Here is a 42,217-nt window from a genome sequence, read left to right on the forward strand (position 1 = left end):
GGTTTACATCAGAGAGGAAGAGGTTACATGACAGTCACAGTCACGAATGGATTATTAAAGGCCCGCGGTGCTTGGGCAGAAACGGCACCCACAACTGAAGCGCAGCGGTTATTGATTTTGAATTTGATGCCGACGAAGTTATCGACTGAGCGGCAGTTCTTGCAACGACTCGCAGCGGGCGATACCGATGTTGAAGTGACGTTCATGTATCCCGCCAGTCACCGTTTCAAGAGTTTGCCACGGCAGGTTGTTGCCCAAAATTATGTCACTTTGGCGGATGTCGCTGATCAGTATTTTGACGGCTTGATTATTACGGGCGCGCCAGTCGAAACGATTGACTTTGAAGCGGTCGATTACTGGCAGGAATTTCTGACGATTACTGACTGGGCGCAAACTCACGTTGGTCAGACCTTGTATGAATGCTGGGCCGCACAAGCCGGGCTCTACGCACAGTTTGGTATCCAGAAACAACGGGTGGGTCACAAGGTGTTCGGAATTTATGCCGCCACCGCGACGGATGTGCAGTCGCCATTGATCAGCGGCTTGAGTGCGGGAGGCTTACTGAAAATGCCACAATCCCGCCACACTGAATTGGTGTTGCCCGCCAGTTCTCCAGCTGGACTACAAGTGGTCGCTGAGAATAACGAGGTGGGGCCACTGATCTTGACGGCGCCAGAACAACACGCGGTCTACGTTACCGGCCATCCGGAATACGAACAACAGACGTTAGCTGACGAATATTTCCGCGACCAGCGCAAACACTTACCAATTCAGTTACCTGAACATTATTTTGCCGATTCACAGCTGACCACGGTCGATTACAGTTGGCGAACTGCCAGCAATCGCTTTTATCAAAATTGGTTGGCAACTCTGAGTTTAACGAAAGTAGGTTATTAATTATGACAAACACGAATCCTGAAAATTATCACTTTGAAACGTTACAAGTCCATGCCGGTCAAACGGTTGACGAGACTGGTGCACGCGCCGTTCCGATTTATCAAACGACCTCATACGTCTTTAAGGACGCAAAGCAGGCGGCCGGACGGTTTGCCTTGACCGATGCCGGTAATATTTATACCCGGTTGACCAATCCAACGACGGACGTGGTCGACAAACGGGTCGCGGCACTGGAACACGGGACGGCCGGGGTAACGCTTGCGACCGGCTCAGCTGCAATCACCGCCGCTATTTTAAACATTGCACAACAGGGCGATGAAATCGTGGCCGCCAACACCTTGTACGGTGGGACTTATGACTTGTTCAGCGTGACTTTGAAAAAATTAGGGATTACGACCCATTTCGTTGACCCCGATGAACCCGCTAATTTTGAAGCGGCCATCAATGAACATACCAAAGCATTGTACGTTGAAAGCATTGGCAATCCGGGCATTAACTTAGTCGACTTTGAAGCGATTGGTAAAATCGCGCACGACCACGGTATTATTTTCATCGTTGATAATACCTTTGGCACACCCTATCTTGTGCGGCCGCTCGAACACGGCGCGGACGTGGTCGTCCATTCAGCAACCAAGTTTATTGGTGGTCACGGGACGACAATGGGTGGCGTCATCGTTGAAGGCGGTCAGTTCGACTGGCGTGCTAGTGGCAAGTATCCGGACTTCACGACGCCGGACCCTCAATATAACGGCTTAGTCTTCGCTGACTTGGGTGGAGGTGCCTTTACCACCAAGGTTCGCGCCGAAACTTTACGTGATACTGGGGCGACAATTAGTCCATTCAATTCATTCTTATTATTACAAGGCTTGGAATCACTCTCACTGCGGGTTGAACGTCACGTGGAAAATATCCGCAAAATCGTGGCCTTTTTGAAAGACCATCCCAAGGTCGCTTGGATCAACTATCCGGAACTTGAAGATAGTCCGTACCATGACCTAGCAACGAAGTATTTCCCACACGGGGTCGGTTCCATCTTCACGTTAGGCCTGACAGGTGGCGAAGCAGCGGGCAAGGCACTGATTGAACACTTACAATTGTTCTCACTACTGGCCAACGTTGCGGATGCCAAGTCTCTGATTATTCACCCAGCTTCGACGACTCACGCGCAATTAAATGAGCAAGAGTTACTGGCAGCGGGTGTGACTCCAGATTTGATTCGGATCTCAGTGGGCGTGGAAAATGCGGATGATTTGATCGCTGATTTAAAGCAGGCGTTGGCACAAGTTTAAGATGATCGCACGGTAGAAATGGAGGGCGTGTACAATGACAACAACAATTGAAGTGGGCATGTTAGGTTTAGGCACTGTGGGTAGCGGTGTCGTCGAACGATTGACCCAAGCAGCACGAAAAATCGAGCAGACGCAGGGGATTCGATTACACCTGGCAGCAGTTGCTGTGAATCATTTGAACGCGCCCCGTGCCGTTAAACTACCGATTGGGACGCGTTTGACGAATTCACTGACAAATGTGGTCTGTGACCAACGAATCCAACTGATCATCGAAGTCATGGGGACGGTCGCAACGGCCAAGTCCGCCATCAAAGCGGCGCTAAACCAGGGCAAGTCAGTCGTCACGGCTAACAAAGATTTGATTGCGACTGCTGGGGCAGAATTGACAGCCTTAGCGCGGCGCCAACATTGTGATTTATTTTATGAAGCGAGTGTCGCTGGTGGCATTCCAATTTTGCGGACTTTAACGGATAGTTACGCAACCGATAACATTCAGTCGGTTGACGGTATTATCAACGGAACGGCCAACTATATCTTAAGTGCGATGACGGCTGGTCAGACTTACGAGGACGCGTTAGCCGCCGCACAAGCAGCTGGTTATGCGGAAGCCGACCCAACTAATGATGTTGGTGGCATTGACGCGGCCTATAAATTGATGATTCTGAGCCGGTTTGCCTTTGGACAAGGACTGACCTTTCAACAAGTCGCACCAGTTGGCATTACGGGATTATCCGCCACGATTTGCCAAACGGTCGCACAGCACGGGTGGCAGATTAAGCTTCTGGCGCAGGCCTACCAGCATAATCAACAGCTGTATTGCCGGGTCGCTCCAGTGGCCGTCGCACAAACGCAACCGCTAAGTGAAATTGCGGGTGTTCAAAACGCCATCGCTGTTCAAAGTGATGCCATCGGCGCGAGTCTCTACACTGGGCCGGGCGCTGGCAGTACCGCCACGGCCAATAGTGTCTTGAACGACGTGATTGTGGCTGCCCAGCATCTCGTGAATGGACAGTCAGCGGTCAACACCGCGCTGCCAGTTAATCAGGGCGCTGTCACCAATTTGGCAGATTTGCCACAAGATTACTTAGTCGTCGGAGCTAAAGCAGTGAGTGCGGTACAAGTTTACGCTAATGAAGTCGATTTCTCGCTTCAAACACTTGCGCCAGATTGTCTCCGACTTAACGCATTGACCGCACGCCAACGGCAACAAATCGCGTGTCAAGTGCAAGTGACGCTCGTGCCGATTGCTGGAACGGTTCGGTGGCCAGCAACAACGAAGAATGCGATTACAACCCCTGTTCATGTTGCGATTTGAAAAAAGACGTTCAGGTACAGTATACTGTATCTGAGCGTCTTTTTTCTGGCGCTAATTTGCTATGGCTCGACCATAGAAGATGGACACGCTGAGCACAATGTCAGCGGGACGTGTTGAGTGCTGACTCGGCACGATGAGGAGTGAAATTATGAAAATTGCGGTGGTGACAGAAAGTTCTGCTGACCTAAGCGCACAGGCCATCAAAGACTACCAGATCACGGTGGTCAACGACCCAATTATGTTTGGCAATCATGTTTATCATGAGAATGTTGATATTACGACGGACCAATTTTATCGATTACTAAAAGTTGAAAAGGAAATTCCGACGATTTCACAGATTTCGATGCCGGAAATGCAGCTGGTGTTCGATCAGTTGAAAGCGGCTGGTTATGACCAGATTTTAGTCATTGGCCTCAGCAGTGGGATCAGTGGCTGGATCAATAATCTAAAAACGTATGCGCCTTCCGTTGATGGTGTTGAGGTCCAGGTCTTTGATTCACGGACCGCCTGTGCTGGAACGGCCAATATGGTCAAACTAGCGGCGGCGATGGCCTTGGCTAACTATTCCATGGCTGATATTTTAACGCAATTAACACGGTTACGCGCCGCCACGACAACGGTCTTGATCGTTAATTCAATGCGGCACCTCGTCAAAAATGGGCGAATCTACAACAATAGTAGTTTGGCCGGGACGATGGTGTTACGCAACAAGCCGATTATCACGTTGAATGAACATGGCAAGATTCAGTTGATGGGTAAGGAACGAACGTTGAAAAACGCCCAACAAGCCGTCCAAGATGAGTTTGAACAGTTCGTCGTAACCAGCCAATTGCCGGTGCGTCTGGATGTGATCAGCGCTAACGACGAGCAAATCGCTGAAGACTGGGCGAGTGAATTACGTTACCAATTCCCAGCTGTGCGGGTCAAAACGGGAACGATTGGTCCAGTCCTCGGCGTCTTAACCGGCGACCACGCTCTGGGTATGATCTGGTCACTGGATTGGAAACCATTATTAACTGCACTGAATCAGGAGAACCAAGGGGATTAGGGTCAGAATCGGATACTTGTGCGTCAGCTGATAGTCGTCATAAGTCCACCAGCCCCGATCGTCGGTAAACTGCCAGATTGACAGACGAACGGACGCTAATACGCTGTTGCCCATTGAATATCAGCTGGCCTTAAACTACACCCCTAAAATCAAACGAGCAGACTGTCACGAAACAGTCTGCTTTTTCGACGATTTTCAAAGTTTACAGAAAAAAGTTTTCAAATAAGGTTGACATTTAGCTGGAATGGCATTATGGTTATAACATTAAAACTTGATGAAAAGCCAAAACGTTTTAAGGAGTAAGCACGTTGTGATGCGCAGAAAGCACCGGGAGCTGTGAAGGTGTGATGACAACGAGTGGAAAGCTAAAAGGTTGGCGTGAACTTTACGAGGTTCGCTGGGAGCACCCATTATCGTGCACGCGTTTAGTTGTTGTGAACGCGCTGAGTAATCGAATGTGAATTCGGTTAAATAATGAGGTGGTACCGCGTGGAAGCGTCCTCTGGATAATCTAAGTGATGATTATTCAGAGGGCGCTTTTTTCATCAAGTTAACACATAGTTTTAATTTTTATCAACGGGCACACAACTAGGTGCCAGGTTGAGACACATAGCAATTTCACATAGTTCACAAGCATTGTCCTAAAATTGGGACACATAGGTCGTCACACATATTCATTTGATGAGGCTTTAAGTAGGCTCGTCATTAATCTTACAGGTGGATTTGAACCTGAACACATAACGTTCGTGATTGGAAGTATTCAGCTCACGAACAGCTGGCAGTAAACACATAGTGGCAACACGAAAGGATGGTTTTACTTATGAAATATGGCATTATTGGCGCAGGTGCAATGGGTTATCGGTATGGCGTGATGTTACAAGAAAACGCCGGTGTTGACGTTGATTTTATCGATACGTGGGAACCAAACGTTGAAAAGGGTGCGTGAACAGGGTGGTGTCACGGTCGCACGTGACCATCAAAATCGCCACGTGGTTCCAATCAACATCTACTATCCAGAAGAATACCAAGGCCATCCAGATGTTTGGATCATTTTCAAAAAGCAAATGCAGCTAGCCGATGAATTAAAACGAGATGCACCGATTTTCCATGATGACCAGTACGTCTTTGCGGCCATGAATGGGATGGGACATTTCGAAAAAATTGCCCAATATTTCCCTGAAGACCATATCATCGGTGGGACTGCCATGATTGCGACCGTTTTAAATGGACCCGCTGACGTTGACTTCATGGGCCCTGAAGGCAGTGAAGCGATGCATATGAGTAAGTATGCAGGCGAAATCGACGAAACGACCCGTCAAGCGATGGCGGATTTCAAAGCAGCCAACTTAAATCCAATTTGGTCTGATAATTTTATGGGCATGTGTATGTCGAAGGTCGTTTTCAACGCGGTCACCAACAGCTTATGTACGATGTTTGAAATCCAAATGGGCCAGTTCATTGAATATCCAGGCGTTAAGGATATGGCCACTCAGATGTTCAATGAAGCCTACGATGCCTGTGAACGCGCGGGCATCAAGTTAATTGAAACGCGTCAAGAAGAAATCGATTCCGTGGAAACGGTCAGTCGGGCTTATAAGTACCATTACCCGTCAATGTATCAAGATTTCTCAAAGGGACGGCCAACCGAAGTTGATTACATCAACGGCTATATTGCAAAAATCGGTCGGGAACATGACTATGTCTGCCGGGTTCACGAATTTGTGACCCATGAAGTTCACTTAGCAGAAATGATGCGTCAATACCGGCATCCAGAAGTACCGGTTGCTGAAAAATAAGAATATTAATGAAAAAGTTCTGATAACTTTCAGAACTTTTTTTGTGCGCCGACAAACTTAATTTCATCACGTTGAAAACGGTTATTTTCATATTGGTCTATACACTAATTGCTTCGAGAAAACTTGCAATGAAAACATGTTGTGATAGGATTTATAGCGTGCATAAAAAGAGATTGAGGAGAAATTGGTATGAAGACATATTTTCAGAAAATCGGTCAGTCGTTAATGCTGCCGATTGCAACGTTGCCCGCAGCAGCGATTCTAGTCGGGATTGGGAATTATCTCCCGAAGCAGTGGCTGTTTGCGAACTACTTAATTCAGGGTGGCGACGTTGTCCTGAACAACTTAGCCTTGCTGTTTGCAGTCGGGCTGGCGATTGGGATGTCAGTTAATAAGGACGGGGCAGCCGCGATTGCTGGGTTGATCGCATTTGAAGTGCCGGTGACGGTGTTAAAACCAGCGACACTAGCAACGATGTTGAACGTGAAGGCGAGCCAGATCAATCCGGCGTTTTCCGCGCTAGATAACAACGTCTTGATTGGAATCAGTGCCGGTTTGATTGCGGCCGCACTGTACAATCGTTTCCACGAGGTCAAGCTTCCGATGGCTTTGTCGTTCTTTAGTGGCAAACGATTGGTGCCAATTATGGCAGCCTTCGTGATGTTGATTGTCACGGCGGCCTTATACTTTGTCTGGCCGTTCGTCTATGATGCCATCGTGTTGTTTGCAACGGGGATTTCCAAACTGGGCTTTGTGGGGGCCGGTCTGTACGGCTTCTTCAACCGGTTGTTGATTCCGACCGGCCTACACCACGCACTGAATTCAGTGTTCTGGTATAACGTAGCGGGGATCAATGATATTGGTAATTTCTGGGCCAGCCATGGTGTCAAGGGGATCACTGGTATGTATGAAGCGGGCTTCTTCCCAATCATGATGTTCGGCTTACCAGCTGGTGCCTACGCGATTTATCGCAATGCGCGGCCAGAACGCAAGAAGGAAGTCGGTTCACTGATGCTGGCAGGGGCCTTCGCCTCATTCTTTACTGGGGTTACGGAACCACTTGAATTTTCGTTCATGTTCGTTGCTTGGCCACTGTACCTGTTGCATGCCGTCTTCATGGGCTTGTCGCTCGGGTTTGCGGCGTTGATGCATTGGACGGCTAGCTTTTCCTTTAGTGGTGGCTTGGTCGACTACTTGCTGAGTTTTCGGATGCCATTAGCAAACCAACCTTATATGTTGTTAGTTCAAGGGGTCGTTATGGCAGTCATCTACTACTTTGGCTTTGATTTTGCCATTAAACGGTTCAACTTGCGGACGCCTGGTCGTGAAGCAGTGACTGCTGGCGCTGATGCAACGGCGGCTGGAACCACCGCAGATCACGCGACTACGCCGTCCGTCGCAGTGGCTGCAACGGACGATAAGTACATGCGTCAGGCCAAACAAATTTATGCGGCGATTGGTGGGCATGATAATATTAGTGTCATTAATAATTGTACGACCCGTTTACGTTTACAATTAAAAGATACTGCCCAAGTTGACCAACCCGCTGTGATGGCAGCTGGGGTTCCCGGACTGAACGTGTTAGATGTGCACAACATCCATATCGTCATCGGGACCGAAGTGCAGTTCGTTGCCGAAGCATTACAGCAATTATTTAGCGGTCAGGTGGCTGTTCAATCGGCCACAGCGACTACAGAACATGAAAAAGTGGCAACGAACCAGTCGGTATCTGACGATTCAGCCGCAACTGATAACGAGGCGGTGCCAGTAACCACGGTACTCCATGCGCCAGCGACTGGCCAATTGATGCCCATCAGTGATGTTGCGGACGAAACTTTTGCGGGTAAGTTGCTCGGTGATGGCTACGCTGTCGAACCAGAAGATGGCGAGATCGTGGCGCCCGTTAGCGGGACAGTCACCAGTGTCTTCCCGACGAAACATGCGATTGGGTTAAAGACCGCTAGTGGCCTAGAAATCCTATTGCATATGGGAATCAACACGGTCGAAATGAATGGGACACCATTTACGTTACACGTTGTTGCTGGTGATGAACTGGTAGCTGGACGCGCCGTGGCGACGGTCGATTTGGCCGCCATCAAAGCTGCGGGCAAGGCCACGACGATGATGGTCGTTATTACGAACATGGATCATGTCACGAACCTGACGCTCAATCCAAAGGGCCACGTCACTAGTGGCGACTTGATTGGCGCTGCTGAATAAAATAAATGAAATGATAAAATGCCGACTAAATCGTGTTTGATTTGGCCGGCATTTTTAGGGGCAATTAGACCGGCGTGACTAGCACGGGTGAAGACGGGTCCGTGAGTTAGTTTCGTACGTTGATTGGAAGTAATTGAGATTAGACGGCATATTAATCCGAATGACGAGGATTGCGTCCAAAATTGATCCTGCTAAAAACGCCAAGCGACACTGGTTACAATAAACCGGTGTCACTTGGCGTTAGTTTTAGCCTTAAATTCTAAACCACCGAACTTAGCGGTAGTTGCTGATTTCAATCAGATTATTATCGGGGTCGCGGACGTACAGTGAAGTGAGTTGACCGTGGGCACCAGTGCGTTCAACGGGGCCTTCGACGATATCCACGAAATAGCTCTTGAGGTGGTGTTGAATATCGTCTAAGTTATCTTTGGCAATCAAGCAAAGGTCAGCGCTTCCGGGTGTGGGCGTTGCCGCTGCCGGTTGGTGGGGTGCGGCAACCGTTTCAAAATTAATCTTTTGTTTGCCAACGAGGACCGCTTGCCGGTCATCTTCAAAGGTCACGATCGGCAGGTCGAACACTTCATGATAAAACCGCAATGACCGGGCGATATCGGTGACGGTTAGGGTGATATGATCAATGTCGCGAATATTCACAAACTCAAATCCCTTCAAAATAAATTCGTTTTCCAGTATACCACGATTGTGCGCCCATGCGCATTGCGGGTGGCTATTGACCCAAACGGGTGGGATGCGGCAATAGCCAAATTAAACGCATTGGGCTAGTTAAGTTGTCATGAATCATGTTATTTTCTAAGGTCAAGTGCTGCCAGCTGAGACCCGATGGAAACAGTGCGAATTACTGTAAACTTGCTGTGGTGGATGCTTCCTAGTCCGGCTTTCAGGCATTTTTGACAACGCTGGAACGCGATGGACACAGATTTAAGCCGAAAGCCCACGTCTTAAATACTGGTCTTCCACGTCTTTTGCAATATAGACGAAACGTGTTCGGGTCAGACTGGGACTTCCGGTTAGCTACGCCAGAACGTCAAGCGGAAATTCACCGCTTAACGCGCTAGCTAGGCTAATCCTCAGTCCCAACCCGTCTGAACCTCACACTGTGAAAAACGCTGAGCATTGTCAGAAACACCTTCCAGCCGGGATGGTATTCGAAAGGCAGACATGTGCGTCCTCAACCTTTTATTGGATTAGTCGTTGGTTCCATAAGTACACGGGAATTTTGATATTGAACTGTCAGACTTATTTCTAACAATTGCTAAATGCTCTACTCATGATCAAATGCTTCGGACACGCAGCTTCACCCAACTGTCAGAACTTTCTCCAGTCGCCAGAGATAACAATCTTGAATTCTGAGTGCGGGCTATTGGATTGGCTAAATTCACGACTAGTCACCATTGAAATTAGTGGTATTAAGATGTACGAATAATATTCAGGTAATCTTCTCAGTAACCAAGTACCATAATTCAGCATCAATACCGATTGAAAGCTTGCCTGAAGGTCCAGTCACTAAATATTCAGCGGTCAATTACACCCAGTTAGGTGGCCGTTTATCCGCCATTCGAGCGGGTTCCCGACTGGAGGGGCTGGCTGACAATGCTCAAGGGCGAAGTTCTTCTTGTCCGGGTGGGTTTCCCGGGCTAGAAGAAGACTCGTATTTGAAATTGCGCAGTGGGTTTCTGCGTGAGTTCAAATCGATGTCCGCCCTGTTCCAGCGTTGTCAGCCAGCCCCGGAAGCCGGAATAGGAGATCACCGGCTGACGAACAGTAATCCAAACCGGCATGATTTAATCATGATTCATGATAAATTAACCAGCACAACGCATAAGCAAAATACCCCCTTCACAGAAAGTGACATCTGTAACCGTTCCCAGCGGACTCGACTTTTGACAACCTTGACGTTTCATAGTAATGTAGAGATTACAATAAGAAGGAGGGCTATTCGTGATAACAATTCGACCAGCCGATCAAGACGACGCGGGCCAGATAGCACCGCTAATTAATATGATTTTTGATGAAATGCAACTTGAGGAACTAGACGACATTCCTGAACCTGACTTAGAGCAGGCCATTACTGCCGCGTACAGGACACCAGATTATTTGTCCGGAAAAGCGACGACGGTGGTGGCCGAGGCCGATGGTCAAGTGGTTGGGGTAGCGTTTGGTTATCCTGACAAAAATGAGGACGCGGTTGATGACGTGTTAGCACGGGTCACCGCGGATAATGATGCGTTTGGTTCAGCATTTGAAGCTGAAGCTGAAAGTTATGAGCACGAATGGTACCTGGATTCGATTGCGGTCGACCCGAATTATCAGGGTCATGGGATTGGTGGCAAGTTACTGGCCGCCTTACCACAATATGCTCGTCAAGCCGGACAACAACGAATCGGTTTGAACGTGGATATGGCAAACTTAGGAGCGAAGAAGCTCTATGACCGCTACCATTATGAGACGGTAGGGATTAAGCCTATCGGTGATCGGATGTACTTCCATATGCAATATGAACTAGATAAGGAATTGGTCTTCGCCTAATCGGTAGAAGCCACTTATCGCAACGGGCCTCGTGACGTAACGGGGCCTGTTTTAGTACGGGACAAAATGAAAGTGTAGGTTGAAACTAACATGGCTTTACTAGAAGTAACGGATTTATCGCAAAGCTTTGCGGACCGGAAGTTATATGAAGATGCCAATTTTACGTTAGAACGCGCGGACCACATGGGAATCGTGGGCCAAAACGGGGCGGGGAAGAGTACCCTGATCAAGATTCTAACGGGTCAAATCTTGCCATTATCCGGGCAAATCAAATGGCAACGCAACGTGCGCACGGGGTATTTGGACCAATATGCCGATATTCCTGCGGGGATGACGCTGTATGCGTTTCTGAAAACGGCTTTCCAGCGACTATACGACTTGGATGCGCAGATGCAACAGTTGTACGCGGACTATGCGGAGAAGATGGACGACCAACTCTTGGAAAAGGCCGGCCGGATTCAAGAAACGTTGGAAGCCAATAATTTTTATGATATTGAAACTGAAATGGAACGGGTCATTACCGGGCTTGGCTTGGACGAAATCGGCCGCGACCACGTCATCAGTGAGATGTCTGGTGGACAACGGTCGAAGATTATCTTGGCCAAGCTGCTGCTCGAGAATCCGGATGTGATTATTTTGGACGAACCGACCAACTATCTAGATACCGCTCATATCAGTTGGTTGGAAGACTATCTGAATGGCTTTGATGGGGCCGTCATGGTTATTTCCCATGATTATGATTTCTTGCAACAAGTCACGAATTGCATTTGCGACGTGGCGTTTGGGAAGATCATCAAGTATCGCGGCGACTTTAAATCTGCGATGCGGCAAAAAGAAGCACGCAAGGAAGCGCAATTGAAGGCCTTTGAAAAGCAACAAGTTGTGATTGAAAAGGCAGAGAAGTTTATTCGTAAGAACAAAGCCGGCTCGAAGTCGACGATGGCCAAGTCGCGGGAGAAGATGCTGTCGCATATGGAACGGGTCGATCCGCCGAGTGAAAACGTCCACGCGAAGTTCTCATTCCCTTATTTGGATACTGGGTCGCAAAACGCGTTGAGTGTGACGAAACTCTCCGTTGGTTACGGTAAACCATTGCTGGAACCAGTGACCTTTACGATGACCAACGGCGAAAAGCTGGCGTTTAAAGGCTTCAACGGGGTCGGTAAATCGACGCTGATCAAGTCGATTTTAGGCGTGATTCCAGCTTTAAGTGGGAAGTCCAACTTCTCACCATCGGCTAAAATCAACTATTTCAACCAAGACTTGGAATGGGATAACCCGCAGTTGACGCCGTTACAAACGATTCAAAACGAATATCCGACGATGTTGCCGAAAACGATTCGGACAAAGCTTGCCAAATGTGGAATCAACGCCGCCAACGCCATGAAACCCATGCACCTTTTAAGCGGGGGCGAACAGACCAAAGTTAAGTTGGCGTTGCTCGAGCTAGTTCCTAGCAACTTCTTGATTATGGACGAACCGACCAACCACTTGGATGATGAGACCAAGGAAGGGCTGAAGCGGGCATTGCAAGCCTTCCCTGGTAACCTGATTTTGGTTAGCCACGAAAGCAGCTTCGTCAATGGCTGGGTCGATAAGGAATTAAACGTCGAAAAACTGAGCTTGAAGGAACGGCAGGGCTAAGACTAGTGCTGTGTAGGATTTACGAGCTTGGCCAGGAATTTGTGCGGTCGTTTAATAAGCACGTCTGCGTGTTTGTTCACTGGCGATTAAAGACAAACCGCGCCAATGTGTCAGCATCGATTGGCGGTTGCGGCTAAATGAAAATAGGTTCTTCAAGAATTGATCAGCCAATTCTTGAAGAACCTATTTTTTTGTTTGCAAATCCCATTCATCACTTAACTATCCGTCAGCAACCGATTCTCCACCGTTGTGCGGTCGCGGCCCGCTTGTTTGGATTGATAGAGGTAGTCATCGACGCGGACAAACCAATCGGTGAAGCTGTGGTCAGTTGTTTGTAATTCGGAGATGCCGATTGAGACGGTGACGGCCAGGGTGCTGCCTTCAAATTCCAGTGGTTCGGCAGCAAGTTCCCGCTGAATCGTTCGCATGACTTGACCGACTTCAAGCGCAGGCATGCCGCGAAAGATAATGATAAACTCTTCGCCGCCGTAACGGAATAATTGCCCGTGCGTACTTCGTTGCTTCAATTGTAGATCAACAAATTTCGCGACGTGCCGCAGCACGGCGTCGCCTGCCAAGTGGCCGTGTTCATCATTGAAATTTTTGAAATGGTCGATGTCAAACATCGCCATGGTGACCGGCCCCATGTTGCGACGCTGGTACACTCGAAAGACTTCTTGAGCGCTGGTATCGAAGCTGGCGCGGTTGCGGATGCCCGTCAGCTCATCATAATTGACTTGGTGATCGAAGGTGAGGACCTCGTCGAAAAATTTCTGAGTCCAACGCACTGCAAGTCGGATGAGCCACATATAGACGATGAAACCTAAAATAATGAACAATGTGTGGGTCAGTTTGAACGGATGAAACGACCAGATCACGCCCCACCACGTGCCACTATACAGCACTTGAAAGCCCAGGTATTTCCACTGATTGGCAATCAAAGCCTGGTAATTGTGAGCGATATAAATGACGGTGCCGATCAAAATCACCGTCATGACCATGAAGACTGGTAGGTATTGGGTGGTATGTCCGAGCCATATGGCCTGTCCGTAGATGAAAAGTGGCATCAAAATGTTGATGACTTCCACGGCCAGGTTGCGCATCGTGTTCAAACTAAACAAGAGTACTGTCAGCTGAACGGTCGCATAAGTCCAGCTAATCACACTGCCGGAATTTAAGGTAATAAAAATTTGGCGTAACAAAATCATACTGACGAGAACGCTGACTGCTTCGGTGCCGTGAGCCAGATAACGCCAGGTTGGTGCTTGGTGCTGGTTAACTTGGTGTTCGAGCGCGTAGGTCAGAATGGTCATTAAAGTGATGAGACCAATCGTAATGAGCACAATAATCAACATTTTGATATTGAAAAAATCTCGTCCTAGGCTGGATAGTGTGAATAGTTGTAACACAGTGTGCCCCCATAATCATTGCGTTTAATTGCTTTGTCCTTTAATCATAACATGTAACCCAGGTAACTGTTAACCACTGATTGTCAGGTTTGAAGCTTATTTGGACATCTTTACAAAAATATAACATGCTCTTTACATTAATATGGTGATAATTTCTACCGATATTCGGCATACTGAACTTGTAAGTTTGGTCAATTAACAGTGCTTGAGGGGGGACTGCATCATGGTGCATGGCATGTTTTATAGCGTGCTGGGAATCGGCTTTTTAGTCAGTATTGGCATCAAGTGGCTTTTCCGAAGTTATTTTCAATTGTTGATTTTGGTTCATAGTATCGAAATTCTATTCATGACAGTCGTCTGTTGGTATCAATTTGGATTATTGACCTTAATGCCATTGACCGCGTTATGGGTCATTGGTATGGGCGTTATTTATATGATGAATCGATTTGCCTAATGGAGGTGCGCAATGCGACGGTGGTTTGTGAGTTTAACGCTTGGCATGTTAGTGGGCGCAATTTCGACGCTCATTTGTCTCATCATGGCTCATTGGCTAGGGACGTGGTTGTGGGTCGGAGTCGTCGGTGGACTGGGATTACTAGTCAGTTGTGATGTTGGCTTGGAGCACTTGAAGCAACGTTATCAGGTGACGAGTGCCCACGCTATTTTTCGATTGTTGAATTGGGCTTAACATTGAGTGCTTTTTGCGGTCAATGCTGATGACATGAAATTAGACTGAATCCACACCAGACTGGTTTGGATAGCTACCGCGCTGATAAAGCAGTAGTTGGGGGCCGACCAGTCGCTTGATGGTCAGTATAAATAAGAGAGCCGTCGCTTCTTTTCTAATCGAAGCGACGGCTCTTGCTTTAATCAAGTTCAATTGACACAGTCAGTACTTATTGTTCGTCGCTATCCACATCTTGGTCTTCAGGCAAACGGAGCCCGCGGTTGGCAACACTAGTGGAGAAGACGATCTGGGTGCTCGTCTTACCAAAGGTCTGTAACTGGTTGACGAATTCGTCGAGCGCCTGCGTGGATTCGAAGATGACTTTCAAAATTTGCGAATATTCACCAGTCACACAGTCACATTCGAGAATGTTGGGAATTCCAGCGACAAATGGGTAGAACCGCTCTTTTTGGGTCGGTTCAAGTTGGAGTTGAATATAAGCTTTAATATGATAGTTTAATTTTTCATAGTTCAGATTGGCCTGATAGTCACGAATGATGCCGCTCTTTTTCAGGCGGGTGATGCGCGCGGAGATTGCGGGTGAGGAGATGAAACACTGGTCCGCAAGTGCTTTTAACGAGATGCGTGCATCGGCCTGTAAGGCGTTCAAAATCTTCAAATCGGTCTTATCCATCGTCAAAACGCCTCCTAAAGTAATTATTAGTATCATAGCATACTTTCACAGTTGTTTTTAATATTTACGGTGAACTTTTTACAGAAAGGATAGCTTCTTAACGTGGTTTACCCGTAATAATTGCCAGTAAAGTTAACCATTGATAATGGGTGCTGCTGTTAGCGATAAAAATCTTTATAAGGTTAAGTAATCGCTCAAGACGCTGGTAGTCGGATGTGGTACACTGAGAAAAAATAGGATAATGAAACATAGAATGATCAAAAATGGGGTGACAAAAGATGAAGCTGCAAACAACGCGAATTATGGCGGCGGTTGCCAATGTGTGGCGCCAACCGCGGACGTTACCAATCGATACGTCGGCGATTGCTAACGCGGGCCTGCAAGCCTGGTTGGCACAGCTTAGTGACGCGGAGACGGTGAAGTTAGAACGTGAGAACCGGATTGTCACACAGGCACTCTTTAATGATGTCTTCTTAGTTGAACGCTTTGTCGATGGCTGGGCGTATGGCTACGTTGCGAGTCAGCGTGATGACCATCATTTACAGGGTTATCCGGGCTGGATTTGGGCCGCACAATTATCGACGGTCCCGTTGCCGATTCAGACTGGGCCAACAGTAACGATTCGTCGTGGATTTACACCGCTACTGAAAGCGGATGGTCGGACGTTACTACGGTTGAGTTTGGGGACAGAATTACCAGTGATTGGTAGTAAGGACCACCGTTATTATACGGTTCAGACGCCACTTGGAGTTGCTAAAGTTGCCAAACGAGCGACTCAGTTTGGTTTCAAAACCGCGAATTTGACCCGTGGTGCGACCCTAGTTCGATTAGGCGAAACTTTCCTAGATTTACGCTATTTGTGGGGCGGTATCAGCGCGTATGGTTTTGACTGTTCAGGCTTCGTGTACAGTCTGCATCGCTGTGTGGGCATTCAATTACCGCGGGATGCACAGGATCAGATTGATAAGGGCGTCGCCGTTGAACGGGAAGCCGCGCAGCCAGGTGATCTGTGTTTCTTTGCCCATGATCACGGTCAGGGTGCGGTCCACCACGTCGCACTGTATGCGGGTGACGGCTGGATCTTGCACGCGCCAACACCTGGAAAGCACGTCACTTACTTGCAACTGGCAACGACGTACCTCCAAGATGAATTAGTGGCAATTAAGCGGAACTGGTAGTTGGTTCTGGCGTAAATTTGGTTAAATAAACAATTGATGAGGCGAACAAAGTGAAACAAATGAAGTGGTGGCTACTGACGCTGTTGTTAGTCTTTGGCCTGGCGGGCTGCACTAGTCAAGCGAAACAAACGAACACTAAGTCGCGTCAGTCCACAAGTCAAAAACGGGTGTCAGCCTACATTGATAGTACGACCCCGACGTTTTATGTCCATGGGTTTCAAGGGAGTGCGAAATCGACCAATACGTTGATCAAGCATGCTGAAAAGACGGCTCATGCGCATAAAGTCCTCGTCGCGACCGTCAGTACTAGTGGCACCGTCACGCTGACGGGTAAGTGGCAGGGACATGTTCGCAATCCCATTATTCAGGTCGTGTTTAAGAATAATCTGGCGCAGTACAATCAGCAGAGTGCCTGGTTAGCCAAGGTCATCACGACGGTTCAGCAACAGCATGCCTTTAAGCAATATAATATCGTGGCCCATTCGGCGGGGTGTGTCGCTAGCGTCAATATGCTCATGACTAAGCAAACGGCAGATTTTCCCAGCATCAACAAATTAGTCACGATTGCTGGGCCGTTTGATGGCGTGGTCGGCGAAGATGATGTCGCCAATCAGAACTCATTCCTAGCTTCTGGACAACCGAAATACTTGCACGCGGCGTATGAGTTGCTGGCGGCCAAACGGACCAACTTCCCAACCCACGTGCACTTACTCAATATTGTCGGCACGCTGAATGACGGCAGCCACTCGGATAGCTTGGTCACCAACGTATCGGCCCGCTCAATCAAGTATTTACTACGGGGCCGAAGTGTTGACTATACTGAAAAAGACTTTTATGGTAAACACGCCCAACACAGTCAGCTTCACGAAAACGCACACGTTGCCTTAGCCGTTGACCGTTACTTGTGGCATCGGTGATGGTGGCAGTTGTCTGAGTAAGTCTTGATTGGGGCTCACATCGTTGGGACTTACAGCTCATACTTAGGCAGGTCACTTAACGCGCCGTGGATAAAGATACTGAACAAAGTGATTCATGCGATCACCTAAAAAACTGACGGTCATTCTGACATTACGGAATGGTCGTCAGTTTTAGATTAGGCTGTCTAAATAGCGCGTCTCGTCACAAAACGACCGCTTCAAGAACGGGTTGTCCATTCTTGAAACGGTCATTTTTTTGATGAAATCTGGATGAAGCGTAACTGGCGTCAGTCCAGATTTATAGCCAAGCGACTAGCAACGATTGACTATGACTGGATCAGGGTCACAACAAGAAGAGAATATAAGCCAGTCGAATAAGGTGATACAATGCATATAAAGCAATTAAATAAACGATAGTGATGCCGCCGTATACTGCATATTTATAATTGCGCATGTAAAAACCTCCCGTTATCAAGTTACCTTCAGTGTAAGGCCATTGTGAATTCAAGGCAATGTAAACGCCCTCATTTGCTAAAGAAGTTTAAAATAATTCAAAACGCGGTCGTTCTGTTAGCGATTCACGACGGGGTATGTTAAAGTTAATTACTGGTTCGGGGGATTTCACGACGTCGAACTAAATTATCTCAGACTTTGAATAAATTAATTTTTAGTATCACGTACTTGCCCCAGTATTTAGTATTAGAATTATTTACAAATTTCCTGAGCATTAGGAAAGGATGTAATTTAATGCGAGTTACCATTAATCGCGGTCAAGAGGTTTACACTGATATACCACTGATGACCGCCCGACACCGTTATATCAAGGCGGATGTCTGGGAAATTAAAAAGGCAATTATTGAAAAGTCCGCCATCAATGGCTGGACCGTTCAAGCGTTGCAAGCCATTAACTAAAATAATGAACGTTACGGCCACGGCACTTGCCAGTGGCCGTTTTTGTAGGAGGAAGTCGACCATGCCGCAGCCAGTTAGTAATCGACCGCTAATCAGTATTACAAATATTATTTGGAGTTTTGATCCCGTGACCAAGCAGTTGCTGATTTTACTGCTGCAGCGTAATCACGCACCCTTTAAGGAAACTTGGGGCTTGCCGACGACTTACTTGCGTGCTGATGAGAGTGCGGATGCCGCGGCATTGCGCTTGGTTCGTGAGAAGTTGGGTGTCCAATTAGCCCAATTCCATACCGAACAATTGGGCACGTTTACCGCGGTGGCGCGGGTACCAGATGAGCGGTCCTTGGCATTGACTTACATGGTCTATTTGCCTGTCAAACCGCAGCTCGTTCCCGGCTATGGCGCACGGGATGTCCGGTGGTTTGCGGTGACACCGCGCCAGGATCGTGATGATTTGGTGGCCGGTGAGTTGACGTTTAAAGGTGTGGCGGATGCTGTGAGTGCCGCGGAATTTTATCAACAAACCCCGCCAGTGCCGTCGTTGACTGCTGACCATGCGTTGATCATTAAGACGGCGCTACAACGGGTGCGCAATCGCCTGGATTATGCGCCGACCATCTTACTGGTGCTCGGTTCGCACTTTACACTCAAGCAAGCGCGAGAGGTCTACGCGATTTTGTGGCGCCGTCCTGTGACGACGATCGACAATTCCAATTTTCGTAAGACCCATGCGCATCTCTTCGTGGAGGCGGGAACGGCCCAGTCCCATTCATCTGGACGGCCTGCCAAAGTGTATCGCCTCAAATCAGCCGGTTGACACCGTTTGATTGGTGTGATACCTTTATACCACCTTTAAAGGTAAAAAATACCTAAAACCGATAACGGGTTAGGTCTATGGGGGAGAAGTCTAATGAATACAGTAAGTGTCAAGCAACTGGCGAGTCATAAGTTGCTATGGGTGATTGGAACGGCGTGGCTGTTCGATGCACTCGACGTTGCATTACTATCATTTATCATGCCGGTCATCAAACAAAGCTGGCATTTAACAGCGGGTCAACTGGGGGCCGTCAGCGCCGTGACATCATTGGGGATGATGATTGGGGCCTTGGGGTGTGGCTATTTAGCCGACAAATTCGGTCGTAAGCCCGTCTTGATTGGAACCTTGCTATTATTTTCAATCGGTAATTTATTATTGACGGTGACGCCCAACGTGGGGTGGTTTATCGCGGTGCGCTTAATCACTGGTATCGGGCTGGGCGGCGAGCTGCCAGTTGCCGCCACGACGATTGCGGACCATTATCGTGGTACCCAACGGTCGCGGATGTTAGTGCTAGTGGATAGCTTCTGGGCGATCGGTTGGATTGCGGCGTCACTGCTATCCTTCCTAGTGATGCCGATGATTGGCTGGCGCTTGACTGTTCTGATCACGGCCCTAATGGGATTATACGCGTTAGGATTGCGGCGACATTTACCAGCGGAAACGACCGAAGCAGGGGCGCCCTCGGCTGAGCGAGTCGCTTTCAGGGAAGCCCTGCGGCGAGTTTGGTCACCAACACATCGGCGGGCGACCATCTGCCTCAGCGTACTATGGTTCGTCATTATGTTCACCTATTACGGCATGTTTTTATGGCTGCCAAGTGTGCTTGTATTACGCGGGTTTTCATTGGTACACGGCTTTGGTTATACGCTACTAATGAGTTTGGCCCAATTACCGGGCTACTACCTAGCCGCATGGTTGATTGGTGTTGTATCTCGTAAAGCCGTTTTAACGACCTATTTGATTGGCACGATGGTCAGCGCCGCCGCTTTCGGATTAGCCAATAATCCAACGATGATCATTATTAGCGGCGCCTGGCTCTCATTTTTCACCCTTGGTGCGTGGGGCATCATGATTGCCTTTACGCCTGGGCAGTTTCCAGCCGATATTCGTGGGATGGGAATGGGAAGTGCGCAGTCGATCGGCCGAATTGGCGCAACGATTGGCCCATTCCTGATTGGTGCCTTGATGACGATTGGTTTCACGATTCCAGCCATTTTCATGGTTTTTGTCGGTGTCTTGATCGTTGGCATCGTCGTGTTGATTTGGGGACTTACCGACCAGGATGCCTAGTGTTCGACGCGTCGGTGTGAACATAAATTAATTCGTAAACTAAACTGACGTATTGATTCAAGTTGAATCAGCACCGCGAATTACTTGGATTAGGAATGAAATTTGAACATAAATCATTTTGTGAAATGTAACTGAGGGTTGTCATGACGCGGTTTTGAGGGTGTCATTCGTTGCCAAGCCGAAGCGAAACTCCTATGATAACAATGAGGAGTTGAGGAAGATGGCGAAGGCAAAAGCACGCGCAAGCCAACCCAGGGAGCGGTTGGCAGCGCAATTAGCACTTGCAAGTATGACAATTGACGTTCGCAGTAATGTGGTCTTGGCCCGGTTAGTAGCCCGGGCGCAGCAACGTCTTAATCAGAGCGGTGATCCTGTGGCGGTCGCACATCAGATTGGCGTCGACTTGGGCTACTATTTGCTGTGCCATGACTATGATATGCCACGGGCAGCGTATGATTTATTAGCAGCGGCCTATCAAATCAGCGCAACTAAGACGAGCAAGGCCACGATTATTGCGATGCCCAGACGCCTTCAATAAATTAGGACTATCATTCAGTCCGATTTTGTATTAAAATTAGATGATAAAATAATGTGTAAGAATGGAGGGTCAATGAATGGGTCGGTCTGAACACTTAAAGAAGTTAGTCTTTACCGGACTTTTTGCCGCAATTATTTTCATTGGAATTAGTGTCTTAAGAATTCCGTTACCGGCAATCGTCGGGCGGCCATTTATTCACTTTGGCAATATTTTAACGGTTCTGGCCGTGATGCTACTAGGTTTCGGCTACGGGGCCGCAGCTGGGGCCATTGGACTGGGCTTATTCGATATTTTGAACGGTTATGCGGCGACAGCCTGGTTAACTGTGATTGAAGCGATTATCCTGGCCGCAATGGTCAACTTAAGCTTCAAGTCAATTGGCTACACGGAACACAGCTTGGCCAAGCTCTACTGGGTTTCGTTTGTGGCGGGATTGACTAAGATCATCACGTCTTGGTGTACCGGTGTTATCGAGGCGCTAATGGTCGGAACCACACTAAAAGTTGCGATGATTGGGTCGTTTACGAGCTTACTAGCGGCGACAATCAATGCGGTGGCGTGTGTGGTTCTTGTCCCATTACTGTATCGGATCCTTACTCAGGTGGGCTTCAATCGCCGCCGATTGGGAAGTTTATAATTCAGAATTTGGAAATCGTCGTAATGGCAGTTGCTGTTATGGCGATTTTTTGTGCTCGGCACTTCTTATGGGCAATAATAGTTAGACGGGATTTTCGAGTTGTGAGTGGGTAAAGTGTCAGGTCAGATTGTGGATAACGGGTAAATATTCATATAAAAGGCAAAAAAAGGTCCAACTTTGCTTCATAAATAGGACCATAATTGTAAATTGAGATACTGGCGTTCAAGCAGTGTTGTAGTAACCAGATTGACACTAATCTTTGATTTTAGGAGGAGCGTAGCGAATGTACATTCAAGCTATTATAGATTTGTTGTCTATGGTCACTTCAATCTATACCGTAGTTGGTGCCATATTGTTTAAGCTATTTCATAGGGAGATACGTATTGATGCACCAATTTTTGATGTTTATTCACGATTAGTTGCTAGAAGCGTGTATTTGCACTTACAAAGTCGACGTGAAATGGACAGGTACTTGTGGTATATAGTCTTAAGAACAGCTATGCAAATGATGTTCTTGTTACAAATAATAATTGCTACTGCAGGCTATCCGTGGGTGGGAGCGATACTTTTCTGTGCCTTATGTCTCCCTGTATGGCGGCAGTATAATTTGACGATAATTCCGATACGGCGGTATTGGGAAAAAAGACCGGCCGAGAATTTTACCATCGTCTCTGCGAAGCGATTTGCTTGGGGTGTGGTGATATATAGGAGTCTCCTGATAGCTGCTATGATAGCGTCACTGAGTTTAGCGCTGATACTATCGACCGGCAATGATTGGACAACCCTAGTAGATTGATTTAGTGATGATCATTGCTAGGAGTTAATTCAACTGTTTTATTGGGCAAATTTGTCAGCTGCCCATATGGATACTTTACACATTGGCGATTCAATCCTTGTATTTGGGATTGAATCGCCAATGTCTTTTAGAATGAGTAATCGTTCAATGTTGTCACGAGTTGGATACATGCGATATAGTGGGGTGATGGCGAGTCAGCTTTTTCATGATCAAAGGAGTTTACCCATTTGATTTGATTTATTGTGCAAATTTTGCACTCCTTGTTCGGACTATATGGTTTATAAACCATATAGTCCGAGCAGTGTGTGCAGTTTTTGCACAGTCGTGTTTTAGAATGAGTCTTTTATACAAATTAGCAATCACATGTGAAGTAGTTTTATTATTTTAGAAAATTAAAACATTAATTGACCAGCGTTTGTCACAATTTAAACCATATCATATGGCCATCATGGTCAGGTTGCGTTGCTGAAAACTGGACAATGGAATGTCGTAGTTGTCCATCGATATGAGACAAGGAACGGGAGGCGTATTAAAGGGCGCACAAACATAGTCGCAACGCTTGTTGTTGCGGTACTAATCGTGCTGGTGACAAAACGGCTAGATTATCAAGACAATGTCGACCGGTTAGGACATGCACGTAAAAAAACATCTCCAACCATGGTTGTCATAGTGGAGCAATCAAAGCAAAATAAAAAAGCTATCCGTTTAAGATAGCTTTGATGAATACCGACATAACAAGTGTTCTGGAGCTTGTCACACCGTCCTGAAACTCATTAATGGAGATGGCGAGAGTCGAACTCGCGTCCAAGCATATTGCCCCTCGGATATCTACGCTCATAGTCATACTATTTGAATTTCATCATTACAAACGCCGTGTGACAGGGCACCCAGCAATGACTAACCTGATTAGTCTCTTCTCGCAACTCCAGGTGGAAGCTTTGAGCGTAAGTCCACTAAATTTAGGACCCAGATCTAGAACATGGACGATTCTAGGAGGATCTACGTTAAGCGCTTATTAGGCAGCTAAAGCGTAAGAATTGTTATTATTTTTTGCAGTTATAATTTAAACTGAGCGTTTTTACGTAGACGCAACCTACGAAGCGCAATCCGAACTCAAACTATACCTGTCGAATCCAGAACATCCCCAAATTCAACAATCTTAGTTTAGCATAGCCTGTTGATTCTGCCAACTAATCTGTCTAAGATTGCCGGTTAATGTTAAAACGGTGATTTTGAGCGGCCTTAGCGCGATTTCAAAAATTTAAGAACTCGTATGTGTCCGTCGGCGGTGCAAATATCTGAACATCCGGTGTGGATTGATGGAGAGTGCCATGACTGCCAAGATGACGAGTAGGCCCCCGATAAAATCGAAGCGAGTCAGTTGGACGTTCAGAAACGCGATCGAGAAGACCGTCGCGGCTAATGGTTCAAACGCATCCATTAGACTAGCGGTCGTCGGTAAAATGTCGCTGAGACTACGAGCAAACATTAAGAATGGGGCGACCGTTCCTAACAGGATGATGACTAGTAGCAAGCCGAATTGGAACCACGTCAGCGTCAGGTGGACGCGCCACATCGGTTGTAGTGCAGTTAGAAAAATACCGGCAATCAGCAGTCCCCAGCCCGTGACCGTCAATGCCCCGTATTTCGGAAGCAGTGTCTGTGGGATCAAGGTGTTAGTGGCGACCCCGATTGCGGAGAGGCCGCCCCAAAAGAGCACCACTGGCGAGATGGCCAGGCTATTCAAGTGGCCGTGCGTCACAATCAGCACGGTGCCGATAAAGGCCATCAACATCCCAAGTCCTTCCACGCGACTGGGAAGGACGTGTTTAAATAAGAAGTAATAAATGCTAATGATAAATGGTCCCAGGAATTGAATAATGGTCGCAACGGGTGCGTTTCCGGCCCGCACCGCTTCAAAATAGCAGAGTTGGACTGGAATGAGACCTAGAAGGCCATAGCTGACCACCGTCCAAGCATCATGACGCGCACGCCAGATTTTAAACGGCTGTTTACCCGCGATTAATCCCCAGATAATCAGGATCAGGCCCGCACTAATCATACGCACCTGAGTCAGCCACATGGCAGTTAGATGCGGATTGGCAATGAAGAGGGTACTCGCCGCAACGCCAGAGATGCCCCAGAGAATACAGGCACTGCTCGCCAGCAGCACGCCCCGTAAGTGATGTTGTTGTGTCAAAATAAGACTCCTTTCTGAAAATAATCAGCATTTTTCATTATAGCAAAACCCCGCTGCAACGCCTATCTTAATGAGGAATCTCTTATTATTCTCATGAGTTACTTCATTAACTCGTAGCCGCTGCCTCGTAAAAATCGGCCGCAAAGCAGTGCGTTTCCGCAATAGTCATGCTATGATATGAACAATTAAACGCAAGCAATCATGCGTCAAGTGGAGGGTCATATACAATGAAAGCAATTATTACTGTCGTTGGTCAGGATCAAGTTGGGATCGTTGCCAAGGTCGCAAACGAATTAGCCCGGTTGAACATTAACATTGTCGATATTTCGCAAACGTTGATGGATCATAACTTTACCATGATGTTGTCAGCCGAATGGGATGATGACCAGTTGAGTTTTGCCTCGGCCAAAGCCAAGCTTGAAGCGCTGGGAGAAGCGTCACAACTCACGATTCGGATTCAGCGCCAAGCTGTCTTCGATGCCATTCAGAAATTATAGGAGGTCATCATGGAAAGTCGGTCAATATTAGAAACAATCCAGATGGTCGCCGAAGAGAATTTGGACATTCGGACCATTACGATGGGCATCTCGCTTTTCGACTGTATCGATAGCGATGGTGAACGGTCGCGGCAAAAAATCTATGACAAAATTACGACGAGTGCCAAAGACTTAGTCAAAGTTGCTGATCAGATCCAAGAAGAATACGGGATTCCAATCATTAACAAACGCATTGCGGTGACACCCATCGCCTTGATTGCCGCTGCGAGTGCCGACCACGATTACGTGGCCTACGCGGTAACGATGGAACGGGCAGCGCAGGCACTGGGCGTTGATTTGATTGGTGGCTTTTCAGCACTCGTGCAAAAGGGTTATCAAAGTGGCGACCGTAAGCTGATTGCCTCGATTCCTGAAGCACTGGCGGCGACCACGCGCGTTTGCAGTTCGGTCAACGTCGGTTCGACCCGTGCCGGCATTAACCTGGATGCCGTCGGTGAGATGGGTCACATCATCAAGCAGATTGCGGCGGATGATCCGGTGAACTGTATGAGTTTGGTGGTCTTCGCGAATGCCGTTGATGATAATCCGTTCATGGCTGGCGCGTTTCACGGTGTTGGTGAAGCCGACCGGGTCATTAATGTGGGAATCAGCGGCCCGGGCGTTGTCAAACGGGCGTTAGAAGAAGTCCGCGGTCAATCGATCGACATGGTCTCTGAACAAATTAAGAAGACGGCCTTTAAAGTGACGCGGATGGGGCAGTTCGTCGGTACCATCGCGGCGGAACGGTTGCACGTACCATTTGGAATTGTTGACTTGTCACTGGCACCAACGCCTAATGAAGGTGATTCAGTCGCTGAAATCTTGGAAGAAATTGGCTTAGAAAGTGTCGGGGCACCGGGGACGACTGCGGCACTGGCACTGTTAAATGATGCGGTCAAAAAAGGTGGCGTCATGGCTTGTGAACACGTCGGTGGCTTGTCTGGCGCATTTATTCCAGTTTCGGAAGATGCTGAGATGATTCGAGCGGTCAGCGCGGGACGTTTGAACATTGAAAAGCTAGAAGCGATGACGGCGGTTTGTTCCGTTGGACTCGACATGATTGCGGTTCCTGGTGATACCAGTGCGGCAACCATCAGCGGGATGATTGCGGATGAAGCCGCAATCGGTATGATCAACAATAAGACGACTGCGGTTCGGGTCATTCCAGCAACTGGCAAGGACGTTGGCGAAGCAGTCGAATTCGGGGGCTTGTTTGAGAGTGCACCGGTGATGCCGGTCAACCAGAACCAGCCGACGACGTTTATCAATCGTGGCGGTCATATTCCGGCCCCAATTCATTCATTTAAAAATTAAGTGGCAGCGGTCTTGGTGGCAAGCTAATCGTCAGACCGTAACACGATTACGATGAAAAACAATTTTCAAAGCAGGGGAACCGGCTGAGAGAATTGTTTTTTGCGCCCTAAGACCAGTATTCTCGTGGCCTGAGCATTCCTGCCACCATGGCCTGATGAGACCCACGAATTGCAGTTTGACACAAATCTTTCACAAATCAGCCAAGGTTTGTTATAAATTTGTTGTTATACTAATCCTGAATCCTAGCGCGAAGTAGGGTATGATAATAAGTAGGTTAATACATGATGATTAATCAATATAGTTAGCAATTGTAATTAACTTGGAGGACGTTGGACTATGAAACTATTAATGATTGAAGATAATAAATCCGTCTCTGAAATGATGGCGATGTTTTTTAAGAAGGAACAGTGGGACGCCCACTTTGCTTATGATGGTAATGAAGCCGTTGAGATGTTCAACGAAGATCCCAACGGTTGGGATATGGTGACACTTGATTTAAACTTACCCGGTAAAGATGGGATGCAAGTTAGTGCGGATATTCGCAAGGCTTCTCCAACTGTACCAATTATTATGTTGACGGCTCGTGACTCAGAAAGTGACCAAGTACTGGGCCTCGAAATGGGTGCTGACGACTATGTCACCAAGCCATTTTCACCAATTACGCTGATTGCTCGGATCAAAGCATTACACCGGCGGGCAGACTTGGCCAAGACGGCGCCTGCTGAGCAATCGGCCAATGCAGTCAGTTCATTTGATGTACAGACGGACCACTTTAAGCTCAATACGAAGACGCGTGAAGCTTACTTAGCCGGTGTCCAGATTCAAGATTTGACACCAAAAGAATTTGACTTATTGAAGACGCTGGCCCAAAAGCCACGGCAAGTCTTCTCGCGGGAACAGCTGTTACAACTCGTTTGGGACTATGAATACTACGGTGATGAGCGGACGGTTGACGCCCACATCAAGAAGTTACGGCAGAAGATTGAAAAGGCTGGTCCACAAATCATCCAGACGGTTTGGGGGGTCGGCTACAAGTTTGATGATAGTGGAGTTGACGCTCAATGAAACTGATTTATCAACAAATGCTGGCATTCTTTGCCGTGATTATCACGGTGATCGTGGTCCTGGGGTTTTCGTTTATTCGAACCACCAGAACGATGCTCTATAACAATTCGTGGCAACAGCTACAACAGTACGCCGCGAGTATTGAAAAAGAAGCGATTCGCTACAATACAAAAACCAACAAAGTCGTGGGGTTCAATCAGCAGTTCTTAAGCGATGGTACGGTAATTTTACGGGATCAACATATCCATTTTTCGGTCTATGACGCGAATAAGAAGCTGGTTTATCCGACTGGCATTGGCGCGTCGATGGATAGTGCTCCGGGTGGGTCGATCTATGATCCAAAGATTTCAGCCAAGGATTGGAAAAAGCTGAAGCAAAATAAGATCATTACCCAGTCGCCACACGTCACTTTCCGGACGCGTAACCGCGACCAACCCGTGAATACGCCGTCGCTGCGAACGATTGATGTGCTCGTGCCGTTGTTCTATAAGAATGGCAGTACTAAGAAGTTCGTCGGTGCGATTTCAATCGGGTCCTTCGAACAGACTTTACAGGCGAGTGAGCAACAGATTGAAAAGAACCTGTTCATCGCGTTGCTGGTCTCTGGGATTGCGGCTCTACTGTTGAGCTACGTGCTAGCACGGTATTCCGTCCGGCGCATCAACCGGTTGCGGTATGCAACGCACCCCGTTGCCAATGGCGATTTTGATATTCAAGTGGACAGTAATCACAAGGACGAAATCGATGATTTGGCCGATGATTTCAACGGCATGGTCAGTTCCTTGCGTGAGTCTAATGAAGAAATCAAACGCCAAGAAAAACGGCGACGTGAATTTATGGCGGATGCTGCTCATGAAATGCGGACACCGTTGACGACCATCAACGGAATTCTGGAAGGACTCGCTTATGATGCGATTCCGGAAGAGGATAAGGCCCATTCAATTGAACTGATGCAAAACGAAACGAAACGTTTGATCCGGTTAGTCAATGAGAACCTGGATTATGAAAAGATTCGGACCGGTCAGATTGCTTTGAACAAGACCAATTTTGACGGCGCTGAAGTTTTGCATAACTTAGTTGAACAACTCACAAAGAAGGCTGATGCTGCGGATGACCATTTTGTATTGACTGCGCCTGATAAACTGCCGGTCTGGGCTGACTATGACCGTTTTGTTCAAGTGTTGTTTAATATCATGCAGAACGCCATCCAATTCTCACAAGGTAGTGCCATCGAAGTGACTGGTCAACGAACTGAGCACGCGACGGTCATCTCCATTCAAGACCACGGTATCGGCATGACACCGGATCAGGTCAAGAATATCTGGGAGCGTTACTATAAGGCTGATCCATCGCGGAAGAGTACCAAGTATGGTGAATCTGGCCTCGGGCTCGCGATTTCGCACCAACTCGTGCAACAACATGGCGGGTCGATTGAAGTCGATAGTGCTGAGAATGAAGGGACGCGTTTCACGGTGACCTTCCCAGATGACGGGTATGACAAACCAATCATGGATGATTAGTGTTTGTTAATGACGACTGAATGGCCTATTAATGAAGCAAGCTTTTAAACGAACCGGGTGTGGCGTTACGTGCCAGCCCGGTTTTTGTTGCCATGAACCCTGACTGAGGCGTAAGTGGCGCGGGTCAGGGGAAGCTGTGACTGGCAACACAACTGTCGACGAGCCCAGCTAATCATGTTTGAATCGCGGTCCACTGACGTCACACGTTTGGGACTTAATGCGTCATTAGGCCGTTGCACCTCGCGCTTCCGGTCTAAATATGTTACCCTTAACAAGGCACAACAGCGCGTCATGACTAGTGTAGATAAGTTTTAGAATGAATAGGAGAAACAATTAATATGCAAAGAGTACAAATTACGGGTAATTCCCAGCGTAAGGTCAAGGACGGCTATCCACTGCTCGTCCAAGATGACTTAAAAGATCCTTCAATGAAGTTAACGGACGGTTCTTTTATCGCGTTAATGGCCAGCTCACAATTTATGGGTTACGCCTTAGTCGCCAAGCATCGCCGGCAATTAGGGTGGGTGCTGAGCTTAGATGAAAGCGAGACGCCAACGACTGACTACTTCCGCAAGCTGTTCAAACAAGCCTTGGTCCGGCGGGCAACTAGCTTGGACCCACAGCTACCACAACGGGTGTTCAATGCCGATGGTGACGGTCTGGGTGGCCTAGCCATTGACCGGTATCAAGATTATTATGTCTTTACCTGGTATGCGCAAGGCGTCTATCAACAACGTGAAATGATCTACGCCGCCTTTGAAGCAGCGACTGACCATCAGTTCAAGGGGATCTATGCCAAGTTGCGTTTCAACGTGGAAGAAGCTAACCTGAAGAGCCAGTTAGTGACTGGTGAAGCGGCGCCCGAACCATTGCTGGTAACGGAAGGCGACGTGACTTATCCGGTACATCTCGCAGATGATTTGACCACGGGCTTGTTACTTGACATGCGACCAATTCGCGACTGGTTAGCCGGGGCAGAATTGCCAGGTAAGACCGTCTTGAACTTGTTTAGTCAAGAGAACGGGGTGACGGCTGCTGCCGCAGTTGCCGGCGCCGCTAAAACGATCTCGATTGAAACGAGCAAGAAGGGCGCTAAGGAAACTGCAGACCAATTAGCAGTCAACAATATCGACCCAGACAAGCAAGAAATTCGGGCAATTGAAGTCAATCGCTACCTGGACTATGCGCAAAAGCATCATTTAAGTTACGATGTGGTCGTTGTGACGGCACCGACCTTTGCACGGGTCAAGAAGCAGAAGTTCCAAGTTGCCACTGACTTGACGGATTTATTGACCGCTACGTTGCCAGTTGTTCGGCGTGATGGCCAACTGGTGATTGCGACGACCGCCAACAACTTCTCAATGAAGAAGTTTAAAGCTGCGGTCACGGCAGCCTTTGTTGGCAGCGACCGGCACTTTACGCTGAGTGAGACGTTCCGTTTACCAGCAGACTTTGTGACGCGCAAGGCGTACTTGGCAAGTAACTACTTAAAAGTACTCGTTTTGACGCTCGATAAGTAAGTTTTTCGGCATCATTTTGCCTGCAAATAAAAAAATTTTAAACGTAATTTCGGGGACCGTTTTCATTAATTGAAAACGGTCTCTATCGATAAAGAAAACGAATTCATGAAAATATAAATATAATTATATTTAGTGCTGAATCCCTGATTTTGACTGGTAAAACGGTTACTTAACTGGTAAAATATTTCTTTGTCGTATGGCAAGAGAGAAAACATAGAAATGAGGATTATTAGTAATGGGAATTCTAATTGCACTGATCCCCGCGATCGCGTGGGGCAGTATCGGCTTAATTAGTGGTCGAATGGGCGGAACCGCCCGGCAACAGACCCTTGGGATGACCATGGGGGCCTTAGTATTCGGCTTAGCACTCTGGGCAGTTGAACAACCATCTTTAACAAGCAAAATTTGGTTGATTGGGATCGTTTCAGGGTTATTCTGGAGTATTGGTCAAGGGCAACAATTTACGTCAATGAAAGCCGTCGGGATCTCACGGACGACCCCAATTTCAACCGGGATGCAACTGGTTGCCAATGCGTTGGCTGGGGTGCTGTTATTTAACGAATGGCATGGTAATATGTACTGGATCGGCTCGATCTCCGTTATCGTGTTGATTGCTGGGGCCGTACTGACTTCCTTAACTGATAAGACTGACCCGAACCGTAGTGCTTCCGAAAACTGGGGCGTTGGGATTCGTGCCTTGATTTTATCTACTATTGGTTACGCTGGTTATACCATCGTTGTCCATTATGGTAATGTCAATGCGCAAGCAGTCGTGATGCCACAAGCTGTCGGGATGTTGCTCGGGGCCTTGATTTGGTCCTTCAAAGACAAGCCGTGGGTCGTTAAGGCAACGTATCGTAACATCGTGACGGGCCTTGTCTGGGGCGTGGGGAATCTCTTCATGTTCATGGCAATGGCACAGATTGGCCAAGCGGTGGCTTACTCACTGTCACAAATGGGAATCGTTATTTCCACGTTCGGGAGTATCTACCTCTTAGGTGAACATAAAACCAAGCGTGAAATGGTCTACGTGGTCATCGGTTCGATTTTAGTCATCGTGGGTGGCGTGGCCCTCTCGTTGATGAAGGCTTAGTAAAACTTTACTAAAACATTAATATTGTAATTTATGATTTAAGAAGATTCGTCAAAGGTGCGGTAACGTCTAGTTATCAGCACCTTTTTTGTTGATAAGGATATTTATTTTTTACATAAATTGCGAAAATTTACGAAAAAAGGGGGGAAGCGCTTTTCATTATGTGATGAGCTATTGTATAATATGACATGTAAATACGTAAAGAAAGAGGTAATAGTAAATGGCACACATTTCATTTGACAGCTCTAATTTAACTAAGTTCGTCCATGACAACGAACTTGGCGAAATGCAAGCTATGGTCACAGCTGCTGATAAGGAGCTGCGTGAAGGAACCGGCGCCGGTAATGATTTCCGCGGCTGGTTAAATTTACCAACAGATTACGATAAGGAAGAATTTGCACGGATCAAAACCGCTGCAAAGAAGATTCAAGACGACTCTGACGTCCTCGTTGTAATCGGGATTGGTGGTTCATACCTCGGTGCACGGGCAGCCATTGAATTCTTACACGAAACTTTCTGGTCATCACTTTCACGTGAAGACCGTAAATTCCCACAAGTTGTCTTTGCTGGGAACTCAATCTCATCTTCATACGTCAACGATTTGATTCACTTGATCGGCGACCGCGACTTCTCTGTTAACATCATTTCGAAGTCTGGTACGACGACTGAACCTTCGATCGCATTCCGTGTCTTCAAGGAACGTTTGATCGCGAAGTATGGTGAAGAAGGCGCTAAGAGCCGGATCTATGCCACTACTGACCGCAAACGTGGTGCTTTGAAGCAAGAAGCTGACGCTGAAGGCTACGAAACCTTTGTTATTCCTGATGATGTTGGTGGCCGCTTCACTGTCTTAACCCCAGTTGGTTTATTACCAATTGCCGTTTCAGGTGGCGACATCGATTCATTAATGAAGGGTGCTGCTGACGCTTCAAACGAATACAAAGATGCTGACTTAACTAAAAACGAAGCTTACCAATATGCTGCTTACCGGAACATTTTGTACCGGAAGGGCTATACCACTGAAATTCTTGAAAACTACGAACCAAACATGGCGATGTTCTCAGAATGGTGGAAGCAATTAATGGGTGAATCCGAAGGGAAAGACCAAAAGGGGATTTACCCATCATCAGCTAACTTTACGACCGACTTACACTCCTTGGGTCAATATATCCAAGAAGGTCGTCGTAACTTGATGGAAACGGTCGTTAAAGTTGACAACGCCACTAGCGACGTTGACATTCCTAAGGAAGCCGAAAACCTTGATGGTTTGAAGTATCTTGAAGGTAAGACGATGGCTCAAGTTAACACTAAAGCCTTCGAAGGGGTTATCATGGCCCACGTTGATGGCGGTGTTCCTAACATGGTTGTTAACATTCCTTCACAAGATGCCTACACCTTAGGTTACACGATGTACTTCTTTGAAGCTGCTGTTGCCATCTCTGGTTACTTGAATGGTATCAACCCATTCAACCAACCAGGTGTTGAAGCTTACAAGAACAACATGTTTGCTTTACTTGGCAAGCCTGGCTATGAAGAATTAACGAAGAAGTTAACTGCGCGTCTTAGTGACTAGGACGTTGTCGGCTAATAACTGATTAAATATAATGAAGCTCTGAAACGCGGTTGGACGTGTAATGGTTCCCATGGTGGTTCCTAAACGTCCGATGCGTTTCGGAGCTTTTTTGGTATTTATCAAAATACAATTGATAATCAAAAGCACCCGAATGCTGATTGAGTCTTGTTGGCATAAACAAGACTCAATCAGTGTTCGGGCGCTTTTAATAAGTTTGTGTTTTAACGTAATGGTCGTCGTTAATTTGGTTAAATGTGCGATTAGCAAATGAAAGGCAGTTCTGATGGCATAGACATCTGCAAATACTGTTGTGAAAGCAACTGATTAATTGCTTCACGCGTTAATAGTAGTAATAACTTCTGCGTTGTTTGTGCTTGATTGTCTGTCCAACATACAGTTCGGTTCCATCGTCACCGAGACCGCCTTTATAAACGTGTGTCAGACCAGTCTCACTATTATCCAGACGATACAACATGCCATAATTGGTTTTCCAGCCATAAGCCATGCCTTGAGGCGTTTCAGTCGATGAGTACGCAATGCCTACATTTCTTTGTAAGGTTTCGACATCCTTTTGACCAAAGGCTTTTGCAAATGATTTGAGTTGACTTGCATTTACTTTTTTACGACTAGCTTTTTTAGCCTCAGCCTTTGCTTTTTTGTTGGCAGCTTTGTGGATTTTACGAGGAGGGCCATCAAATAATTTATCATGATCAAAATCCAAGTCAGCTGATCCGTAAATAAGTGTGCTTGAGTTTTGGTCTGTGGGTTTTCCTAGAATGGCAATCACTTGTGATTTAGTCATACCAAGCTTAATTTTACTGAAATTATAGTGCCTTTTAGTAGCCTTTTTGCTTTTAGACTCATGCTTGCTTGAAGATTTTTGGGCCATTGTCTTTTTAGTGGCCTGGCTGCTCTTTGAAGGCTGCTTTTTGGTGCTAGATTTATGAGAAGCGGACTTCTTAGAACTCGATTTTTTGCTGTTGGATTTGTGAGAAACAGACTTCTTGGAGCTCGTTTTTTTGGTGCTAGATTTGTGAGAAACAGACTTTTTGAAACCTGCTTTTTTGGTGCTAGATTTGTGAGAAGCGGACTTCTTGGAATTAGCTTTTTTACTGTTGGATTTGCTAGACTGTTTCTTGCTAGCACTTTTATCAGCACTTTTAGTTTGAGTGTGTTTCTTTGATGTCCGACTCGTTTGGGCCTTTGCAATCCTGTCTTGGTAGCTTGTGGTCGTCTTGACTGGATTGGCGATTATGCCGACGATTACAAACAGCAAAGAAGCAGCCAGCGCGATTAATCCGTACTTAAATGATTGTTTGGCGCCACCACCCTTAACGAGTTTGAAAATTCCCCGGCAGATAAAGTAGATGGCTATCAATAATGAGATGAAAAACATAATCTCGGCAAAAGTGTCCATAATTCCTCCAAATATGAATTGTTCATTTAACAGTTACGACGATACAAACTAGCACGTTATTTTCCCCGATACGTGCTAGTTTGGAATAGGTGCTTGAGAGCAGGCTTGGCATCTTTTTGGCATCTATTTCTAGTGATATGTAAATAAAAACGCAACACAAAATCAATCATATCATATATTTAATGAAAATAAATAAGCCACACCAATTTGTCCCCCGGTCAGTATGTCACGTGCCACCCATGCAAATTTCGGCAGAATAACCCCGAAAAGCACCTGCGCATTCCAGCCCGGCAGGTTATAATAGTCCTATATCAAAGTTAAGCCCGCTACCGGCCAGAAACTGAATGGTGGGGCGGCATAAGAGGAGTTCAGAATGCGAAAATTAAACATTATCGAAAGTATTATTATTGTCGTCGGGTTGATCGTCTTCTGGCTCGGCAGTGAAGTTCAAGCCATCGAACAACAGGTGCCGTGGCTGCAGTTCGCTGGCCTAATCGTGGTCTTTGTGACTGGGCTGGCGGATGCGATTTATCGCGTCGTGACGAAGCGGTCGTTTTTTAAATGAAATCGAGACCTTCAATCGTGCGTGCCGGGTGAGTATCAAAGACGGTCTATACGAGTCATCAAATTAGTCATAAACGGGTAACCATCAATCACAGTGGTTACCTGTTTTTGTGTACATCTTGAAACTGTGGGGTTCGACACCAAGCTCATGCTAATTTAGACGCAGCTGGGGTGCCAACTGTCCCGACAGAATATGAAAATTTTTGATTTAAATACGACCGCTAAACCGCAATATTTTACAAATTGTAACTAACAAACAGGCGCGGCTATCGGGTTTAGAGCAATTATAATTTTGATAATAAACGTTGAACCCTGGTATTCAATAACACTTTACATCATTCACCAAAAATCGCAATGTTAATACTGAGGAAAAGCATCGTGGGGAATGTCCGATAAAAAATAGTGGAGGTACATATATGAGCTTTTTAGAATTACATGATATTCGTAAGGCCTATACCTTAAATCACCAAGAAAATGTCATCTTGAAAGGCATTAATTTAAACTTTGATCGTGGGGAGTTTATTTCAATTCTTGGGGAGTCCGGCGGTGGGAAATCAACGCTGATGAACATCATTGGGGGACTAGATCATCATTACGACGGGGATGTGTTACTTGATGGTCAGTCTTTGCGTTCGATGAATGTCCGCCAAATGGACCGGTATCGCCGTGAAACGATTGGATTTATCTTTCAAAACTTCAACTTGGTAAGTTACTTAACTGTCCTTGATAACGTCATGTTATCGCTCAAGATGACCAAGGAACCGCATGCGCAACAGGTGCAGCGGACCAAGGATCTGTTAAAACGGGTCGGGCTGGAACAACAGACGCATCAATATCCCAATGAATTGTCCGGTGGGCAAAAGCAACGGGTCGCAATCGCGCGGGCACTGGCGAGTGATCCGGACATTATTATTGCGGATGAACCAACTGGGGCCCTGGATAGTGAAAACACCCAGGAAGTCATGGACATCCTCTATTCGATTGCGGCGGAAGGTAAGTTGGTCATCACAGTGACCCACTCGCAAGAAGTTGCCGACTATGGGACGCGCATCGTGCATTTGGATGATGGCCAAATTCACGATGAATTAGTCATCGGGGCACCGTTTGATGAAGTCGAAAAGCAACCGATGCAGTATCGGACGCTGGGCTTTCGGCAGATGTTCCACATGTCGATGCAGCATATGCGCCGGATGTGGCTGCGTTACTTACTGATTATCTTTGGCTCATCGATTGGGATCAGTAGTATCGTCGTCATGCTGGGGCTCGGTTCGGGGATTCAAAATTACATGAATCATCAGATTACGTCGCAAGTCAATCCGACAGCGGTGCAGGTCTCGAAAAAGACGAGTAAAGTCAGCACGGCCGCACGGAAAAAAGCGACTACAGCCGCTGAATATAAGGACGCTGTCAATCAAGAACAAGTGACCGCGGCCAAAAATGCGGAAGTGACTGCTGCTAATGCCAAGCAATTGGCGGGAATCAAGCACGTCCAGTCTGCGGAATTGGGCTATTACACCAGTGCGCAGGCCAGCTATAAGAAGACCACGGTCACAGCGAGTCTTCAGACGGATAATCCGACGATCTTGAACAAGACGATCAAGAACGGGACGCGTCCTGGCAACAACGAAGTCTTGATTGGTCGGAAGTTAGCCAAGAAGATGGTCGGTAAAAAGGACTATCAAAAAGCGTTGAACAAGAAACTGACGCTTAAAATGGCAACGGTTAATCGCAAGAATCAAGCCGTCACAGTCAAGAAGACGGTCACGGTCAGTGGGATTACGGGCAGTGATGACACCAGTGTTGTCGTTCTACCGAAGACGGTCAAACGGATGTTGAGCGATAAAAACGTCCAATACCGGCCAAATTTTGCCATCGTCCAAATCGATAAATTGTCGCATGTTAAGCAAGTTGAACACAAGATCAAGGCAATCAAGGGTAACAATAAGAAGCAACAGTATAACTATACGGGAATCGGTGATTTAATTGATTCATTGAATACGTATATTCGTTTAGCCACTAACGTATTAACTGGGGTGGCCGGCATTGCCTTATTAGTTTCAGCCATCATGATTATTGTCGTACTGTATGTCAGTGTGTCAGAACGGACGCGTGAAATCGGGGTCTTACGTGCGCTGGGTGCCCGCAAGCGCGATATCAGCCACCTGTTCTTCGCAGAAGCCTTGACGATTGGTGTCTTAGCCGCCGTGATGGGCTTGCTATTCGCAGAAGGTTGGCAATTACTTGGAAACATGGCAATTTACAGTCTGATTAAGTATCCAATCGTTCGAATCTCCGGTGCAGCCATGCTCGGTGGGGTGACTGTCAGCGTCGTAATTAGTCTGCTGGCTGCCTTAGCACCAGCCCACATGGTCGCCCGGTTAGATCCGGTCGAAAGTTTATCACATGAATAAAAGCGGGGGCGGAGTGAATGTATTTCTTTATTACGAGTAAAATTGATTCGCTGCCATCGGCCATTGAATTGGCGATGATTCAGCGGCAAAAGTTGTTTACGAAGCATCGGGTCCCGGCACTGATCGTCACCCGGAACTTTGTACGCGACTTGCATCAGAATATGAAAAAAATTGGTTATGATGATGAGTTTCAAGTGAACATGTACGATTATTTCCAAGGCACCACTGATTATGAAGGGGAACCGTTAACGGCGGCCAACTATCCGCGCGTCACTGGGGAGACCTTGGAACGCGTCAGCCCCAATGAAATTGACGTGATTCAGCGCGAACAACGGCAAAAAGCATTGATGCTCAACAATGACGGCTATCTAGATTACGTTGACATTTTTAATCCGCAAGGGGCGGTCAGCCGGCGCGATTACTATGATACGCGGGGCTTCTTGACGGTGGCCCAGTATTTTGATGAACACCAGAACATCGTCTTGGAACAACACTGTAATTTGCAGCAGCGGCCCGTGTTAGAGACGTTCTTCCGGCCAAATGCCAAGCAACAACCCGTCGCGACGCACCAACGCCTGTTGAATTATCACGGCCAAAATTACGAATTTGAAGACTGGGATCAACTGACTGCATTTTTCCTCGACGCGTTGAATACGGAATACGGCGGCCACGGCACCATGATCGTCGACCGCAGTGATGCCGGGATGAATCCAATCGTTAAAATGACGACGGCAGCGCGCAAGTATGAATTTTTGCACAGTAACTTCACGTTGGATCCTTTGGACGTCGTCAATTCACCAATCGTGCCGTATACCCAGATTGGCTTAGATCATGCGAGCCAGATGTCCGGGCTGATCATGTCGACGCAGGATGAATGCGATGATATGACCAATCATATCCACAACGTCATTCCGACGATTGCGATTCCGGTCGGTAGCGTTAGCGATGAACAATTAGCATCCAAACCCGTCGACTTTAAGACGCGAATTGATGGTAAAGTCATTGCGGTGGCCCGACTCTCAGCTGAAAAGAACCTGGAACAGTTGATCAAGGCGGTCGCTTACGTTCATGAGAAGCAGCCGAACGTGACGTTAGACATATACGGCTACGGTGATTCATGGACCGGGTTTAAAGAAGAAAATCGCTTGCGGGCGCTAGTCAGTTCACAACAGTGGCAGTCATTTATCACGTTTAAGGGCTTTGAAGCCGACCTGGAGCCAATCTATAATACGGCTCAATTGATGGTGCTCACGAGCCAATATGAAGGGTTTAACCTCGGTATCTTAGAGGGCCTGAGCCACGGGGTGCCCGTGGTGTCATATGACATCAAGTATGGGCCATCGACCATGATTCAAGATGGTGTCAATGGCCGACTGATTACACCAAACAATTTGGTCGAGTTAGGCAAGGTCATCCTGGAGCTCTTGCAGCATCCAGCCAAGCTCGCACAAATGAGTGAACACGCTTATGGCAACAGTAGTCGCTTCTCGGAGGCGATGATTTGGCAACGGTGGAATGACCATGTGATTCAGCCGGATATTCAAGCAATGAGGGGAGTTACAACTAATGGAAACGCCTATCACGTCATCGGCTAAGCAAAAGCCGGCCAAGTATGGCACGCGCGACCTACTGCGGCTGATCATGACGCACGCGCACCCGAAGAAAGGCCTATTTATCGTCGGTATCCTGCTGTCGTTTGTGGCGACGATTTGTAGCCTGGGCATCACGTTGATGTTGAAGGAATTTATTGATGCCTTCAATCACGGGACCTCGGGACGATTACTGAGCAAACTGGCGGTCGTTATCGTGGTCCAACTATTCGCCAGTGTCGCTTCGAGCTTTTTGCTCAGTTATACGGGGGTCGACGCCGTCTCAACGTTGCGGAGTGCGCTCTGGCAACACATCGTTGATTTACCGATTCCGTACTTTGACCGCAACCGAACGGGGGAGCTCTCAAGTCGGGTCGTCAATGATACGTCCACGATTTTTGAATTGATTTCCAGCCAGTTCTCGAACGCCATCAACGGGATCATCTCGATTGTTGGCTCGTTAACGTTGATGTTACTATTGAATTTCCGTTTAACGATCATTATTTTAATTGTGGTCCCACTAATGGCCGTGATCATCGTGCCGATGGGCCAAGTCTTAGCACGAATTTCAAAGGCGATTCAAAAGGAAACAGCCAACTTGAACAGCGCGGCAGTACAGATGATTGGTCAAAACCGGTTGGTCAAGGCGATGGTCGCTGAAAAAGCCCTCAAACAACAGGGGAAAGACCAAGTTGACCGTATCAAGGGCTTTAGTGTTCGCCAAATCAAATTGATTTCGGTGCTCAACCCCGTTTTGAACATCATGTTATTGGCTGCCATCTTCATCATCATTGTGTACGGTGGGATTTTAGTCCAAACCAACGCATTGACGATTGGGAGTTTAGTCGCGTTCTTAATGTACGCCGTGCAGATGATCTCGCCGCTCAGCAGTGTCACTGGCCTTGTGACGGCCTTACAACAGACTGTCGGGGCCACGGAACGGATCGACAACATTTTGGATAGTCCGGTCGAAGATAAGCGGCTCAGCGGTGAAACGCTGACGTCGATCAACACGATTGATTTTGATCACGTTGACTTTGGCTATGAACCGGATAAACCAGTCCTCAAGGATATTGACATGCAGATTCAACGTGGGGAACGAATCGCGTTGATTGGCGAAAGTGGGAGCGGGAAGACGACCCTGGTCTCACTGCTCGAATCCTACTACACCCCAACACGCGGCGAGCTAAACGTTAATGGTAAGGCAATGACGAGCTATACGGTGCCGTCGATTCGGGACCGAATCGGCTATGTCAGTCAAGAAGTTGACTTGATGCCGGGGACGATTCGGGATAATTTATTGCTCGGTTCGACTCAAGCCGTCTCAGATGAACGTCTCAGTGACTTGTTGGCGCAGGTCGGTTTAGCAGACTGGCTAGCAGAACTATCGGCTGGCTTGGATACGGATGTCGGTGAACGAGGCTTGAACGTCTCTGGTGGGCAACGACAACGGCTTGCCATCGTCCGGGCACTGGTTCGCGAACCATCCCTATTGATTTTGGATGAAGCGACCGCTAGTCTGGATAATCAGAACCAGGAACGGGTCACGCAACTACTGGCGACCTTGCCCGCAGATTTGACGACGATTACGATCGTCCACCGTTTGAATCAGATTGAAGCCTATCCACGGATTCTGTTCATGGAGGATGGCCGGATTACGGGTGACGGGGACCATAATACGTTACTCGCAACGCATGACCGTTATCGTGATTTTTATCGGTTACAGTATCAACATGGTTAAATTCGTCACAGCTGATTATCGATTGCTGTGATTAGTAAGTGGTTATTGTACGAACAGTGCAATAACCACTTTTTTTACTGATTTTCATGTATTGCACTGGATAGCGATGGATTGACGTTTCACGAAAATGTGAAGGAAAATCGTCAAAAGTATTAATAATTTTAATAATATCGTCAAATTCGGCACTTTTATAATCAAAATTTTGGTTCAAAAAATCGATCTGGTCTGGCCGAAAAATCGGAAACTAACGACACCTGACGGGGGTTCGCCAGTTGAACGAATTACAGTATTATCAACGGTTTAACCGCTTTCTGAGATGGTTGCGGATATTGGAAGAATATAAAATATATTGATATTGAGACAATTTTGAGGGGGTTAATGAAACGCGTAAGTAGTCTATAGTATGCACATTTACTGATTGAATATGATATCGGCCTGTATTTGTTCAAATATTAGAATTTTTATTGACGATTGTGGGGAGAATTGGTTAAGATTTAAACCGTAAACAAGGTTACTTGTTTCACATTCGCATTAGTAATCGATATTAGTTATTTAACGGATTAAATTAAATTACTGATTATCGATTGCTGATCAACGGATGATTTGTAAATTTCATAAGGAGGATATAACCATGAGTTTCTTCAGTGATTTACATTTCTTACCTGGAACCCACACGTCATCACATACGAGTTATGTTAGCAACCAACCACTTGGGACGTTCTATCAATTCGTATTGAACGTGATCGCCGCAATCAAAGGTTAGTTCAATTCTGAACGGGTCGTGATTCAAACTGATAATCAAGCAGCTTGATTTTTGAACGGCTTTACCGATTGATTGCCAACCTTAATTTGTTTCCATTAATCAAGCTCTTCACATGTTTGGGAAGGCCTGAGGATTTAATTATTAACGACAAAGGAGGAGTTATTCATGAGTTTCTTTACTGATTTGCACTTCTTACCAGGAACCCACACGTCATCATACACTTCAAGTGTTTCCAATGACATCTTTGGTGGCTTCCACAGCTTCATCTTAAACTTGATTCCAGCAATCAAGAGTTTG

The 42,217-nt window shown here is 47.1% G+C and carries 33 protein-coding genes, 1 other RNA gene and 1 pseudogene; 29 read left to right on the forward strand and 6 right to left on the reverse strand.

The genetic code is table 11. From position 1 onward, the window contains the following. The first annotated feature begins 27 nt into the window (after positions 1 to 27). The 6 genes and pseudogenes from KGF65_RS13185 to nagE all read left to right on the forward strand — a co-directional run bounded on the left by KGF65_RS13185 (position 28) and on the right by nagE (position 8,565). A complete protein-coding gene (locus KGF65_RS13185; protein WP_101873156.1) occupies positions 28 to 897 on the forward strand; it encodes a homoserine O-succinyltransferase in 870 nt (289 codons plus the stop codon). 2 nt (positions 898 to 899) lie between these two features. Beyond that, positions 900 to 2,186, forward strand: a complete 1,287-nt coding sequence (locus KGF65_RS13190) for an O-acetylhomoserine aminocarboxypropyltransferase/cysteine synthase family protein (protein ID WP_216748528.1) — start codon at positions 900 to 902, stop codon at positions 2,184 to 2,186. A gap of 34 nt (positions 2,187 to 2,220) precedes the next feature. Next, positions 2,221 to 3,501 carry a homoserine dehydrogenase gene (locus KGF65_RS13195; protein ID WP_216748527.1) on the forward strand — a complete coding sequence of 427 codons (1,281 nt, stop codon included), beginning with the start codon at positions 2,221 to 2,223 and terminating at the stop codon, positions 3,499 to 3,501. Positions 3,502 to 3,649: 148 nt separating this feature from the next. Next, entirely contained in the window at positions 3,650 to 4,549 is a 900-nt protein-coding gene (locus KGF65_RS13200) for a DegV family protein (protein ID WP_101873158.1), read from the forward strand. 871 nt (positions 4,550 to 5,420) lie between these two features. Continuing rightward, positions 5,421 to 6,345: pseudogene (locus KGF65_RS13205) on the forward strand (ketopantoate reductase family protein). A 189-nt stretch (positions 6,346 to 6,534) separates the two neighbouring features. Continuing rightward, positions 6,535 to 8,565: an N-acetylglucosamine-specific PTS transporter subunit IIBC gene (gene nagE / locus KGF65_RS13210; protein WP_101873159.1), complete on the forward strand. Its 2,031-nt coding sequence runs from the start codon at positions 6,535 to 6,537 to the stop codon at positions 8,563 to 8,565. A gap of 273 nt (positions 8,566 to 8,838) precedes the next feature. Here the strand turns inward: nagE and KGF65_RS13215 are convergent, their stop codons facing one another. Further along, a complete protein-coding gene (locus KGF65_RS13215; protein ID WP_225083252.1) occupies positions 8,839 to 9,219 on the reverse strand; it encodes a VOC family protein in 381 nt (126 codons plus the stop codon). A gap of 1,305 nt (positions 9,220 to 10,524) precedes the next feature. On the opposite strand from KGF65_RS13215, the gene KGF65_RS13220 reads away from it, so the two are divergent. Together KGF65_RS13220 and KGF65_RS13225 are read left to right on the forward strand one after the other, a co-directional pair. After that, entirely contained in the window at positions 10,525 to 11,112 is a 588-nt protein-coding gene (locus KGF65_RS13220; RefSeq protein WP_003639279.1) for a GNAT family N-acetyltransferase, read from the forward strand. Positions 11,113 to 11,202: 90 nt separating this feature from the next. After that, positions 11,203 to 12,756 (forward strand): ABC-F family ATP-binding cassette domain-containing protein, encoded by a 1,554-nt coding sequence (locus tag KGF65_RS13225; protein WP_050339473.1) that lies wholly within the window; start codon positions 11,203 to 11,205, stop codon positions 12,754 to 12,756. Positions 12,757 to 12,971: 215 nt separating this feature from the next. Here KGF65_RS13225 and KGF65_RS13230 read toward each other — a convergent pair whose 3' ends face one another. Then, complete coding sequence (locus KGF65_RS13230; protein WP_101873162.1) at positions 12,972 to 14,165, reverse strand: GGDEF domain-containing protein; 1,194 nt, start codon at positions 14,163 to 14,165, stop codon at positions 12,972 to 12,974. Between the two features lie 223 nt (positions 14,166 to 14,388). On the opposite strand from KGF65_RS13230, the gene KGF65_RS13235 reads away from it, so the two are divergent. Together KGF65_RS13235 and KGF65_RS13240 are read left to right on the forward strand one after the other, a co-directional pair. Next, a complete protein-coding gene (locus KGF65_RS13235) occupies positions 14,389 to 14,619 on the forward strand; it encodes a hypothetical protein (RefSeq protein ID WP_050339470.1) in 231 nt (76 codons plus the stop codon). Positions 14,620 to 14,631: 12 nt separating this feature from the next. Continuing rightward, complete coding sequence (locus tag KGF65_RS13240) at positions 14,632 to 14,853, forward strand: hypothetical protein (protein ID WP_101873164.1); 222 nt, start codon at positions 14,632 to 14,634, stop codon at positions 14,851 to 14,853. Positions 14,854 to 15,061: 208 nt separating this feature from the next. Here the strand turns inward: KGF65_RS13240 and KGF65_RS13245 are convergent, their stop codons facing one another. Then, entirely contained in the window at positions 15,062 to 15,526 is a 465-nt protein-coding gene (locus tag KGF65_RS13245; protein ID WP_050339468.1) for an Lrp/AsnC family transcriptional regulator, read from the reverse strand. Between the two features lie 284 nt (positions 15,527 to 15,810). On the opposite strand from KGF65_RS13245, the gene KGF65_RS13250 reads away from it, so the two are divergent. The 7 genes from KGF65_RS13250 (at position 15,811) to KGF65_RS13280 (ending at position 21,818) form a co-directional block, all read left to right on the forward strand. Continuing rightward, the gene (locus KGF65_RS13250; RefSeq protein WP_101874295.1) at positions 15,811 to 16,704 is read left to right on the forward strand and encodes a C40 family peptidase; all 894 of its coding nucleotides are present in this window, start codon (positions 15,811 to 15,813) and stop codon (positions 16,702 to 16,704) included. A 59-nt stretch (positions 16,705 to 16,763) separates the two neighbouring features. Beyond that, positions 16,764 to 17,621: an alpha/beta hydrolase gene (locus tag KGF65_RS13255; RefSeq protein WP_225083271.1), complete on the forward strand. Its 858-nt coding sequence runs from the start codon at positions 16,764 to 16,766 to the stop codon at positions 17,619 to 17,621. Positions 17,622 to 18,368: 747 nt separating this feature from the next. Then, positions 18,369 to 18,533: a hypothetical protein gene (locus KGF65_RS13260; RefSeq protein ID WP_003639271.1), complete on the forward strand. Its 165-nt coding sequence runs from the start codon at positions 18,369 to 18,371 to the stop codon at positions 18,531 to 18,533. Positions 18,534 to 18,594: 61 nt separating this feature from the next. After that, on the forward strand, positions 18,595 to 19,350 hold the full coding sequence (locus KGF65_RS13265; protein ID WP_101873166.1) for an NUDIX domain-containing protein: 756 nt from the start codon (positions 18,595 to 18,597) through the stop codon (positions 19,348 to 19,350). Between the two features lie 93 nt (positions 19,351 to 19,443). Beyond that, positions 19,444 to 20,643 (forward strand): MFS transporter, encoded by a 1,200-nt coding sequence (locus KGF65_RS13270; protein ID WP_101873167.1) that lies wholly within the window; start codon positions 19,444 to 19,446, stop codon positions 20,641 to 20,643. Positions 20,644 to 20,863: 220 nt separating this feature from the next. After that, positions 20,864 to 21,181, forward strand: a complete 318-nt coding sequence (locus KGF65_RS13275; RefSeq protein WP_101873168.1) for a hypothetical protein — start codon at positions 20,864 to 20,866, stop codon at positions 21,179 to 21,181. Positions 21,182 to 21,257: 76 nt separating this feature from the next. Beyond that, complete coding sequence (locus KGF65_RS13280) at positions 21,258 to 21,818, forward strand: ECF transporter S component (protein ID WP_021338366.1); 561 nt, start codon at positions 21,258 to 21,260, stop codon at positions 21,816 to 21,818. Positions 21,819 to 23,388: 1,570 nt separating this feature from the next. Here the strand turns inward: KGF65_RS13280 and ssrA are convergent. Next, positions 23,389 to 23,760, reverse strand: a transfer-messenger RNA (tmRNA) gene (gene ssrA / locus KGF65_RS13285). Between the two features lie 115 nt (positions 23,761 to 23,875). After that, the gene (locus tag KGF65_RS13290) at positions 23,876 to 24,814 is read right to left on the reverse strand and encodes a DMT family transporter (protein ID WP_101873170.1); all 939 of its coding nucleotides are present in this window, start codon (positions 24,812 to 24,814) and stop codon (positions 23,876 to 23,878) included. A 227-nt stretch (positions 24,815 to 25,041) separates the two neighbouring features. Here KGF65_RS13290 and KGF65_RS13295 point away from each other — a divergent pair, with 227 nt between their 5' ends. The 7 genes from KGF65_RS13295 to KGF65_RS13325 all read left to right on the forward strand — a co-directional run bounded on the left by KGF65_RS13295 (position 25,042) and on the right by KGF65_RS13325 (position 33,435). Beyond that, positions 25,042 to 25,311 carry an ACT domain-containing protein gene (locus tag KGF65_RS13295; protein WP_003639265.1) on the forward strand — a complete coding sequence of 90 codons (270 nt, stop codon included), beginning with the start codon at positions 25,042 to 25,044 and terminating at the stop codon, positions 25,309 to 25,311. Positions 25,312 to 25,320: 9 nt separating this feature from the next. Beyond that, positions 25,321 to 26,664 (forward strand): PFL family protein, encoded by a 1,344-nt coding sequence (locus KGF65_RS13300; RefSeq protein ID WP_216788204.1) that lies wholly within the window; start codon positions 25,321 to 25,323, stop codon positions 26,662 to 26,664. A 336-nt stretch (positions 26,665 to 27,000) separates the two neighbouring features. Beyond that, positions 27,001 to 27,729 (forward strand): response regulator transcription factor, encoded by a 729-nt coding sequence (locus KGF65_RS13305; RefSeq protein WP_216748526.1) that lies wholly within the window; start codon positions 27,001 to 27,003, stop codon positions 27,727 to 27,729. After that, positions 27,726 to 29,249 carry a HAMP domain-containing sensor histidine kinase gene (locus tag KGF65_RS13310; protein WP_216748525.1) on the forward strand — a complete coding sequence of 508 codons (1,524 nt, stop codon included), beginning with the start codon at positions 27,726 to 27,728 and terminating at the stop codon, positions 29,247 to 29,249. Before KGF65_RS13305 ends, KGF65_RS13310 begins: the two co-directional genes overlap by 4 nt. A gap of 338 nt (positions 29,250 to 29,587) precedes the next feature. Continuing rightward, positions 29,588 to 30,769: a class I SAM-dependent methyltransferase gene (locus tag KGF65_RS13315; RefSeq protein ID WP_003639261.1), complete on the forward strand. Its 1,182-nt coding sequence runs from the start codon at positions 29,588 to 29,590 to the stop codon at positions 30,767 to 30,769. Positions 30,770 to 31,004: 235 nt separating this feature from the next. Next, positions 31,005 to 31,862 carry a GRP family sugar transporter gene (locus tag KGF65_RS13320; protein WP_003639260.1) on the forward strand — a complete coding sequence of 286 codons (858 nt, stop codon included), beginning with the start codon at positions 31,005 to 31,007 and terminating at the stop codon, positions 31,860 to 31,862. Between the two features lie 220 nt (positions 31,863 to 32,082). Beyond that, a complete protein-coding gene (locus KGF65_RS13325) occupies positions 32,083 to 33,435 on the forward strand; it encodes a glucose-6-phosphate isomerase (RefSeq protein WP_003639259.1) in 1,353 nt (450 codons plus the stop codon). Between the two features lie 340 nt (positions 33,436 to 33,775). On the opposite strand, the gene KGF65_RS13330 is transcribed toward KGF65_RS13325, so the two are convergent. Further along, positions 33,776 to 34,852 (reverse strand): hypothetical protein, encoded by a 1,077-nt coding sequence (locus tag KGF65_RS13330; RefSeq protein ID WP_253954447.1) that lies wholly within the window; start codon positions 34,850 to 34,852, stop codon positions 33,776 to 33,778. Positions 34,853 to 35,225: 373 nt separating this feature from the next. Between KGF65_RS13330 and KGF65_RS13335 the strand changes: the two genes are divergently transcribed. The 5 genes from KGF65_RS13335 (at position 35,226) to KGF65_RS17300 (ending at position 41,920) form a co-directional block, all read left to right on the forward strand. Further along, positions 35,226 to 35,417 carry a hypothetical protein gene (locus tag KGF65_RS13335; RefSeq protein ID WP_050339457.1) on the forward strand — a complete coding sequence of 64 codons (192 nt, stop codon included), beginning with the start codon at positions 35,226 to 35,228 and terminating at the stop codon, positions 35,415 to 35,417. 415 nt (positions 35,418 to 35,832) lie between these two features. Continuing rightward, positions 35,833 to 37,827 carry an ATP-binding cassette domain-containing protein gene (locus KGF65_RS13340; protein WP_216748524.1) on the forward strand — a complete coding sequence of 665 codons (1,995 nt, stop codon included), beginning with the start codon at positions 35,833 to 35,835 and terminating at the stop codon, positions 37,825 to 37,827. A 17-nt stretch (positions 37,828 to 37,844) separates the two neighbouring features. After that, a complete protein-coding gene (locus tag KGF65_RS13345; RefSeq protein ID WP_101873173.1) occupies positions 37,845 to 39,422 on the forward strand; it encodes a glycosyltransferase in 1,578 nt (525 codons plus the stop codon). After that, positions 39,394 to 41,157 (forward strand): ABC transporter ATP-binding protein, encoded by a 1,764-nt coding sequence (locus tag KGF65_RS13350; protein WP_213472786.1) that lies wholly within the window; start codon positions 39,394 to 39,396, stop codon positions 41,155 to 41,157. Before KGF65_RS13345 ends, KGF65_RS13350 begins: the two co-directional genes overlap by 29 nt. A 631-nt stretch (positions 41,158 to 41,788) precedes the next feature. Further along, positions 41,789 to 41,920, forward strand: coding sequence for a hypothetical protein (locus KGF65_RS17300; RefSeq protein ID WP_003639253.1), 132 nt, complete (start codon positions 41,789 to 41,791; stop codon positions 41,918 to 41,920). Positions 41,921 to 42,217: the final 297 nt, after the last annotated feature.

Source organism: Lactiplantibacillus sp. 30.2.29, from assembly GCF_018991255.1.
Taxonomy (GTDB): domain Bacteria; phylum Bacillota; class Bacilli; order Lactobacillales; family Lactobacillaceae; genus Lactiplantibacillus; species Lactiplantibacillus pentosus.

What these genes read in the sequence shown, in the direction of transcription:
- KGF65_RS13185 (WP_101873156.1), top strand. Translation starts at nt 28, where the DNA reads ATGACAGTCACAGTCACGAATGGATTATTAAAGGCCCGCGGTGCTTGG.
- KGF65_RS13190 (WP_216748528.1), top strand. Translation starts at nt 900, where the DNA reads ATGACAAACACGAATCCTGAAAATTATCACTTTGAAACGTTACAAGTC.
- KGF65_RS13195 (WP_216748527.1), top strand. Translation starts at nt 2,221, where the DNA reads ATGACAACAACAATTGAAGTGGGCATGTTAGGTTTAGGCACTGTGGGT.
- KGF65_RS13200 (WP_101873158.1), top strand. Translation starts at nt 3,650, where the DNA reads ATGAAAATTGCGGTGGTGACAGAAAGTTCTGCTGACCTAAGCGCACAG.
- nagE (WP_101873159.1), top strand. Translation starts at nt 6,535, where the DNA reads ATGAAGACATATTTTCAGAAAATCGGTCAGTCGTTAATGCTGCCGATT.
- KGF65_RS13225 (WP_050339473.1), top strand. Translation starts at nt 11,203, where the DNA reads ATGGCTTTACTAGAAGTAACGGATTTATCGCAAAGCTTTGCGGACCGG.
- KGF65_RS13235 (WP_050339470.1), top strand. Translation starts at nt 14,389, where the DNA reads ATGGTGCATGGCATGTTTTATAGCGTGCTGGGAATCGGCTTTTTAGTC.
- KGF65_RS13240 (WP_101873164.1), top strand. Translation starts at nt 14,632, where the DNA reads ATGCGACGGTGGTTTGTGAGTTTAACGCTTGGCATGTTAGTGGGCGCA.
- KGF65_RS13245 (WP_050339468.1), bottom strand. Translation starts at nt 15,526, where the DNA reads ATGGATAAGACCGATTTGAAGATTTTGAACGCCTTACAGGCCGATGCA.
- KGF65_RS13255 (WP_225083271.1), top strand. Translation starts at nt 16,764, where the DNA reads ATGAAGTGGTGGCTACTGACGCTGTTGTTAGTCTTTGGCCTGGCGGGC.
- KGF65_RS13260 (WP_003639271.1), top strand. Translation starts at nt 18,369, where the DNA reads ATGCGAGTTACCATTAATCGCGGTCAAGAGGTTTACACTGATATACCA.
- KGF65_RS13265 (WP_101873166.1), top strand. Translation starts at nt 18,595, where the DNA reads ATGCCGCAGCCAGTTAGTAATCGACCGCTAATCAGTATTACAAATATT.
- KGF65_RS13270 (WP_101873167.1), top strand. Translation starts at nt 19,444, where the DNA reads ATGAATACAGTAAGTGTCAAGCAACTGGCGAGTCATAAGTTGCTATGG.
- KGF65_RS13275 (WP_101873168.1), top strand. Translation starts at nt 20,864, where the DNA reads ATGGCGAAGGCAAAAGCACGCGCAAGCCAACCCAGGGAGCGGTTGGCA.
- KGF65_RS13280 (WP_021338366.1), top strand. Translation starts at nt 21,258, where the DNA reads ATGGGTCGGTCTGAACACTTAAAGAAGTTAGTCTTTACCGGACTTTTT.
- KGF65_RS13295 (WP_003639265.1), top strand. Translation starts at nt 25,042, where the DNA reads ATGAAAGCAATTATTACTGTCGTTGGTCAGGATCAAGTTGGGATCGTT.
- KGF65_RS13300 (WP_216788204.1), top strand. Translation starts at nt 25,321, where the DNA reads ATGGAAAGTCGGTCAATATTAGAAACAATCCAGATGGTCGCCGAAGAG.
- KGF65_RS13305 (WP_216748526.1), top strand. Translation starts at nt 27,001, where the DNA reads ATGAAACTATTAATGATTGAAGATAATAAATCCGTCTCTGAAATGATG.
- KGF65_RS13310 (WP_216748525.1), top strand. Translation starts at nt 27,726, where the DNA reads ATGAAACTGATTTATCAACAAATGCTGGCATTCTTTGCCGTGATTATC.
- KGF65_RS13315 (WP_003639261.1), top strand. Translation starts at nt 29,588, where the DNA reads ATGCAAAGAGTACAAATTACGGGTAATTCCCAGCGTAAGGTCAAGGAC.
- KGF65_RS13320 (WP_003639260.1), top strand. Translation starts at nt 31,005, where the DNA reads ATGGGAATTCTAATTGCACTGATCCCCGCGATCGCGTGGGGCAGTATC.
- KGF65_RS13325 (WP_003639259.1), top strand. Translation starts at nt 32,083, where the DNA reads ATGGCACACATTTCATTTGACAGCTCTAATTTAACTAAGTTCGTCCAT.
- KGF65_RS13330 (WP_253954447.1), bottom strand. Translation starts at nt 34,852, where the DNA reads ATGGACACTTTTGCCGAGATTATGTTTTTCATCTCATTATTGATAGCC.
- KGF65_RS13335 (WP_050339457.1), top strand. Translation starts at nt 35,226, where the DNA reads ATGCGAAAATTAAACATTATCGAAAGTATTATTATTGTCGTCGGGTTG.
- KGF65_RS13340 (WP_216748524.1), top strand. Translation starts at nt 35,833, where the DNA reads ATGAGCTTTTTAGAATTACATGATATTCGTAAGGCCTATACCTTAAAT.
- KGF65_RS13345 (WP_101873173.1), top strand. Translation starts at nt 37,845, where the DNA reads ATGTATTTCTTTATTACGAGTAAAATTGATTCGCTGCCATCGGCCATT.
- KGF65_RS13350 (WP_213472786.1), top strand. Translation starts at nt 39,394, where the DNA reads ATGGAAACGCCTATCACGTCATCGGCTAAGCAAAAGCCGGCCAAGTAT.
- KGF65_RS17300 (WP_003639253.1), top strand. Translation starts at nt 41,789, where the DNA reads ATGAGTTTCTTCAGTGATTTACATTTCTTACCTGGAACCCACACGTCA.